Source organism: Halomonas sp. 3F2F (assembly GCF_014897805.1).
In the GTDB taxonomy this organism is placed as follows: Bacteria; Pseudomonadota; Gammaproteobacteria; order Pseudomonadales; family Halomonadaceae; genus Vreelandella.
Window position 1 is genome coordinate 1 of sequence record NZ_JABUZE010000051.1, and the last position, 49309, is coordinate 49309.

The following is a 49309-nucleotide window of genomic DNA, read 5'->3' on the forward strand; positions in this document are numbered from 1 at the left end:
ATTTCAGGGCGTGGCTGTAGGTGCCGATTTATGGGCGCTTACGTCTATCCCTCCACCAATGATTTCTATCATTTCAGCATCTTGAGCATATTTATACTCACGGGCAAGTAATACCGTACCATCAGAAAATAAAGGAAGAATTGCAACACCGTCTTTCATATCAACAGTACCAAATATCCCCCTATCACCCTCAGGCCGGATAACACTGTCTTCGGTAACTTCAATCCACGGATTTTTATAAATTGTTTTGCTTGAGGTAACAGTAAACTGTCCTTTCTTTATTCCACTCATGTCCCCTCCTTTGCCAATTAAGTTAACAGGCCACGCGCTGAGAAATCTTTCAAGAGCTGAGCATGGTTTTCAAAAACAATCCCATCAATACCACTATCCCTAGCACTTTTAACATTATCTTCACGATCATCGATGAAAACAACATCATCTCTATCGCAACCTAAAATCTCCAACATTTTTAAAAAAGCATCGGCATTAGGTTTGACAAGCTTATGCTCAAAAGATAAAAACTTCTTCTCAAATAAGTTATCAACATTCGGAAAGGACTGTATTTTCTCCCAATGTGTTTGATCGATGTTTGACATGCAAGCTTGGCGGAAACCACGCTGAGCTAATTTCTTAATTAACAATACTGTTTCGTTTTTTTCGCCGACCAATACTCTTTTTAGCAAGCTCTCTATCTCGTACTCGGGAACATCGCTACTTATTGCACTCTTTATTTCAGAAACATAAATCTCTTTTGTTATCAACCCTGCGACTGCTTTTTCAGTAAGGCTGTAACTTGAGGGAGACTCCTTAAATTCTTCTCGAATTAACGGGAGCAATTCTGATTTATCGATATTAAATTTCTCAGTGGCATCTTCCATCATGCCGCTAAAATCCAATTCAACGACAACGCCACCAAGATCCCAAACAATCCATTGAGGAACTTTCATTCATGCATCTCCTTAGTCGACACTAACTTACTTAAGAAAACTCATAGAGAATATATTGTAGACGTAAAATTCTAATATACATGAATTCAACCAAGACAGTACCGCTGGAAGTAAATGCTGTAGCTTCGCCGCCACTCGGAAACCTGGGCATCAATCCATTGTGAATAAGCGCGCTAGAAAAGCAAAACCCGCCATCGCCAACAGCTTTCACTGTTTGGCGATGACGGGTTTGATGATGCCTAGAAGGACGGCTTAACTAAGCGCTTCCAGAGACTCCTCGATAATGCTCAAGCCCTCTTCCAGCACGGCAGAAGAGACCGTCAGCGGCACCAGAATGCGGATGCTATTGCCGTAGAAACCACAGGAGAGCAGGATCAGGCCTTTCTCGCGGGCTTTGGCACACAGCGCTCCGGTCATCTGAGTATCTGGCTTGCCATCGCTGTTGAGCAGTTCAAAGGCAGCCATGGCGCCTAATTGGCGGCCGTGGGCAACGGCGGGGAAACGCTCTTCCCACACTGCAAAACGCTCGGCCAGCATTTTGCCCATCTGTTCGCTGCGCGCCAGGATATCTTCTTCTTCGATTACCTCGATGACCGCTAACGCCGCTGCGCAGGAGAGCGGGTTACCGCTGTAGGTGCCACCCAAGGAGTTGGGGCCAGAGGCGTCCATCACGCTGGCACTACCCACAACCGCCGATAGCGGCATGCCGTTCGCCAGGCTCTTGGCGGTGGTGAGGATGTCCGCTTCAATACCGCTATGTTCCAGCGCAAACAGCTTGCCGGTGCGGGCAAAGCCGGACTGCACTTCGTCGGCGATCAGCAGAATACCGTGCTCGTCGCACAGCGCGCGTAGCGCTTTCAGGTAATCCGGTGAGGCGATGTAGAAACCGCCTTCGCCCTGTACCGGCTCAATCACGATGGCCGCGGTGCGATGCGGGGCAATATCGGTTTTGAACAGCGTACGAATGGCGTCTAACGACGCTTCTTCGCTGATGCCGTGCAGCGGGTTGGGGAACGGCGCACGGAACACATCGCCCGGCATAGGGCCGAAGTCGTTCTTATAGGGCAGTACCTTGCCGGTCATGGCCAGCGTCATCATGGTACGGCCGTGGAAAGCACCGTCGAACGTGATAATGCCGGTACGGCCAGTCGCCGCGCGAGCGATCTTCACGGCGTTTTCCAGCGCTTCAGCACCGGTATTAACCAGCATTGCTTTACGCTCGGGGCCACGCACCGGCGTCAGTTCACAAAGTTTTTGGCACAGCTGTACGTAAGGGGCGTAGGAGATCACCGCCGCGCTGGTGTGCATGACTTTTTTAAGCTGCGCTTCTACTGCCGCGACAATTTTTGGATGGCGATGGCCCAGGTTTAATACGCCAATCCCTCCCGCAAAATCGATCCAACGGTTGCCGTCGGCATCCCATAACTCGGCGTTTTCAGCACGCTCGGCAAACTGGGTGGTAGGCGTGGCGGCACCGTTGGCCACATAGCGATTTTTCAGTTCGTTCAATTCTTGGTTATTCATCATCGTTTTCCTTATAGACCGCCAACGCAGACGTATTTCAGTTCAGTAAACTCATCTAACCCGTGGTGGGAGCCTTCACGCCCCAATCCGGACTCTTTCACGCCGCCAAACGGCGCCAGTTCGGTAGAAATCAGGCCTTCATTAACACCAACCATGCCGTATTCCAACTGCTCCATGGTGTGCCAGATACGGCGGTAACCCGTGGCGTAGAAGTAGGCCGCCAAGCCAAACGGGGTATCGTTGGCCATGGCGATCGCTTCTTCATCACGCTGGAAACGGAACACTGGCGCAACGGGCCCGAAGGTTTCTTCATCGGCCACCGCCATCTGGGTGGTTACGTCAGCAAGCACCGTGGGGGTAAAGAAGCGCTCGCCTGCGGCGTGGGGCTTACCGCCGCAGAGCAGTCGCGCGCCGTGATTGACCGCGTCGTCTACGTGACGCTGCACTTTTTCCACCGCCGCTTGGTTAATCAGCGGGCCGATGGTGCTGCCTTCCGTTAAACCATCGCCGACCTTCAGCGCGCTAACACGCTCGGTCAGCTTGCTGACAAACGCGTCGTAAACCCCGTCCTGTACTAGGAAGCGGTTGGTGCACACGCAAGTTTGCCCGGCATTACGGAATTTTGAGGCAATCGCCCCCTCTACGGCGGCATCCACATCAGCGTCATCAAAGACGATAAACGGCGCGTTGCCGCCCAGTTCCATAGCGGTTTTCTTCACCGTGCTCGCGCACTGAGCAAGCAGGTGCTTACCCACCGGCGTCGAGCCAGTAAACGAGACTTTACGCACCCGTGAGTCGGTGGTGAGCACTTCACCCACCGCTGCCGGTTTTGAGGCGGTAATCACGTTAATGGTGCCGGCTGGCAGGCCTGCTTCAAGCGCCAAGTAAGCCGTTGCCAACGCGGTTAACGGCGTCGCTTCGGCGGGCTTAATCACCACAGTGCAGCCTGCGGCCAAGGCCGGGGCGCACTTGCGGGTAATCATCGCCAGGGGGAAGTTCCACGGGGTAATCGCTGCTACCACGCCGACCGGCTCGCGCAGCACCATGAGGCGCTTGTCCGCGCCGTGACTAGGCAAGGTTTCCCCAGCCATACGCTTGGCTTCTTCAGCGAAAAACTCAATAAATGAGGCGCCGTAAGTCACTTCACCCTTGGCTTCTGCTAGCGGCTTGCCCTGCTCCAGGGTCATCAAGCGGGCTAAGTCATCGGCGTGTTCATTGATCAGCTCAAACCAGCGGCGCAGCAATGCCGAGCGCTGTTTCACTGGCGTTGCGCGCCAGGCTGGCCCGGCGGCATACGCTGCGGCCACCGCATCGCGGGCGTCATCAGCGCCTAAGTCGGCAACCCGGGCAATCGTCTCGCCGGTTGCGGGGTTATCGACGGCAAAGGTCTGTTGACCCTTGCGCCACTCGCCACCCACCAGGGTGGGTACTGCATCGTGTAACCACTGTTCGATAAAGCTCATGATCTTCTCCTGATCTGCAACATGGTATGCACGCTAGCAGTAATGCGCTGGTGAACGAATGCACCACTTTCGCGTTCAACCAGACCACTTTTCTGTTTTACTATCTAAACGGGGAGCATCATGACAATAAGAGGATGTGAATGGACCGCCAGGACGTGTTACAGCAGCTTGTAAAACACTATGCCCAGCAACCTGAGCGTTTAAGCAAACAAGTACGACTGGAGCAGGCATTGAGGCAGGCGGTTACTAAGGCGTGGCCAAACCAAACTCGATTGCCGTCGCACCGTCAGTTGGCATTAACGTTGGGCGTTGCGCGACACACACTGTCCCGTGCCATAGCCTCGCTCATTGAAGAAGGCCTACTAACGACGTTTCATGGCAAGGGCACTTGGAGTTGTAAGAAGGAAACTTCTGTCGCGACCACATCAACCAGCGTTCAACTTTCAAAACGCGCTCAACAAGTGTTGCGTTGGCCTGGCGCCAGCACCGTTCAAAGCGGTGCCTTTGTGCCTGGCATACCGGATATCGCCCAGTTTCCAATGCGCAAGTGGCGTCAGCTGTATGCCAGCGTCACCGTGCCGCAAAATGCCTTACTGCTCTCTTACTCTACCGGTGGCTATGGGCCGCTTAAGCGTGCAATCCGTGAGTTTCTGGCGCGCTGGCGCAATATTCATTGCGATATTGAGCAGATCATCATCACCGATGGTACCCATAACGGTATTGAGCTATGCGCCATGGCATTGGCCGATGTGGGCGATACCGTGGCGATGGAATCGCCCTGTTATTGGGGGGCACGCAATGTATTCACTGCAACAGGGCTTTCGATTGAGATGCTGCCTTGGTATTCCGATAGTGGGCATGAGTTACCGCAGACGACCGGTAATATTGCGCTCGCATATTTGACCGGCTCTCATCACTACCCGCTCAGCGTACCCACACGCGCTGCTCATAAGCAGCAGTTTTGCGATGCGTTATCGCCCACCTACATCGTTGAAGACGATTACGAATTCACCCGCGACGATCACACTAACCTGCTGTTTGATCCCAACTCGGAACGCCATTTACTGGTAGGCTCATTCTCTAAAATGATGTTTCCCGGCCTGCGGCTTGGTTATTTGGTGGTGCCACGCCATTTGGCAGGTCCAATGAACCGCCTACGCAGCGAGTTGTTTCGCGAAGGCCGTATGCTTGATCAAGCGGTATTAGCGCAGTTTATTTTTGATGGTGACTTAGACGCCTGGTGTCGCCGCATCCAGCGCGACTATCTAGGCCGTCAGCAGGTGCTGCACGACCAGATTAGCTCACTACCCAAAGTACGCAATGTGTCCCCCCCGACTAGCGCGATTAGCTTGTGCGTTGAGTTTGAGCCTGGGGTTAATGATGTAGCACTTGCCCAAGCACTGCTCAAAGAACACTTAATTGTTCGCCCGCTAAGCCCCGTGTGCGCTGACAAGGACCCACGGACAGGATTGGTAATGGGCGTGGGCATGCTATCGGGAGAGACATTAGTGCGTGAAGCCCAACGGCTGCGCCGCTGTTTAGAGTTACTACTTCGCTAGGCGAGGTAGGCTTAGACCGTGTTGAGCATCACACTGTATGCCTAGTAAAAAAAACTTATTCACAAGGATTTTGCCATGCGCCACCCTGTTGATAATTCGGTGCTTCTCTCAACGCTTCGCCTATTGATGGTGCTGTGCGCCGTGCTGGCAGTTTCAGGCTGCGCAATTTTTGCACCTAGCCCGCCGGAAGATCAGAGCAATATCTGTGAAATCTTTCGTGAGCAGCCAAGCTGGTATGACTATGCTCGGGAATCCGAAGAGAAATGGGGCACACCGATTGCCACACAGATGTCATTTATTCAGCAGGAGTCTTCATTTCGCAGCCATGTGCGCCCGGACCGCAAATATTACCTAGGCTTTATTCCCGGCCCACGCCCCTCCTCCGCCAAAGGCTATGCCCAAGCCCAAGACCCCGTTTGGGAGGAGTATGAGGATCAAGCGGGCAGTCTGTTTGCCCGCCGAACCCATATGAAGCACGCTACGGATTTTATTGGCTGGTATAACCGCCGTTCTCAGCAGCAGGCAGGTATCTCGCTGAGTAACCCTGAACACCTTTACTACGCTTACCATGAAGGCGCAGGTGGCTATCAGCGAGGCTCCTATCGCAGTAAACCCCACGTGCTGCGTGCAGGCAGCCAAGTGGCTGCCCGCGCTAACCGTTATCAAGCGCAGCTCAACGCTTGCGAAGCAGAGTTTAAGTGCCGCAAGTTTTATCAGGTCTGGCCGTTTTGTCGTAGTTAAGGGCTCCACCCATGTCTCTAATGAGTGGCTTGGCCTTAATTAGTGTCGTGTTTTTGACATCGATGCTGTCTGGCGTATTTGGCATGGCGGGCGGCTTGGTACTGCTGTGGTTTCTGCTGATCATGTTTCCTGCAGGGACTGCCATGGCCGTACACGGGGTCATTCAACTCACGTCTAACGGATCACGAGCATGGTTGTCGCGACGCTTTATCGTCTGGCGAATTGTTATGCTGATGACATTGGGCGTATTGATCGCCGCAGCTTTGCTGCTGCTGTTCAGCTATAGCCCCAATACCGCGACGGTTTCCCTATTAATTGGCTTAATGCCAATACTTGTATGGATTCCCAAACGTTGGTTTCACTTAGATGCTAATCGCGCCAGCCACGCGCTAGGTTGTGGCATTGCCGCTGGGAGCCTTACCATTGCGGCGGGGGTTTCTGGGCCACTGATTGATATCTTGTTTGTGCGCTCCCAAATGGATCGACGACAAGTGGTATCCACCAAGGCGATGATTCAGGTGGTGGCTCACAGCATCAAGATTCTCTTTTATCTGGGCGCAGCCATGGCGCTTAGCACCAGCGAATGGGGTATTGTGCTGCTAGCAGCGCCGTTTGCGATCTTTGGCACCCACACCGGCAACCGTATTTTGCAGCGCCTCACTGATGCCAACTTCCGCACCTGGACGCGCTGGATCGTGACCGGTATTGGGGGTTTCTATTTCCTGCAAGGGCTCTTTCTACTCACCCGCTAACGTTGGGCAGTGCCCAAGCTATGTGCACAACATCATTACTGCGACAATTGCCGCACAATACAAACCAGTAATATCAGAACGCCTTACCGGGCGTAGCGCAGCTAATTATCTTGCAGGGGGCATCACTAATATTTCGGAAACGATGCGGAACGCTTGTCTTGAAATAATAAGACTCCCCCGGCCCTAAGCGCCTGGCGGTGCTGCCCACAATGATTTCGATCTCGCCTTCTACAACAAAGCCAGCCTCTTCACCGTAGTGAGTAATCATGGCTTGCCCAGTGTCCGCACCCGGCAGATATCGCTCCACCATAAACGCCAGCGCACGGTTAGGCCGATTTGCCCCGACAAGCTTGAAGGAAATATCACCGGATGCGATATCAACCAAGTCATCCGCCGAATAGAAAATCTGCTCCTGACTATCAAGATCCATCGTAAAAAAATCACCGACGCTCATAGAGAATGCGTTTAGGATTTTCTTCAGGGAACTGACTGATGGGCTAACTTTTCCTTGCTCTATTAGCGAAAGACTTGAGTGGGTAACCCCACACAACTTTGCCAGTTCACGCTGCGAAATCCCTCGCTGCTTGCGCAAGGAGCGCAAGCTCGCACCCACGTCATCCGACATGCTTTTTTCACTCCCTATCAATAAGTAAATTAAATTACGTTGACGGTCTATTGACGGGCACATAATAGCGCAAAAAAAACCCCACGGCTGTGGGGCAAGCTCTCAATTAACGTGGCGTTATGAAAAAATAATCGTCTTGATCAGCCTCAATCATCATGTTCCGTTCAGGCGCTACGAACTCCCGCCAACTCCGAGTCGGCGCTTGCCGTTTTCGCTCCATCTTCATAGGCGATACGGAAGCCGGTAAAGCCATAAATAATCGCGAACATCGGGCTCAGCAGCGCCAGAAAGGCGTAGGGCGCGTAGCTAAAGGCACTGACCCCAAGCGTGGCAAACATAAAGGCACCGCAGGTATTCCAGGGCACCAGTGGTGATGTCATGGTGCCAGCATCCTCCACTGTGCGAGACAGGTTTTTCAGTTTGAGCGAGCGACGTTTGTACTCGCTGGCATACATACGGGCAGGCAGAATAATACTGAGATACTGATCGCAACCTACGACGTTAGCGGCCATCGATGTTGCCACTGTGGTAGCAATCAGGCTGCCAGTAGTCTTGGCCAGTTTGAGCAGACTTTCCACGATGGTGCGAAAGAACCCTGCTGACTCAAGAATCCCGCCAAAACTCATCGCGATAATGATCAGCGAAACCGTCCACATCATGGCGCTAACGCCGCCGTTGGTTAGCAGGTCGTCCACCGTAACGTTTCCAGTGTCTACCGCGTAGCCTTCCACAAAAATAGTAAAGCTATCGCCTAACGGGACGCCCTGAACCACAATTGCACAGACAATTCCCATCAGCGAACCGATAGAAAGTGCCGGAATGGCAGGTACTTTCTTAATCATCATCACGATGACGGCCGCTGGCACCAGTAGCAGCCAGGGGCTAATGATAAACAGCTCATTGAGGCTCTGCTGTAACTCGTTTACCTGTGCCGCGCCATCACCGGAAGGCGTCATGTTCAGGCCAATAATGGTGTAAAGCACCAGAGCAACCGCTAACGCAGGAACCGTGGTGTAAAGCATATAGCGAATGTGTTCAAACAGATCGACACCAACCACACCTGGCGCCATATTGGTGGTTTCGGAAAGCGGAGAAATCTTGTCACCAAAATACACGCCGGAGATCACAGCTCCCGCGACCATGGCCGGGTTAAGGCCTAGCCCTTCACCGACGCCCATCAAGGCGATACCAATGGTGCCGGCCGCCGTCCAGGCATTGCCACCAGCCAACGATACCAAACAGCAAATTAAGCACGCCGCGACCAAAAAGTAATCAGGTGCCAGAATGCTCAGGCCGTAATAGATCATCGTGGGCACAATCCCACCAGCAATCCAGTAGCCAATAATGGTGCCGATAATGATCAGAATGACAATCGCCTGAGTCGTCAGGCCAATAGAGCGCATGATGCCCGCTTCAAGCTTTTTCCAGCGGCTACCCGTCGCAAGGGCCACCGCCGTTGCCACAATCGCACTTAAAAACAGCGGCAAGTGCGAATCCGTTTCGAAGTAGCCAATAAATACGCCCAAAGATGCTGCCATAAACACAATGGGGATCATGGTCGCTTTTAAACTTGGCCGTGGTATTTCCTGATCTTCCTTAACAGTGGTGTCGGTCGACATAATGTCCTCACTCAGCATTTGCTTGTTGTTGGTGTTGATAGTGATGTAACCGCGTTAGAAACCGTTGTGCTGGTCATCGCTGAGACCATTGCAGAGACCATCGCAGAGATTGTTATTACCTTTCTGATACGGCGCTCAGGCACAGGGAAGCCATGGCCAGAGCCACCGCTTATACGGCGGCGTCTGGCGCTGTGGATGACTCAAATCAATACGTGGTAAAGATGTTTTAAGGGCTAAGCGACATCCATACCGTCTTCACTTCACAGTATTTCTCCTGCGCGTGAAGCGATTTATCGCGTCCATTGCCCGACTGCTTAACACCGCCGAAGGGAACGGTCTGATCGATACCGGCCCAGTTATTCACATAGACCTGACCGGATTGCAGCCGCCGAGAGACCCGCATGATGCGGTCAATATCTTGACTCCAAACGCCGGCAGCAAGGCCGTAGTCGCTGTCATTGGCCAGAGCAATGGCTTGCTCTTCGCTGTCGAACCCAAACACACTCAGCACAGGGCCAAATATTTCTTCGCGGCCAATACGCATTTCGGGAGTCACATCATCGAAGACCGTAGGCGGCAGGAAATACCCATTGGAATCGCTAGGCTCGCCGCCCAGTTTCAGGGTGGCGCCTTCGCTTTCGCCTTGGCGAATATACGCCAGTACTCGTTGGTACTGCGCTTCATCAACCATGGCACCCATGAAGCTACCCGGATCGAGCGGGTCTCCCGGCTGCATGTGCTCAGCAGCTTTCACTACGCGAGCCACAAAATCTTTGCGAATGCTGTTTTCCACCAGCAGGCGCGAACCGGCAATACAGACTTCGCCTTGGTTGTGGAAAATAGCTTCCGCAGCGCTTTGGGCGACGGCATCAAGGTGTTGGCAGTCGGCAAAAACGATGTTGGGGCTTTTGCCACCGCACTCCAGAAACACGCGTTTCAAGTTGGATTGTCCCGCGTACTGCATCAGCTGTTTACCCACACCGGTGGAGCCGGTAAACGCCAGACCATCAACCTGCATGGAAAGTGCCAGAGCCTTGCCCACCGTATGGCCGTACCCTGGCAGCACCTGAAAGACGCCATCGGGAATACCCGCTTCCTTGGCAAGGTAGGCCAAGCGCAGCGCTGACAAAGGTGATTTTTCCGACGGTTTGAGAATGACGCTGTTGCCTGCCGCCAGTGCCGGAGCAATCTTCCACGACGTCATCATTAGTGGGAAATTCCACGGCACAATGGCAGCGATAACGCCCATTGGCTCGCGCAGCACCAACCCTAGCGCACGATCTCCAGTAGGAGCCACTTCACCGTAAAGCTTGTCGATACACTCCGCTTGATAGCGCAGACAGGCGACGGTGCCTGCCAAGTCACCTAGCGAACTGGAAATCGGCTTGCCCATGTCCAACGTATCTAACAGCGCCAGTTCATCGCGGTGTGTCTCTACCAGCTCGGCTAGACGCAGTAGCACCCGCTTACGCTTACTCGGGTGGCAACGCGACCAGACACCACTTTCAAAGGTTGCACGGGCTGCTTGCGTTGCAAGCTCAGCCTCTTGCGCATCGCAGCTGGCCACCTCAGCAAGAACATGTCCGGTGGCAGGGTTGATACTGCTCAGCGTGCTACCATCAGCGGCAGCGACAAACTCACCATTAATGAAAGCGCGCGTTTCAAAGCTCAGTGATGCGGCTTTTGATTGCCAGTCGGCGAGGGTTTTCGGTGTATCTGCCGCCATTATGCACTCTCCATAGGGTGTGTTATCGCCAGCTTTTCAGCGGTTTTATCCAACGCCAAACGTGCCTTACTGACCAATTCATCGATTTCATCGCGAGTGATAATTAGCGGCGGAGACATCACCATCGTATCGCCCACTGAGCGCATCACCAGGCCATGCTCAAAGCACAAATCACGACACAAGTTGCCCGCGGAAAGAGACTTATCGAAGCGTTCACCGGTGCGCTTGTCGGCGACCAGCTCTAGTGCCCCAATCAAGCCCAACGAACGGGCTTCACCCACTAACGGATGCTCAGCCAGTTCCTGCCAACGCTTAGCCAGATAGGGCCCCAATTCATCGCGGACTTTCTCGACTACCCGTTCACTTTCCAGCAATTCGAGGTTTTTAAGCGCAACCGCTGCACACACAGGGTGGCCGGAATAAGTAAAACCGTGGAAGAACTCACCGCCGTCTTCGATCAGCGTATCGGCCACGCGATCTCCCACCAGCACCGCGCCAATGGGCAGATAGCCCGACGACAACCCTTTGGCAATCGGCATCAGGTCAGGTTGTAAGCCATAGTGAGTACTGCCAAACCACTCGCCTAAACGCCCGAACCCGCAAATCACTTCATCGGCAATCAACAGAATATCGTACTTGGCCAACACCTCTTTCACCGCTGGCCAATAGCTGTCCGGCGGAATGATTGCACCGCCTGCACCCTGCACCGGCTCAGCAATAAACGCCGCCACTTTGTCTTCACCTAACGCCAGAATTTGCTCTTCTAACGCTTGGGCACACTGCTTGCCAAAGGCTTCCTGACTCATGTCGCGCCCTTCACCAAACCAGTAAGGCTGGCAAATATGGCTAATCCCCGGCACACACGGGCCACCTTGATCATGCATCGGCGCCATGCCACCAAGGCTCATGCCCGCGACAGTAGAGCCGTGATAACCATTTTCACGCGAGATGACCCATTGCTTCTCCGGCTTGCCTTTGATCGCCCAGTAGCGCCGCACCATGCGCAGCACGGTATCGTTGGCTTCAGACCCGGAACCCGTGAAGAACACATGATTGATATGCTCGGGTGCCAGCTCACTCAGCTTAGCGGCCAGCTTTACTGCCGGAGGATGGGTGGTTTTAAAGAAGTTGTTGTAATACGGCAACTGCTGCATCTGCTCGCTGGCGGCATCCACCAACTCTTGCCGGCCGTAGCCGAGATTGACGCACCAAAGACCCGCCATACCATCAAGAATACGATTGCCTTGGCTGTCGTAAATGTATACCCCATCGGCGTGGGTGATGATGCGGCTACCCTCTTCGCCAAGTGATTTAAAGTCAGTGAATGGATGAAGGTGGTGTTGGCGATCCAACGCCTGATAGTCCTGGGTCTGCATAGGTCGGCTCCTGTTCAAGTCGTTGCAACAAGCATTCAGCTATTAACTGGCTGGGCGGCGCGTTGGGTACGATGCTGACGGCAGGCCGCCGCAAACCCCTGAAATAGTGCGTCATAGAAAGGATGTTCTTTAGGACGCCACTCCGGATGCCACTGCACAGCCAGGGCGAACGCAGCCGCGTCGCGCACCGAAATCGCTTCAACTAATCCATCAGGTGCCCAGGCTTCTGCATCCAGACCTGGTGCAAGCTGATCAATCCCCTGCTGGTGCAGTGAATTCACCTCAGCATGCTCGCTGCTATAGAGCGCCGCCAGGGCGCCATCCGGGCGGATCTTTACCGTATGAGAGGGCGCATAATGGCCCGCCATGTCGTCAGCGGGCGGCTCACGATGATCGAGCATGCCTGGTAGCGTTTGAACTGCCTGATGAAGGGTGCCTCCAAAGGCGACATTCATTTCCTGAAAGCCGCGACAAATGCCAAATAGAGGCAACGCCTGACGTAATGCCTCGTGCACCCAGCAAAGTGCCGCTTCATCTCGCCGTGCGTCAGCACGGGTATTCTCTGGGGCGCGTTCTGCACCATAGCGGTCAGGAGCGACGTTGGTATAACTGCCAGTTAGCAGCAAGCCATCCAGGCTGCCCAACAGAGCAATGGCCTGTTCAGCATGCTGCTCGGGCGTCAATGTATCGGCGGCTAACACAGGAAGAATCACCGGCGTGATGCCGTAGTGGTAAAGCGCCTGCAGGAATTTATCGGTCACTATCTGCGCGGGATGGCCTTCCACTTCTCGGCAGCAGGCGATAACACCCACCAGTGGGCGTGGGGAATGCGTTGCTTGCATAGTCAAACCACTTTGTCAGTTGTTATGTTTTATTCAACAGTCACTTCAACATAGCGTGGCTTGTTTTATTTTCCAATAGCAAAATAGTATTTTTATGAAAAAACATATTAAATCATTGATAAACAAAGAATTAAAAAACACATCTGTTACCGACAAAAAATAATGACACTATTTTTGTTATTAAATATTTGACACAAGCGGCTGCCGAAGCAAGGATACTGTTAGCAGAAACACAACTAAAACGGCATAAAAATAAGGTACAACGTATGTCCTCTGCCAATAACACAGACGCTCAAAACGTAGCCTCGGACTTTCTTGACAATCACCCAGAGATCACCAGCATTGACCTGTTAATCAGTGATCTTAACGGTGTCATTCGTGGTAAACGTATCCCTAGCGATAACCTTGGCAAAGTGTTTGAAAAAGGCATTTATTTGCCTGCTTCGGTATTTGCGTTGGACATCAATGGCAACACCGTTGAAGAGACGGGGCTGGGGCTTTCCAGCGGCGACGGCGACCGCGTATGTCGCGCCATTCCCGGCACGCTCAATCCGGTCACCTGGATGAATAACAACCAGTATGGCCAGCTATTGATGACCATGGAGGAGATGGACGGCGCGCCATTTTTTGCCGATCCTCGCCAGATTCTGCGGCGCATTCTTGAGCAGTTCTCCGAGCGTGGTTTAACCCCTGTCGTCGCCCTTGAGTTAGAGTTTTATCTGGTTGATCGTTTACGCGACGAAGAAAACTTGATTCAGCCACCGCAGTCCCCCTGCAGCGGCGAGCGAGCCACTCAAAGTCAGCTGTATTCGGTGCTTGAGCTAGACGAGTACGCTGAGTTTATCAATGACTTGCAGAGTGCCGCCCAGGCGCAAGGCTTGCCGCTGGATACGGTATTGAAAGAGTGTGCACCCGGCCAGTTTGAAGCCAATCTGATTCACACAGATGATGCGTTAAGCGCCTGCGACCACTCGGTACTACTCAAGCGATTGATCAAGGGCGTTGCATTAAAGCACGGCTTTGAAGCTACCTTTATGGCCAAGCCTTACGGCTTAGAAGCGGGTAGCGGCACCCATGTTCACGTCAGTCTGGTAGATAGCAACGGACACAATATCTTTGCCGAAAACGGCGACGATCCGCTGGAGAGCACCGCACTGCAACACGCCGTAGGAGGACTGCTGGAGCTGATGCCAGACTCCATGGCACTGCTGGCTCCCAACCTAAACTCGTTCCGCCGTTTTCAGGAAGGACTCTATGTGCCCTTGGCACCTACCTGGGGATACGATAACCGCTCTGTGGCCATACGCGTTCCCGCCGGGCCAAAAGAAGCGCGGCGCATAGAACACCGCGTAGCGGGTGCCGATGTTAATCCCTACCTGTTACTAGCCACCGTACTGGCCTCTATCCACCATGGCCTAACTCAGCAGACTACACCTGCGGAGCCAATCATCGGCAACGCCTATGACCAAATCGCACCCCAGCTAACTAACAGCTGGACCCAAGCGCTGCACCTGTTAAGCAACAACCGTGTACTTGGCGAACAGCTTGGCGAAGACTTTATTGAAGTGTTCATTGCCAACCGCCAAGCAGAGCGCGCCGAAACCATGCGCGAAGTTAGTGCCATGGAGTATGACTGGTACCTGCGCCACGTATAAGCTGATAAACCACCAATAGAACCCACCAAGAGAATAGAGAGAGGCGCTGCTCGGCGTCTCTCTTATTGCTTCTGCCTGTCTTATGCTGCCCCCTGTCCTTCTATTAGCTTTTTATGCCGTGTTATCTGTGAGCATCCGTGGCAAATAAAAAACGGGCTGACGAATGTATTCGCCAGCCCGTTTCCGAGCAATCACCAAACTAATCGGCGCTAAACCGCCAGCCGGTCACGCATGGCGTAGAACCACGCTCCCATGGCAGAAAGCGGCACACGTAACAGCCGTCCACCGGGCATTGGCAGATGGGAAATCTGTGCAAACGCTTCAAAACGCGTCTCTTCACCACTGATCGTTTCTGCCACTAACTTGCCAGCCAAATGAGAGCACGTCACCCCGTGGCCAGAATACCCCTGAGCGTAGTAAACGTTGCTATTAATGCGGCCAAACTGCGGCAGGCGGTTAAGTGTCAGCAAAAAGTTACCACTCCAGGCGTAATCGACGCGCACATCGCCAAGTTCAGGAAAAGTAGCCAGCATCTTTGGCCGAATAGCTGCCTCAATACTCGCGGACTCCTGACCGCCATAGTTCACCCCGCCGCCATACAGCAAACGGTTATCGGCGGTCAGGCGGTAGTAATCCAAGAGATAATTACAATCCTCTACCGCTTTATCGTTAGGTAGTAATCGTGCTGCTGACTCTGCAGACAGCGGCTCAGTGGTAATAATCTGGGTGCCGCACGGCATTGCCTTGCTTTCCAGCTTGGGTAGCAACCCTTGCAAATAGGCATTGCCAGCCATAACGACCCGTTGAGCAGTCACGCGACCCTTGGGCGTATGCAGCGTCACCGGCTCACCATGCTCTACGCGAGTCACGGGGGAGTGCTCAAAAATCTTGCCACCCAACGACTCCAACGCCGCCGCCTGCCCCAGCACCAAATTGAGAGGATGAAGATGCCCCCCAGAGTGATCTACCAATGCCCCCACATAACGATCGCTGCCTATTTCTCGTCTGACCTCTTCACCTTCCAACAGCTCAAGTTTCTGATGGCCGTAACGCTCCCATAAGGCTTTTTGCTCCTTTAAGCCTTCCCACTGCTTCTTGTTACAAGCGGCAAATAAGTTGCCTTCTTTTAGGTCGCAGTCGATCTGATACTTTTCAATGCGCTGACGGATAATCTGGTTACCCTCAAATGCCATTGCACCCAGCGCCCGAGCGGTTTCAGCGCCGTTTTGTTTCTCAATAACATCCATATCACGGCTATAGCTATTAACGATCTGGCCACCGTTGCGCCCGGACGCCCCAAAGCCAATCGCCACGCTTTCCAGCACCACTACCCGATGACCACGCTCCGCCAAATGTAGTGCTGCAGAGATGCCCGTAAAGCCAGCCCCCACGACACAGACATCACATTCAACATCCCCCTCCAGCATGGGCCTTTGAGATGTGGAGTTTGACGATGCCGCGTAGTAAGACGCGACATGACCAGAAGACGCTTGAGGTTGCATTTGCCACCTTCCTTTTGTTGATTATTTTAACCAATTTGATCATATAGACCGACGTACAAATGCGCAAGCAACAGCATTAAATGGGCTTATAGAGGCGAATAACACCTTTCCCCACAAGACAAATGTTATTAAAAAAGCAACACTCGGACATAAAACACACGCTCATCACGCTGAAAATAATCACCGCACGTTTTTATGCACCGCTCCCATTGAGGGCGAGGCCACGTGCTTCCTGTGCGCGTCTTATTACCGGGTACGATTGAGGCACAACTCGCTACTATTGCTAGCGTTGATAACCACAGCGGTGTAACGCTAGAGCAGCTGCCTATACTCACCATAGCCCCCACCGGAGACCGCTATGGATTATCAACACTACCGCACAGCCCTTGCCGAGACGCTTGCCCAAAGTGAGTTGCCCTTTGCACCTGCCGAATACCAAACGCGCCTAGACAAAGTGCGCCATGCAATGGCACAACGCGGACTGGATGCATTACTGCTCACCGACCCTGCCGACATTAACTACTTAACCGGCTACCACACCTTCGAGGTATCGGTTCACGCCTGCTTAGTGTGCACACCTACACAACTGGTACTGCAGGTGGCATCCATTGAAACAGGGGCGGCAGTGGTCACCGCCCGTGTCGACGAAATCATTGGTTACCGATGGGAAAACCTGGATGAAATCATCACGCCGCTCGCGGACTTACTCACTGCTTGCGAGCAAATTGGCATTGATGGCTGGAGCAGCGGTTTGCGAGTGGGCGTGATGGACGCGCTGGCCCGCTCAGTAGGTAAAGAGCGCTTCTGTGAAGCAGGTGATCTGCTCGATACGATTCGTATTGTTAAAAGTAGCGCCGAACTTGAAATGCTCAGCGAAAGTGCACGAATCACTGCGGCAGGTTTAGAGGCTGCGATGGCCGCTATTCGCCCTGGCATGACCGATAACGATATTGCGGCCATCGGCGCTAAAGCACTGCTAGAAAACGGTAGCGAGTTTATGAGCTTGCAGCCTATCGTGACCAGCGGACACCGCATCGGCGTGATTCACGTGAACCACAAGCGTCGCGTCATACAGCCCAATGAACCGATATTTTTAGAATTTGGCGCCGCTTACCAGCGCTATACCGCGCCGATGATGCGCACAGCGGTGACTGGAAAACCTAGCGCCGAATTAACCGCCACCCGCGACTTGTGCCGCTCGCTGTTCGAAACCCTGTGCAGCCATATGAAACCAGGCAACACCTTTGATGATGCCGCGAAGGCAGCGGATGCACTGCTGGCACCTACCCGTGATCAACTGTTCTTCTCGGGGGTATTTGGCTACGCTGTGGGTGCGCAGTTCCCTCCTAGTTGGGTTGAAGGCACCGGCTATATTGCCCAAGGCCTGCATCGTCCCTTCGAAGAGAACATGGTCTTCCACTTACCGCTCTGTTTACGCGTTCCTGGCCAGTGGGGCGTAGGCATCAGTGATACCGTAGTGGTCACTCAACACGGCGCCGAGCCACTCACTAACAACGATTGGCAGCTCTATCAGGCAATGGATAAGTAGCGAATAGATAACCGCATTGATAGCCCAAGATTGACAGTACGATTAACCAGCGCTATCGTCACTAAAGATGCAAATGAGAAACACTATCTTTTCATGATCTCATTTAACTGAGGTGACGATCAGTTGAGGTAACGATAAGTACTATGAATGAGCTCTATGAGTAAGTTCTATGGATAAGTACTAAGAGTAAGTACTATGGATAAGTACCATGACTAGTGAACAGCGCCAGCTTCGCCAAACGTTTATTTTTCTACGCACCTCTTTCGAAGCAGTGCAACACTCGATTGCCGGTCGGCTAGACGACCCGCTGCCCTGCTGGCTAGACACCAGCATGCTCACCCTACTGTCACGGGAACTAACCCGCTGCAGCCAGCAAGCGAAGCCGCTCTTCGCCCCTCCCGTCACCGAGCAAATATTCATTGCCTCACAGCAGTGTGACTTACTCCTCAAGCAGTGCCCCGGCGTGCTGAGCAGCGCCGTTTGCCACCGCCAGTTAAGTGCCATCATGCTGGCGCTGACCAACGCTATTGAGCAAATCAACACACCAGCCAAGCGCCGCTGGCCTTGGCAGAGAGCCTAAGCAACCCTTTACCTATACCCCGGTTTATTGCGTTGCCGGGGGTTTGTTTTTCCTTCAAAAATCTTATCCCATGACTGCGCCGTAGCGGCTAGCAATTACTGAGTTAGCATTTACTAGTAAACTGGTCTATTCTGTTCGCCACGATTTAATTGACCGCTTCCAAAAGGAGTTTGCTCATGGCGTATGAAACGCTTTTCACCCCTCTTCAGTTAGGCAGTTTGTCGATCCCAAACCGAGTCATCATGGCGCCGCTGACACGCTCGCGCACTCCAGATAGCGTGCCGGGCACCCTGCAGGAAGCCTATTACGGTCAGCGGGCAGGCGCAGGTCTGATTATTAGTGAAGCAACCAACATCTCCCCTACTGCGAAGGGTTATGTGTATACGCCAGGCATCTGGACGGATGAACAAGAAGCGGGCTGGAAAGGCGTGGTGGATGCGGTGCATGCCAAAGGTGGCCGTATCGCGCTGCAGCTGTGGCACGTTGGGCGTGTATCCCATGAAATGGTGCAACCGAATGGCCAACAGCCTGTTGCCCCTAGCGCGTTAAAAGGCGAAGGCGCTCAGTGCTTTGTTGAATTTGAAGACGGCACTGCTGGCCAGCACCCTACCAGCACGCCCCGGGCACTGGAAACCGATGAGATCCCCGGCATTGTTGATGACTACCGCCAAGCCGCTGTTCGCGCCAAACGCGCAGGCTTCGACATGGTGGAAGTCCACGCGGCTAACGCCTACCTGCTTAACCAGTTCCTGGCCACCGGTACCAACCAGCGCACCGACCAGTACGGCGGCTCGTTGGAAAACCGCGCCCGCTTCCCGCTAGAGGTGGTCGATGCGGTAATTGAAGTTTTCGGTGCACAGCGTGTGGGCATTCGCTTGACGCCCTTTATCGAACTGTTCGGCCTGACCGATGATGAACCTGAAGCCATGGCTTTCTATCTGGCGGAACAATTGTCCAAACGCGGCTTAGCCTATCTGCATTTAAACGAGCCTAACTGGATCGGTGGCGATATCACTTTTCCTGACGGCTTTCGTGAGCAAATGCGCAAGCGCTTTAACGGCAGCCTGATTTACTGCGGCAACTACGACGCAGAACGCGCGGAGTCACGCATTAATCAAAACACCGCCGATGCCGTAGCCTTTGGCCGCCCTTATATCGCTAACCCCGACTTGCCGGAACGCTTCCGAGTGAATGCCCCCCTTACCGAGCCGAACCATGAAACGTTCTACGGCGGTGATGAAAAGGGCTACACCGATTACCCGTTTATGGCTAACGGCTACGATCGTATTGGCTAGATTGCTTGTTAAGCCGAACCCTTATGAATGAAAAGCATCACTTAGGTGGTGCTTTTTTATATCTGAACACGCCAAAACGCTGCTAGGCTGTTGATTCTTTAGTTTTTATATACAGGTGGTGCATGCTCAGCTCGCGGTTCACTCTACTGGTATGCTTCCTTGTCTTTGGGTGGCGCTTGCGTTAACACTGAATGCCGCTATTTTACGACTAAATAATAGGGCCTAAGCGCCGACAGATAGGACTCAATGAGATGGACACCACTTCACTTCCGTTCTTGCTCGCTATTGCTTCATTAGTGCTGGGGGTCGTGGCTGCGGCTATTTTCGTTTATGTGGTTATTCCCAAACAACGCCGCGCCAAAGCAAAGGCCGCCACGCCGCCGCCAGCACCTAAAGCAGAACCACAGCCCCCTTCGCCTGAACCAGAAGAACCGGTGCCCGCCAAGCGCACAGCGAAAGTAAAGCAGCACTCTCTGTTTGTGATTTTTTCTCACCCCGATGCGACGACAGACGAACGCCTGACCGAATGGCTACGGGGAAAAGAAGCCAGCTATGATGCGGTCAAAAAGGTTTTCTTTATCAAAGGCAAACAACCCTCGAACCCAATCACAATCGCCAACGCCTTTCCACCTGGAGAAATGCCCGACCTACTGCAAGGCGAGACCCACGAACCCATTCGTGGGATTAGCTTGCTGGTTAAGCCGCCGCTACATAAACGTCGCAATCAGCAGATGTACGTTTATGTAGAGCTCGCCAAAGAGCTAAACGAAACCTTTAGCGGCAACTTACTCGATGCCGAGCAGCAACCCGCCTCAGAGTCGACTTACACACACATTATTGGTTGATCGGTTAGCGATCAAACAACGCCTTGACTACGCAGGTAGTCGTCGTAGCTGCCGCTAAAGTCGACAAGGCCCTCGGGCTGCATATCGATAATGCGCGTGGCCAGCGAGGAAACAAACTCGCGGTCGTGGCTGACAAATATCAGCGTGCCTGGGTAGTTCTCCAGCGCTAAGTTCAGCGCCTCAATCGATTCCATATCCAGGTGGTTGGTCGGCTCATCCATTAGCAGCACGTTCGGGTTGGTGAGCGTTAGCTTGCCAAACAGCATGCGCCCCTGCTCGCCACCGGAAATGACCTTCACCGATTTACCAATATCGTCGCTGGAAAACAGCATCCGACCCAACGCGCCGCGCACCACTTGCTCACCGCCTTTGGTCCACTGGCTCATCCACTCGAAGAGCGTGGCATCAACAGGAAAGTCGTCGGTGTGGTCTTGGCCAAACATGCCAACTTCCGCCGCATCGGTCCACTTCACTTCACCGGCATCGGGGTGTAAATCACCCGCCAGGGTTTTCAGCAGGGTGGTTTTACCAATGCCGTTGGGGCCGATAATAGCAATGCGCTCACCCGCTTCTACGGTCATCGAGAAACGCTCGAAGAGCGGCTTCTCATCGTCGTAGCCTTTGGTAATGGCATCAACATTCACGGCATTGCGGTGGATCTTTTTATTCTGCTCAAAGCGGATAAACGGGCTAACCCGGCTCGAAGGCTTGATATCTTCCAGCTTGATTTTATCGATCTGGCGCGCCCGTGAAGTGGCCTGTTTGGCTTTGGAGGCGTTGGCCGAGAAGCGGCTAACAAACTGCTGAAGCTCGGCAATTTGGGCTTTTTTCTTGGCGTTATCCGAGTGCTGGCGCTCGCGGGCAGCAGTGGCGGCAGTCATGTAGTCGTCGTAGTTGCCGGGGAACAGGGTAATTTCCCCGTAATCCAGATCCGCCATGTGCGTACACACACTGTTCAGGAAGTGGCGGTCGTGGGAGATGATAATCATGGTACTGCTGCGCGCTTTGAGAATATCTTCCAGCCAGCGGATAGTATTGATATCCAGGTGGTTAGTCGGCTCATCGAGCAGCAGCACATCCGGGTCGGAAAACAGTGCTTGGGCCAGCAGCACACGCAGTTTCCAGCCGGGAGCAACTTCGCTCATCGGGCCGGTGTGCTGTTCAATGGGAATACCTAGCCCCAACAGTAGCTCCCCGGCGCGAGACTCAGCGGTATAGCCGTCAAGCTCAGCAAAGCGTACTTCCAAGTCGGCCACCGCCATGCCGTCGGCTTCACTCATTTCTGGCAAAGAATAAATCCGTTCGCGCTCGGCGGCTACTTTCCACAGTTCAGCGTTCCCCATGATGACGGTATCGATGACCCGCTCGTTCTCATAGGCAAACTGATCCTGGCGTAGCTTACCCAGCCGCGTGCTGCTATCCAGCATGACCTGCCCGGAAGAAGGCTCAAGCTCGCCACCCAAAATTTTCATAAAGGTGGACTTACCGCAACCATTGGCGCCAATCAAACCGTAGCGATTGCCGTTATTAAATTTGACGGAGACATTTTCAAACAGGGGCTTGGCCCCAAACTGCATGGTGATATTGGCGGTTGCGATCAAGATGTGAGCCCTGGTTAACAGTGTAATTGCGCATTCAAAGGCTCGCGATTCTACGCGCCTTTGGGCAGCGTTACACCTCCCACCTAGTGAGCATTGTCTAGCGTAGCCGGAAGTTCGAGTAGAAAACGTTCACCATCAAGTGCTTGGCGCAGCCGTGCGTGCAGTATCGCGACGATGTCAGGGTGTTCGCCAACCAGCGCGGTGGTTGTCACACTCAAACCTGGGTGGCGCTGTTCAGCGGCGGCACAAATCTCGGCGATATCGCCACCTTCCCCCGCATGACGCCCAGGCGAGAGAAACAACATCGCTAAGATGACCGGGCCTGATTGGAACTCCGGCGTATCCAATAAATGCTCCAACAGCGGCTCGTTAAAGCGATATTCGTCACCTTCACGGCGTTCCATCGAGGCAGCCGCCACACAAGCCACGTCATCACCAAGCAGTACACTAAGCTGTCCCGCCAAGCGGTTGCGCACGGCGGTCACTTCAGGAATCGGGCTGCCATGATCGACCAGCGCTACATGCGGCGTCGTTCCCGCTTGATGCTTATCGCGCACGTTGTCGGCCAGCAGTTTGGCTAAGCGCAGGTCATTATTGCCCCGCTCATCCACCAGCGGCTGGGCCACACGAACGCTCACCTGGGGAAAACGCGCCTGCAGTGCTGCCATGCGCTCTGGCAAGTAGCCCGTCAGTGCTTTGCTTGGGCCAAAGAAGAACGGCAGCACAATGATCTCTGTCGCCCCATTCTCGGCACTGCGCTCAGCAGCCGGGCCCAGAGTCATCGCGGGGATGCCGTCAACCTCTTCAGGAGGGATTTTATTAGAGTGCAGCAAGGAAGCCGCCTGCACGGTTTCGCCTAACTGCTGGCTGAGCGCAGATGCCGCGCGGCGCAGGTTGTGGGTTGCCTGAGGCCGTAATGAGCCGTTATCGACGAGAAAAATAGCGCGCATGTCGGTCTCCGGAAATGGTCAAGTAAGTAATCACTAAAGGCATGATAAGATGAGCGCTTTAACCGATGTACCGTACTCATGATGCTTGATAGCGATGTTTGATACTACCGCCCTGAACCAGCAAAGAAACTTCTTCGATGGCCATACCGATATCTGGCTTTTTGGTTATGGCTCGCTGATCTGGAAGGCCGACTTTGCCTACTTGGAACGACAGCCCGCCTACATTACCGGCTGGGCGCGACGTTTTTGGCAAGGCTCTCACGATCATCGTGGCACGCCGGACGCACCGGGGCGCGTCGCTACGCTGATTCGTGCCCAAGGGGAAGTATGTCACGGCATGGCGTACCGCATTACACCCGACGTGCTGGCACCGCTAGATGTACGTGAAAAGAACGGCTACCTGCGTGAAAAAGTGCCGCTCACTTTTCTAGCGCAGCGTGGCAATGTGCAGGCGGCAAAGGCAACAACGGAAGGGCTAATTTACTTAGCTACTGAAGATAACCCAGCCTTTCTGGGCGAGGCATCGTTGGATGATATTGCACACCAAATTGCCCATTCCCATGGCCCGAGCGGCTCGAATAAAGCTTACTTACTGAACTTAGCCCAGGCGTTACGCGAATTAGGCACAGACGATGCGCACGTTTTCGCCATTGAGGAGCAGCTACACCGCTACCAATAACGTGGATAACGGCGGTGGCGCGCTAAATTATTCACCAAAATGGCCACTACCAGCATGACCACGCACCCAGCGCCAATGGGGATCAGCGGATACCACCAGCCCAGTTTGTGGACACTCGCCCCACCTGCTACCGCAATCAGCGCAGCGGCAGCCCCCGGCGGATGCACGGTGTGTGTCAGTTGCATCACCAGTATGGAAAGCGACACCGCTAGTGCCATCGAGATAGGCGTTGCCCCCAGCAATTGGTAGCACCCCACCCCCACCAGCGCCGACAAAACACTGCCAAACAGTACATGGCTTGGCTGGGCAAACGGGCTTTCAGGCGCTGCATAAACCAACACCGACGTTGCCCCAAAGGAGCCCACGATTAATAACTGCTGCGAGAGCCAAGCGGCGCTTAGCCAGCATATAACGGCCATACCAGTAAAAGCGCCCAGCCATGACCAGCAGGCATCTTTCCAGCCGACGGGGCGGCGCGCCGTTGGCTCTCCTCGCATCTTGCCAAGATAAGCTTTCATTGCTCCCCCTCTGCACAAAAAGAGTGCAGATGATGGCAAAATGCACCAAATAAGCAAATGATAATTGATCACTTATCTAATGAAACTGACTCAAGGGCGCTCGCCCTCTCTACATCATTAGCCACGACAGGATAAACAGCGCCAGCACAATACGCACGATGGCTCCTAGTAAGGAGCCTCGTAGCAGCGCTCGAAAGCCGCGCCATAACAGCCACAAGCCAATTACCAACACCAGAATGCTAAAGAACGACGCATTGATACCCAGAGAGCGGGTTAGACCATCAATAAAGTCATCAAACGCGCCGAAAAAGTTGGTGAAGAAGCCCAATAAAAACTCCACCATCACGCGAATAGCATCGCCAATCGCTTCGCCTACACCATCAAAAAATCCGTTTGCCTGCATGCGTTATTTCCATCGCTAAAAGGTTTTCGATATTGTCAGTTAAAACCACGCTATTGCAAAGCATGCCCATTAAGCAGCGTGCTCCTCTCTTTTGCGTCTTTGCGTCCCCCCCTTAAGACGTTTACCCTATTTCACTTTTTCGACTGACGCGTTACAACGTTGTCAACGCAATAGCGGGAGAGACTGGTGCTAGCCACCAGCGCCGAAGGAGCAACGACCCCGGAAACTCTCAGGCCACCGGACCGCTATTGTTACGGTATTTACTAGAACAGTAATTACTAACACTTTCCGAAGAGCGGCTGATGACTGCGTCACTCAGCCCACCGAAGGAGCAAGCGCCTCCTCAAGATGCGTGAATCTCTCAGGTTCCATGACGGAAGGGGTACGCCTAGCCAATGTTGCTAGGGGTATCGCTTGACGCTCATACAATCTGGAGAGACACATGCAACGCATTGCTATTATTGGCGGTGGGATCACCGGTATTACAAGTGCTTATGCTCTGGCAAAGCGCGGCTTTGATGTGACTGTTTTTGAAAAACACCGCTATGCGGCGATGGAAACATCTTTTGCCAACGGCGGGCAGCTGTCGGCCTCGAATGCTGAAGTGTGGAACCACTGGCCGACGGTGCTTAAAGGCCTGCGCTGGATGCTAAAAAACGACGCGCCGCTCCTGGTCAACCCTCGCCCTAGTTGGCACAAACTCAGTTGGTTTGCAGAGTTCATCGCCGCCATTCCCCGTTATGCCGACAACACCACGGAAACCACTCGGTTAGCGATTGCTGCCCGAGAACACTTATTCCAGTGGGCGAAAGACGAGCAGATTGATTTTGATCTTAAACAGCAAGGCATTCTGCATATCTACCGCGACAAAGCTGGCTTTGATCACGCCTCGCGCGTGTCGCAGTTGTTAGCGAAAGGCGGCCTTGAACGCAGATCGGTCACGCCGGATGAAATGCGCGCCATCGAGCCAACCCTGGCAGGTAGTTACTATGGCGGTTTCTATACCGAAAGCGACGCCACTGGCGATATCCATAAATATACCAACGGCCTTGCTCAAGCAGCCGCCAAGCGTGGCGTGCAGCTTAACTATGGCCACCATATTGACGATATTGGTGCTGACGAGAATGGGGCTTGGGTAAGCGCCACGGTAGATAACAACAGCATGAGCCAACGGTTTGACAGCGTGGTAGTTTGTGCGGGGACCGGCAGCCGCGCCATTGCCGCCAAATTAGGCGATCGCGTTAATATCTATCCCGTAAAAGGCTACTCCATCACCGTACAGCTAGATGACGAGACCTCTCAGCAAGCCGCGCCAACCGTCAGCCTGCTAGACGATGAAACCAAGTTGGTAACCAGCCGCTTGGGGCTCAACCGCTTCCGCGTGGCTGGCACCGCTGAATTTAACGGCGCGAATCGCGATATACGCAACGACCGCATTCAACCGCTGGTTCGCTGGGTAGAAGAGTGTTTCCCTGGCGTGAGCACCCAACGCGTAGTGCCCTGGGCAGGCCTGCGGCCGATGCTACCTAATATGCTGCCCAAAGTTGGACCTGGCCGTTTACCGACTGTTTTCTATAACACCGGCCACGGCCATCTAGGCTGGACACTGTCAGCCATTACCGCCGAAATGCTGGCGGATGCGGTGGAGGAGAAAAATATCCTCCGCGAGCCAGCCCCCCAACCGCTTAGCTAATGCCAACCATGACAAGTCCGGGCAGGCTTCCGGTAAGATATAGAACACCCCAACATAGGCGTGTTTTATGCTTAACCAGCGTGCATTAACCTACCTCAATGAAGTGATTCGGCGCGGTTCGCTCAGGCGTGCCGCCGCCCACCTGAATGTCGATGCCTCTGCCGTTAGCCGCCAACTAAAAGCACTAGAAGAAGAGCTGGATACCCAGCTATGCGAGCGACACGGAAGAGGGATGCGTGCCACTGCAGCGGGCCAGCTACTGGTGCACCATTTTCATGCCCAGCGGGCTTCAGAAGAAGCGGTGCTCTCCCAACTAATGGCACTGCAAAGTCTCGCGAAAGGGGAAGTTCGCATTGCCGTGGGAGAAGGGTTTATTGCTGACCTGATCGCCGCACCGTTAGGCACTTTCATGTCAGCGTTTGACGGTATCAAAGTTGAAATCCGCATGGCGGGTGTCAATGAAGCGATGTCGTTACTCCAAGATCGCGAGGTGGATATAGCGCTACTTTATGCACCGCCGGTAGACCCGCAACTTTTCTGCCACGTGGAAACGCGCCAGCCGCTCGATGTCATTGTCCCCCCCAATCACCCACTTAGTGATCTTAATCGCCCGGTAACGCTGCATGACTTAAAGGAGTGGCCTCTGGCGTTAATGGACAATCCTTTTGGTATGCGGCAAATGGTCAATATGGTGGCTCACCAGGAGCGCATTCATCTTGAAGCACGCCTGCATACAAACTCTGTTGCGGTGTTAAAGAATTTTGTCCGCTCAGGCATCGGCGTTACGTTTATGCCCGAACTCACCGTAGCGGATGAGATTGAGCGCGGTGAGATCTTCACACTCCCCATGCAGTACCCGGTGATGAACGGTACGCGGGCACAAATTGTTAGCCTGAAAGGACAGGAACTCCCAGTCGCCTCAATCACTTGCATCAATCATTTGCACAAAGGCATGCGCTTTTTCTCCGCCGATGCACCACGACTGTTGCAATAAAAGCCACAGTTTAGGTATTGCATAGTCAACACCTCAATACATAGTCTTCTAGTAGGCACTCCTTATAAATCTAATAACGCGCCCATAGCGCCCCGTAGTTCACGACAATAAACCAGGAGACTGACTATGTACCCAGCAAAATTGAGCCAACACTTTGCGCCTAAACAGCTTATTTCCGCATGCCTAGTAGGCTCTGCTTTGATGGCAGGGAACGTGCTTGCAGCGACTACGATTAATCTAAGTTACAACGGTGCCCCAGACCCGGAAAAGAACGCTGTCCACGTCTTTGCAGAGAATCTTAAAACGTTGGTAGACGAAAAAACTGACGGTGAGATCCAGCTTAAGCTCTATCCGAATAGCATGCTCGGCGAAGAAGAGGAGCGCATGGAACAAACCATGAATACGCCCATGCTCAATGTGGCGTCATTTGCGGGTGTTTCTCCTCTTGTGGATGAAATCTTCGTTAGCGCTATTCCGTTTCTGTTCGACGATTTTTCTGCAGCCCACACTTTCTTCGATGAGGGTGAGTATTGGCAGGAAGTCAGCAACGCTCTGCAGGAGCGTGCCGGTATCGATATGCTAGCCGTTGTGGAAGAGGGCGGCTTTTTGGCGTTCACCAATAACGAAAGACCGATCAGCCATCCTGACGACTTCGAAGGACTCCGCTTCCGCGCCATGGACCCTAGCCAAGTCGCTCTTTATGAGGCCTTCGGCGCCTCCGGCACTCCCATCCCCTGGACAGAGACCTATATGGCACTGCGCACCGGGGTGGCTAACGGGCAAATGAACCCGCCGATGTATATCATCTTAGGCAGCCTTTACGAAGTGCAGGACTACCTGACCCTCGCCAATATCCAGTACTCCGACCAGTTCCTGGTAGGCAACAGCGACATGATCGCGGGTTGGGATGATGAGCTTCGCAGCGCCTTTATGGAGGCCGTATCCGAAGCTAATCACAATGCCCGTGAGCACAATGAGGAGCAGGTAGAGGCGCGTATCGCCTATCTGGAAGAGCAAGGCATGGAAGTCATTCGCCCCTCTGAAGAAGAGCTAGCCGCTTTCCGCGAAATCGGCCAGCCTGCCTACCTTGAGTGGCTCGGTGAGCGTGATATCGAGCAGCGCTGGATCGATATGGCATTGGAAGATGCAGGCATGAGCGAACTGCTCGACTAACGGCTGTTAACAACAGGGGCTGGCACCTTACCGGCCCCCTATTTCCAGTACTTAATATCCTAGTACTTAATACTCCAGTACTTAAGACCCTAGCACTTAATATTCAAGTGCTTAACGTTCCTGTGCTTCATGGAAGGCTGCCATGTTTAATACGCTTCGATCCCGTCTTTTAGCGATCAGCCGCCCTGTTACCTTAACTCTGGCGGGCGCACTGTTATCGCTCAATGTTGCGGCTATTCTGTTTGGGGTGTTTGCACGCTACATCGCTGGTGGCGCGCCGATCTGGACAGATGAGCTATCACGTTTCTTGATCATCGCCACCGTAATGCTCGCGGCTGGTGCTGTCTGGTCTGAAGGAGGGCATATGCGCGTTGGTCTGTTAGAGAAACGACTGCCCGTCCCCTTTGCTCGCTTGCTAAACGTGTACCAATGGCTACTCACCCTACTAATTGCGGCAGGCGGGGCATGGGTTAGCTATCGCTATGCACTGTCGGTCAGTATGTTTACCACTTCTGGGCTCGGCATTAGCCGTACGGTGCCACTGCTTTCGCTACCGATTGGTTTTCTGCTGCTGGCTTGGCATGTGCTTCTCTATGGCCCTGCACCACTCAAGACCATCGAGGACGACCTATGATTGTCACTATGCTGGTTGTTTTCCTGGGCCACGTTTTGATTGGACTGCCCCTGTTTATCGCCCTGTTGACCACCGCGATAGTCGGCTTTCTATTTGTCGACCCCTCAATGATTCCACGCATGCTGCCGCAGCAATTCTTTGGTGGTATCAATGTATTCTCCTTGATGGCGATTCCGTTATTTATCTTCGCTGGCAACCTGATGAACGTCAGCGGCTTAACCGAACGCTTGATGGGGCTCGCCCGCCTGATGGTAGGGCATTTGCGGGGCGGCATGGGGCACGTCAATGTGGTGTCGAGCGTATTCTTCGCGGGTGTTAATGGCTCAGCAGTGGCGGACACCTCGGCACTTGGGTCGCTATTAGTACCTGCCATGGAGAAGGAGGGCTACTCGCGAGCCTTTGCCGCAGGGTTGACCGCCGGCAGTTCGTTAATCGGCCCGATTATTCCCCCCAGCATCTTTATGATTCTCTACGCCTCACTGACCAATACCTCGGCCGGCAACCTATTTCTGGCAGGCGTCGTTCCAGGGCTGCTACTAGGCGTTGCCTTTATGGGCATGAACGCTTGGTATGCCTGGCGCCATCGGTTACCCAAAAGTGGTCAGTTGCCCTCACTCAGCCAACTTGGCATTGCCTTTATAGCCGCTCTGCCTGCACTTATCGCCCCTTTTATTATTGTTGCTGGCATCGTGCTGGGCTTCGTAACGCCGACCGAGTCGGGCGCGTTGACAGCGCTGTATGTCGCGTTGTGCGGGGTCGTGCTGGGAGGATTGCGTTTTAAAGAGTGCTGGAAAGCTATTGTCGATACGGCACGCTTAACCTCGGCGATTTTTCTGATTATGGCCGCCTCAGCGACAATTAGCTGGTTACTCTCCTATGCACAAGTGCCCGCCCAATTTGTCTCGCTGTTATCTCCTTACATAGACAACGCAGTAGTGATTCTACTGTTACTGAGTGCCATTACCTTTATAACGGGCATGTTTATGGAGGAAGTGTCAGCGCTGATGCTACTGACGCCTATCTTTGCGCCAGTGGCAATGATGGCGGGTATCGACCCCATTCATCTGGGTGTCATCATCACGCTTAACATTACTATCGCGTTAATCACCCCGCCGCTAGGCGCCTGCGTGTTTGTCGCCGCCGCGGTCAGTCGGCTGGAGATAGTGTCGCTATTCAGAACCATTTGGCCCTTTGTGCTAACAGCGATTGCGGTGCTTCTTCTACTCATCCTGTTTCCGCCACTCACGCTTTGGCTGCCTACACAGTTTGGATAGTGCTCTTCTTGAATAATCCTTTGCTTGGATAACATGATGCCTTTGAACACACTAGTGAAGGCCTTACCGCCTCTACCCAGCCACCTAGCTCCAAACTGGGAACAGCTACGCCGAACATCTATTGAAGATAATGGTGAGCGCTTGGTGCCAATGAGCCTCGCCCCGGCACCGATTAGCGTATTCCCCGCCTATGCTCGGCTGGGCATTCCCGGCGCGGTACCAGAGTGTTTCGTTCGGGAAAGCGTTTATCGGGCGCTACTCGCCGCAGCGCGCAGCTTGCCCGAAGGGATCGGTCTAATTGTGCTGGACGGCTGGCGTCCATGGCGGGTACAGCAGTACCTATTTGATACCCTGCACGAAGCCATCCAGCATCATCAGCCCGACCTCAGCGAGGCGGAGCTACTGGAGCGCACAAGGGAGTTTGTTTCGGTTCCCAGCCGCAATCCACTAGAACCGAGCCCACATCTCACCGGTGGTGCCGTCGATGTCACGCTATGTGATGCCGATGGCCTGCCGCTGGATATGGGGACACTGTTTGATGAAGCGATCCCCGCCTCTCATAGCGACTATTTCGAGCACCTGGAAACGCTAACGCCGCAGCAAGTCAACGCCCGAGATCACCGCCGCCTGCTATACCACACCATGCAACAGCAAGGCTTCACAAACCTGCCCAGCGAGTGGTGGCACTTCGACTACGGCGATCAATTATGGGCCTACTACGGGTCACATCAGCAGGCCCATTACGGCCCGGCAGAGTTGGACACCATTGAGAATCGCTGGCGCCGACAGCTGTAGTTGACTAGGCACGATGCCACTCCAGGTAAAGGGCATCGTCGCCTAGAACTCACACTACCTTATCAAGTATGCTCAGATTGCGTTTCCCGCTACCGCATGCTTGCTACCGATAGACGAGCTTGCTCTTGCTACCCAAAGCCGATAAAGCGCTGGGGTAAAGAAAAACGACACCAGCGTTGCCAAAAGCAGCCCAAATCCGACGGTTTGCGCGAAAGGTGGCCACAATCCACCTGCCGCCATCATTAATGGAATTAATCCTGCGAAAGTGGTGATCGTCGTTGAGATAATATGACGACTGGTGGGGCCGCTAATGACCGCTAACATGGCATCGATATCGCCTTGGCGTGCCGCTTCATCGTCGTCAAACGCAGCAATGATGATAATAGTGGCATTAATCGCCACACCCACCAGCCCCATAATGCCGACAATAATGACAAAACCGAATGCATGACCACTGAGCAGCAGCGCTACAATGCCCATGCCCATCGCCTGGGCACCGGCAATAAACACAATGGCAGCGCGGCGAAAGGAATTAAACGCCAGCACGACCGTTGCCACCATGGCAATCACCAACAGTATCACCGAGGCCAGCAGGTTACCCACGGCTTCGCTACGTTCGGCGGCCTCTCCACCGGTTTCAATGCGATAGCCAGAAGGGAGGTGAATTTCTCCTGCATTTAGCGCGTTCTGCAACGCGTCCTCTAGCTGTGCCATGGAAACTGCCGGCAACGCATCGGCTACCAGGTAGCCTTGCACTAACTGCACCCGTTCCGCATTACGGCGAGTAATCACACTCCAGGCTGGCGTTAGCGATACCTCCGCCACTGCCGCTAGCGGCAACCCCTCTGCGACGCCATCACTGACTAAGCGCAGCGCAGCAAGCTGTTCAGCATCGGTGCGCCATTCACCAACATAACGCACTCGGACGGGAAGCTGCTGAGTATCTTCCAGCAGCATGCCTGCAGACTGGCCTGACAGTGCAGCACCAACCTGTTCCGCTAGGCGTTGTGGCGTGAGGCCTGCATCGTGAAGCGCCGTTTGGTCGATATCCAGCGTTAGCCTGGGCAGGTCGCGCTGCATGCCTGCGCGCACATGGGTTACCTGAGGCAACTGATGCATTAGATTCGCTAGTTCAAGTCCCAGCGATGACAGTATGTCCAAGTCATCGCCATAGACCCGTAGCTCAATCGGTGCTTTAAACGGAGGCCCCTGCTCATACTTACGCACCACGCTTTGCGCCTGCGGAAAGTGCTGATCAAGTACTTGCTGCAGCATTGGCACCCGCTGGTTAGTCACCGCTAACGACTCGGCATCGACAATTAAGTGTAAAAACGCTGGGTTGTTATCCTCATTGGTCAATACGTTGTAGTACATCATGGGGGCACTTTCGCCGATAAATGCCGACACCCGCTTGATGCCCGGCAGCTCTCGGATAAGGGTTACGGCTTCATCGGCCAACGCAGCGGTATTGGCGATGCTGCTAGCCGGTGGCAAGCGTACTTCAATGTGGAATTGGTCACGGTCTGCCGGTGGAAAAAACGCGACGTCTAACGTTGGCATTAATGCGATACCACTCACAGGCACGCATAAGGTAATGATCATGGCAGCCACCGGATGACGCAGCGAGCTACGTACGGCCCCCCGAAAACCACGCTTAATCACGTTATCTTGTGAGCCTGACGGTTTCTTCGCCACGCTGGCCAGCAGCATCGGAGAGAGCGCTGGCACTAACAGCAGCGATACCAAGTAAGAACTCACCAGCGCTACAATAACGGCCAGGGCTAGCGGTCCTACGAACTCTCCGGCGGGCCCCGGCATTAGCACAATTGGCATAAACGCCAGAATGGTCGTCAGGGTGCTAGCCAGTAACGGCACGGCTAAATGGCGCAAGGCATCTCGGGTCGCGGCAATCACTGAGTCCCCTTGCAAGAAACGCTCACGAAGGGCGTTGGTCATGACAATGGCGTTATCCACCATTAACCCCAGCGCCACAATAATGCCGGTAATGCTCATTTGGTGGATATCAATACCCAGTGGCTTGAAAAACGCCAACGTGAGCAGCGCCGTGGCGGGAATCGCTAGTCCCACCGTGATCGCCGAGCGCCAGCCCATGCTTAAAAACAGAATAGCCACTACCAGCACTAACCCTATCAGCAGGCTGCTAGCGACATCGCTTAAGCGCTGATTGGTGTAACTGGCTTGTTCAAACACCACTTCAACATCAAGGCCCACGGGCAGCTCGTCAGCAAACGCCATTAGCTGTTGCTGAGCCCGTTCAACCCAAACATCAATACGCTGGCCGGGAGCCATACGGGCACCCACAAACACAGCTCGTTCGCCGTTAAGCAGCGCCATGGCGGCGGGCGGGTCCTGCACGCCGCGGCGCAGCTCGGCAATCTCACCTAGCCTCACCGTTTGGCCCTGCCGGATAGCCACGTCGACATCGCGCAACCTGTCCAACGTATCAAATTCACCGCTCAGCCCGACCGTTAGCCGATGGCCTTGAGTAACCACTTCGCCTGCCGTGCGGCGGCCATCACTTGCTTCAATGGCGGCGGCCAACTGGCCTACAGAAAGCCCCAACGCATTTAGCTCTAAGGGGTCGACCATGACCTCGACCTGCTCTCCTGCGACACCAAACAGATGGGTGTATTCCGTGCCTGCAACACGCCTAAACTGATCTTCTAGGCGTTCAGCATAACGCTCCATCAACTGCGGATTGGGCGAAGAATCTAGTGTCCAGCGCAGGGCGGCCACCATGCTAAAGGCGTAACCGCGGTCATCCAGCAGCTCTGGTGTTTGCACACCGGTTGGCAAGGTTGGCGCGATATCGCCTAACTTATCTCGTACTCGGCTCCACACGGGGGCGACATCAACAACCGCGTCTTCTAATTCAAGACTGATAACAGCGATGCCCTGGCGCGACGTAGATTCAAGCACTTGGATTTCTGAAATAGTGCGCAACTCGTTTTCAATGGGCCGCGCTACCAGCGCTTCAACCTGCTCCGGCGTAGCACCAGGAAACGGCGCAAGCACGGTAGCCATACGCGCAATCAGATGAGGGTCTTCTGCCCGAGGAAGCGTTTGAATAGCCGATAGCCCAGCCACAACCAGCAACCCCAAGGTTAATGCCACTAAACGGCGGTTAAATAACCACTCAATGCGCTGCATAAGCCATATCCTCGCTGAGGGTGACCTGCTGCCCAGGGGTGATGCGGTGAATGCCGCTAGTAATTAACCTTATTCCTGGCTCAAGGGTTCCGCGCACAAAGGCTTGATCGCCTTCAGTGTGCAGTAATTCCACGCTCGCCCGTGCCACACGAAAATGCCCCTCTTCCAGCGGTTCTGCCACCAGTACGTTCCACAATCCTCGCTCGGCAGCACGTAAGGCATCTAGCGGCACCCAATAGCCACTGGCAGGCTCTACCACTGCGTAGCCAAGTTCAACGAGATCACCAGGCACCGCGCTGTTTGAGGCGTCAAGCGAGACAACCAGCGTCTGCATGCGGCTGTCGCTGTCAATATGGGGTAGCCGAGCACGCACCTTACCGCCGATAGCGTGGTGATTAACGTTGAGTGTTACCGTCTCGCCTGGTGTAAACGTCGACGCTAACCGAGCAGGCAATCCTAGATGCGCTTCAAGTTGCTCAACATCGATCAGCTCAAACGCGGCGGTACCGCTAGTCACTAAACTACCAACGCTGACATGACGCTCAATGACGCGTCCGGCGAAGGGCGCTTTTAATGTGCTGTCCTCAAGATCAGCAGTAAGACTGTCTCGTTCCGCCGCCAGTGCCGCAAGGCGGGCTTGAAGCGTTAACCGATCCGTGCGCGCTTGGTCCAACGTCGTACGGCTGGCGAAGTTACTTTGATTAAGCTGCGCTTCACGCTCTTCTTGGCGCTGGGCAAAAGCAAGGCCGGCGCGGGCTTCCTCACTGCGTGCGGCCACTTCTGCCAAACGGCTTTCAAGACGACGGGTATCCAGTATCGCCAGCACATCGCCCTGCTCAACTGCACTCCCCCTATCAGCCAACACTTCGCTAACACGGCCAGCGGGTTCAAAGGCAAGCGACACTGACTGACGTGCAACCACTCGCCCCGTTAAGCGCACGTCCCGCTCCAGCTGTTCGGAGTGGGCAAGAGACTGCGTCACCACTTGCAACAAAGCGTTATCCGTTTCTTGCTGGTTAGCCAACTGGGCACGACTGTGCTGGCTAGTAAGCGCAACCACCGCAACTACCGTGATACTCATCATAATTAAGGCCGCCAACGTGCCACGACTCCGGTGGCGCCAGGAAGTATTGAAGGAAGTGTCCATAATGGCCTCGAAATGGTTTATTCTTGAACGATACGGTTCACTATAATATGTGTACGCCAGCGTTCAATATTTATTTATTCGATAGGCACGGATTTTACGCAATGACGGACTCGCAACCTTTACCGCCTGACAAAAAACGCAGCGCCGGTCGCCCCAAAGACATGGCTAAGCACAACGCGATGCTAGACGCGGCGGCCTGCCTATTTTTTCGCTTTGGGCTCGAAGGGGTGACCATGGAAGCCGTTGCCCGTGAAGCGGGTGTTTCCAAAGTGACTGTGTACGGCCATTTTGCAACCAAAGAAGCGCTATTTGGCAACGTCATTCAGCGTGAAACCGCCCTCATTCGTCATGGGCTAGAACAGCTTCCCGACACTCATGAAGTCGTGCGTCAGTCACTGATTGAAGTCGGCACAAGCCTCGTGCGCTTTTTGTTGGAGCCCCACGTGTTAGCCGTTGAGCGCGTTATGAGTACACAGGGAAGTCAGCACCCCGAACTGCTACTGGCCTTTTTCGAATCAGGCCCCTGGGCCACTAAAAAGTGGCTGCAGGAAAAGCTTGAGGGGCTAGCCCGCGCCGGGCACTTAACACTTAACGCACCCACACTAGCCGCCGACCAACTCTGTAGCATGTGGCAAGGCATGTTAGTTATGGAGGTGCGTATGGGGGTTCGTCAGCTCCCCAGCGATGAAGAGATTCATCGTCAGATCAGCAGCGCAGTGGATGTATTTTTGGCGGCGTATGGCAAGCAGGCGTAACAGACATGGCAAGCACATGCCTCCTGCGACGATCATGTGATGGCGTAGTGGCTCGCCCTGAACGGGCCATCCCAGGGAATCTCACTACCGCTAAATGCAGTGCGTTAAGCTCACCCCTCCCGTAATGCCTCTACCACTCGTTCAGCCAATACCTCACTGGCATCACTACTGCCCGCACGCTTGACAAGAAATACCTGATAATCGCCCAATGGCGGTAGAGCATCGTTGTTTAACCGTTTGAGCGGTGGGCGAATCAAGCTTTTCGGAAAAGCCGTCACAGCCAGATCAGCCAGCATAGCCGCTTCCTGACCAGCACAATGGTCACAGGAGTAAGCGATCCGGTAATTAACCCCAGCATGATCAAGGGCGTTTAGCGCGATCCTCCGCCACGCACACCCCTGTTGAGCCAAGGTCACCGGCAGCGGTGTGCGTTCTACGGCAACGCCATCCTCACGACCAGCCCACACTAACGGTTCGCTATGCACCACATCACCGCGCGCCGCCTGACCAGGCTCTCCGCCCATCACCAGCGCCAAGTCGAGTTCTCCCTCATCCAGCCTAGCGAGCAGGTCTTTGCTGCGCCCAACGACGACATCGACCTGCACGGCCGGATGCGAGCGAGCAAACTGAGCAAGCACATTGGGTAAAATACGCCCAACGACGTCGTCAGTTATACCCAGCCCCACGCGCCCTTCTATGGTGGGAGCTAAAAACTGAGTCACGGCTTCAGCATTGAGCTTAAGCAGCCGTCGACCATAGCCCAGGAGTACTTCCCCCTCGGTAGTCAGGCGCACATAGCGCGCCTCGCGCACAAATAGCGTTTGCCCAAGTGTTTCTTCTAGCCGTTTGATCTGCATGCTCAGTGCAGATGGGGTGCGAAATAGCTGCTGGGCGGCGCGGGTGAAGCTGCCGCTCTCCGCAATCGTCACAAAGGTGCGTAGCACCTCGCTATCCAGTAACGGCAAGGCAGCTCGGCTGGGAGCTATGGTCGATAGTTGATTCATCACGCCCACCTTTCAGAAAAACTTAACGATCAGTGTAGATCTTTTCGTTTGATTGATCCAAGGCGAAGTACCAAGCTGTTCACAAGAGGTCGCGACCCTCTCACTTATTGACCACAAACCATGCCTGTCCAGTCGGTGCCCAGACACCGCTGCCTGCACAGTCGTTGTGAAAAAAGAGGTGCGCGATGAAGTGTGAATGTTCAGCCCAACATGCCCAAAATGCATGGGTAAAAGCCAGCCAATTAGCGCCGCCCCCAAAGCCACCACAAGTAGATTTTTACATGCCTGCCATGCCGTCAATGAGGCTAATTCGCGCGCTAGATATGGGCTGGTGGCGTTTCCGGCGGCGCTGTCTTTTCCGCCGCCATATACTGCCGCTATTGGCCTACGATGATCAGGTGCTGCTGGATATTGGCCATTGCCGCGAAGATATTCTCTGGGCCAACAAGCTCCCATTGAAGATCGACGCCATCCACGCGTTAGAAGCCCGGCAGAAAAAGCAGTAAGCCCAAAAGGCTCAGGATCAAAAAAAGCTCCGAACCTTTCACCGGTTCGAAGCTTTTAATGGAAGCTCTCAATAGCGTTTTAAGCACCCAAAATGGTGACTAGGACTCAACCGCTATTTTCACACCCCTATCGGCCCACCATCGCGCTTCTGAATAACTACGGTAGATGCCCGAGGGCGTACCTGACCGCTGGCCTCAGCGGTGGCATCTTGGGTCAGTGCACTACCATCCGCGGGCCAGTTGCCGGGGTGCTGAATATTAATAAACAGCGCCGTTTTGTCCGGCGTCGCAAAAATGCCGGTCACTTCACAACCGTTCGGCCCTACGGCGAAGCGTTTCAGTTGCTGCTGGTTGCTGTTGTTAATCACCGGGCCGGTACCCTGAATCTCGTCCAGGCTGTTAGGCACCACGGCTAATAGCTGGTCGTTGGTGTACTCGGTAATGCCTTCGTAACCATTATCGGTCTGTATCCAGAGAATGCCCTGACCATCATCACGCTGGTCAAACCACAGACCATCGGGGCTGGCAAACTGGTTCATTTCAGTCAGGCCAGAATGATTGCCTTCATCATTAGTGGCGGCACCAAACACAAACACTTCCCAGCGAAAGGCATTCGGCAAGCGGCTTTCACGCCAGCGGATAATGTGACCTGCTTCGTTATTAGCGCGTGGATTAACGGCGTTGGCCGGGGCTGTCTCATAGCCTACCCCTAGCTGAGCAATGTCATCGCCTTGATTGGTGAAAGTAGCCGCTGCAGCTTCTTCGCTACGCTTCGAATTATTGGTCAGCGTTAGATACACCTCGCCAGAGGAAGGATCCACGGTTGCCCACTCTGGGCGGTCCATTGGTGTCGCTCCCATTAGATCCGCTGCATCACAGGTGTTAATAATCACTCCAGCTAAATCATCCTCTGCCAAGCCCAAAGCCGTTGCCAACGAACGGCCATCGCGTGTTTGCGCGTTAGGTGTTAGCGGCAACCACTCACCGCTGCCATCAGCGTTGAAGCGAGCCACATAGAGGGTGCCGTTATCCAGATATTTACTACCAATGGCGAGGCGGTCATACGCTTCACCCGGACGATTGGCATCGGCGGGATCCCAGGCAGCGTCAGAAACATACTTATAGACGTACTCGTTGCGGGAATCGTGGCCAGAGTAGTACACCACGGGTTGCCCTGCTTCCAGCTTACCTAGCCAGCACCCTTCATGACGGAAACGACCAAGTGCCGTGCGTTTTACCGCGTAAGCATCACTATAGGGATCGACTTCAACTTGGTAGCCAAAGGTGCGCGCTTCGTTGCGGTAATCATCTTCAGCACGCTCGCCCCGTGGCGTGATATTGAAACGCGCAAACTCATCGTTTTCTTCAGAGGCATCACCCGCCGAGGTATCCCAACCATAGCGGCTTTTATCGGTAGGAATACCAATCCGCGCGTCGTCCTGGAAGAGTTGGCCGTGATTAATGAACACATTGGGCCAGTTCTCTTCGCAAGCGATATAAGTACCCCAGGGCGTTAACCCATTACCACAGTTGTTATTGGTGCCACGGGTTTGCGTACCCGCTGGGGAGAAACGCGTTTTCACATAGTCACTGCCTGCCACTGGGCCTGCAATTTCCATCACCGTCGCGCTGGTAAGACGGCGGTTATAGCGGGAGCCGGGCACATGCGACCAGTGTCCGTTAGCGTCTTTCTCAACTTCCACAATAGTGACACCGTGAGCGTTGATTTCAGTACGCGACTCTTCGGCGGGGCGCTTGCCTTCTGACGTATTGGTCGGGCCACCTTGAGGTGCCCACAGCGCTGCTTGATCGATATATTCGTTGTTGAGCACCAGCACAAAGCGCCGTGAGGCGTTGTCAGCATCCAGGGCAAAACTAGCCATTCCATCGTGGTTCATACCCACGCTAGCGGCTTGACGCTCGGCGGTCATTGACTGGTCGGACTGCCAGCTGTCACCAGCGCTCAACGGCGTGCCCCACGGCACCAGCACTTGGGCAACATAGCCTTCAGGCACTACGACAGCATCCGTTAGCGATCCTTGAACCGCCTCAAACGCCAGCGTCAACGGCGTTTTTTGCGCCCCGTTTGAAGCCAGTGCTTGGGCGGCACCGCCAAAGCCAAGCATTGAAGCAGCGGCCAAACCTAAGCCGCCCCGCATTACCGCTCGTCGCGAAACATGCTGCGCTAACACATCCGCAAACGGCTGGTTGCTGCTCTGATTTAACAGGCGATGGTCTTCAATTTCCTTGCTCATAACTACGATCCTCTCGTCACGGTTAACACGCGCTAGTTTTATGTTAAGAGGACACTAATCAATTTAAATGACAGGGTAATGACGAGAACTCTACTGTTAGGTGAACGTTCATTCGCAAGCTATTCCCCACCTTTAAAAACTGTTGGTTAAGCATCTGCACGGTGGTTAGGTAAGGTTGGGAGTGATGGTTGTGAGAGGTAGTCAAATCTGCTAAATTAATGCTAATAGTTATCATTACCACAGGAAACAACCTCTCATGCAGCCCAGAAAAAAAGACGTTCCGCCAGAAGGCTCGCCTAGCGCATCTCGCGAAGTGACAAGTCAGGCGCTGCTTGATCAAGACGGTCAGTTGGTTATTCACCATGAACAGCGACGCTATGTGCTGCGACGCACGAAAAGCGGCAAGCTGATCTTAACGGCGTAAGCCTTTTAAAATAATCACTTACCTACTACTTACCCTTTTAACCAGCCAGGTAGCCCATCGCACCCAGCCAGCAACATTATCCATCACTTTCTGCTGGAACTGTCTGGCCCATGAAACCAACTCACACGTTAGGCTTTTGCCTTACCTTACTCCCTCTTCTGCCTGCCAACGCCAATGACTCGGGCTTAGACCCCCTCACAGTCACAGGTACCCGAGCACCGACGGATCTGTCCCGCGCACCGCTGATTATCGACATCATCGACCGCCAAGACGCAACGCTTGCCACCGCGAGCCGCGTTGAAGACGTGCTGAGCCGCCAGCCTGGCCTGCATGTGGCTGGCCAAGGACGCCGTAACGGCCAAACGCTGAGTATGCGTGGCTTCGGCAGAAATGGTGTACTGGTGCGCCTGGACGGTGTTCGCCAGGATATTTCCACTGGCCATGTGGGCAACTTCTTCCTCGACCCAGCGCTGATCCAAGAAGTGCAGATTGCCCGTGGCTCGCTTTCCAGTCTGTACGGTAGCAATGCCATGGGCGGCGTTGTTAGCTTTACCAGTGTCGAGGCCAGCGACCTATTAGCCCCAGGTGAAGATAGCGGTGCACGTCTTTCTCTAGGCGGGGCAACAGCGAACGACGAGCTACGCGGCAGCCTGACGGCGTTTGGTCGCCGCGCCACGGCTAACGGGCAAGTGGATGGGCTATTTTCTGTGGGCCGTAGCGAGTCCGGCGATATTCGTCGCGCGGGCGGTGATGATGCAGTAGAAGATGCCAGCCTCAATAGCCTGCTTTTAAAAGGCGGCTGGGAACCAAGCGACGACCAACGGGTGTTTATTAGCTGGCAGCACTATGATGAGCGCGCCACCCAACCCGCTAATCCGCAACAGCTATCAACCAACGCTAGCAACCCATTACGCGACCGTGATGTTGAGAGTAATAACGTACAACTTGGCCACCGCTGGCAACCGAGTGGGGCCACTGAAATCACCTCTCAGCTTACCTTTAGCCAACAGGATATCGACGAACCACAGGCTAACCGTACCCTTGAGCGGATCGGCCTGCAGAGCGATGGCTATCACAGCATCGACCATGGCTGGCTTTCACAAACGCTGGTGTTTGGCGCAGAGCTGGAACAGGCTCGCCAACGGCCTGACGGTGAAGCGAATGGTTTCCCTCACGCTGATATCGATACCCAGTCAGCCTATCTTGATACCACGCTTACTGCGGGCCGCTATTTAGCAGAGGGCGGCGCGGGGCAGTTTGACGTCGGCATTGGCGCGCGCTATGACCGCTATGACGCCAGCGGTCAAAACGATGCCGACAGCGTGCACGACCAAGTGTCGCCGCGCTTCCGCCTTGCCTGGCGACCCGACGACACCTTGATGCTGTTCTCCGGCTACGCCGAAGCCTTCCGCGCACCCAGTCTTTCCGAGCTTTACGCTAATGAGCGCCACTTTGCCGGTTTCTGCGCCGGGCCCACCTTCTGCACGCCGGATAACTACTGGATTCCCAACCCTAACCTGTCGCCTGAAACCAGCCGCACCTGGGAAAGCGGTGTGGTATGGCACCAAGGCGACTGGCAGGCGCGCGCCAGCTACTTCGACACTCGTGCAGACGACTTCATTGACACTCAGGTCGATATCATGGCGGGCACGACTCAGGCCGTAAACGTGCAGCGTGCTCAGCTATGGGGCTATGACGCCCGACTTACTTGGCAACCTAGCGCATTCCCGCTGCTGACCAGCTTTGTAGGTCTTTCAGAGGTATCCGGCAAAGATCGCGACAGCGGTGAGGCCCTGGGTAGCCAAACACCTCTGGAAATGACGCTGGGCAGTGACGTTGCGCTTTATAACGGCACTGTACGGGTCGGCTGGCAAAGTCGCTTTGCTCAGGCGTTCGACAAACAGGGCGACGATGAACGCCTGCCAGGCTATGGGCTGCACGATATCCACCTTGCTTGGCAAATCACCCCCGCTATTGATACCGCGCTGCGCCTCGCCAACCTCGGCGACAAAGTATGGTATCGGCCCGATGGCAGTCTGGGCGACGGACGTAGCCTGTTCGCCACCCTCAACTGGCAGTGGTAACTCCTTGCAATGTTAAGCCTAGAGGTGACGTATGATTGAGTCCCAGCAGATCGCAATTCTTGAAGCCTTTGACGCAGCACGAGCAGCACAGCCTCGCCTGCCAGCGATTGATATTGCCGAGCGCTTATCAATCAGTGAAGGCGAACTTCAGGCCGCGCGCTTAGGCCGTGACGTATGGACGCTGCCCCTCGCGCCGAAAGACCTTGCGGCGCGCCTCCCCCTGTTAGGCCGAGTCAAAGCGCTCACCCGCTCCCGTTTAGCCGTGCTTGAGCAAACCGGTGATTACCCTGACCTAGACGGTGGGCCGCAAACCGGCTTGCTGCTTGACCCAGGTGGCCTAGATTTACGGTTGCTGTATTCCCATTGGCACTGGGCTTGCCTAATCCGCGACCCTATTCATGCCCCCCTGCCAACGGAGAGTGAACAAGGCCAGTGGCGCTGGAGCCTGCAAATTTTCAATCAGCATGGCTGCGCCATTCACAAAAGCTTTGCGCTGGAAAATCCGCTGCCCCGCCCATGGGGCGCATTAGCTGCTCTAGGCACCCTAGATACCCCCGCGTTTACCCAAAGTGTGCCCCGCTTAAAGCGTGCTCTTCCTGAAGCGCCGACACTCGCCAGCGAATGGGCGGCGATGCGCGATGTGCACCAATTTTTCGCCCTGCTCCAGCGCCACCATCTAGAGCGCATTGAAGCCAACCAGCTAATGGAAGGCCGTTATACTCGCGCGCTGCCCGTCGATGCCCTGGAAAATCTGTTAACCAAAGCCAGTCAGCGCACACTGCCACTGATGCTGTTCGTAGCCAGTCCTGGCTGTGTGCAAATTCGCACGGGCACGCTACCTGAACCTCAGCGCGCCCGCGGCTGGCTGAACCTGTTTGGCGAGCAGTTCACGCTGCACCTTAATGACACTGCCATTGAGCAAGTGTGGCAGGTCAGCAAGCCTAACCGCGACGGTGGCGTCACCAGTGTAGAAGCCTTTGATGCAGAGGGTTCTTTGGTGCTGCAAATTTACGCTGAGCGCCAGGAAGGTCGCGTGGAGCGGCCCGAGTGGCGGCAGTTGCTGAATGAACTCGGCAACCAAGAGGCCGTGGCATGAATGTCACACGCTTCGCACGCCACTCGCTTGCCGCGCTACTGATTGGCTGGCTAACCACTGGCGGGGCGCTAGCCAACGAACGCTGGGTCATTCTGGGCGGCGATATCGCTGAAATCATCGCCGCGCTTGACGCGGATATCGAGGTCGTTGCCCGCGATGATACGGTGCTCCACCCGCCCGAAATGGCCGCACTGCCCTCGGTAGGCTATCTGCGCCAGCTGTCGGCAGAAAGCGTACTCTCAGTGGCGCCGGACCGTGTGTTAGCCGCGGGACATTCCGGCCCGAAAGAAGTGTTGGAACAGCTAGAGGCCGTGGGTGTAACGGTTGATGTGATTGATGCCCCTGCTGACCTTTCCTCGATTGCCGAGAAAGTCCGCACGGTGGCTCAGCACACGCAACGCCAACAAAGGGGTGACGAGTTGGCAGCCTCACTCACCGCAACGCTTGAGCGCTTGGCGGCTCTTCCCCCGCTGCCGGATACGCGTGCGATGTTTATTCTTCACCATAGTGGCCTAACACCGCGGGTTGCCGGCAGCGACACCGCCGCCCATATAGCCTTGAATGCCGTTGGCCTCGACAATGCTTTTGGCGATATGGCGGGCTATCAAAGCGTTGCGGCAGAGGCGCTGGCAAAAGAAGCACCCGCACTGGTGATTATGTCCCAACGGGGGTTAGACGCGCTGGGCGGTGAAAATGCGCTATGGCAGTTACCGGGTATGCGCTTAACGCCCGCAGGACGCGAACAGCGGCTTATTGTGATTGATGATCAGGCCCTGCTCGGTTTTGGCCCTCGCACGCCTGAGCAGCTATTTACCTTGCGCCAGAACATTGAAGCACTGCTGGGCACAGAGCAGGTCAGCCGATGATCACCAGCGCTTCCCATGATCGTTATCGTCCCTTGTTACCGCTTAGTCGAACAGCACGGGTGTTAAGTGGCCTTACCCTGGCGTTATTGATCGCCCTTGGCTGGGGTGCTGCTTCAGGCGCGTTAGGTGTGTCGCCCTGGGCACTCGTTAATGGCAGCGCAGATGAGCTCAGTGTCCAAGTGTGGTGGCAGCTACGCCTACCGCGCCTGCTCCTGGGGGTTGCCGTGGGGGCGATGCTGGCGGGCAGTGGTGCCGCCATGCAGGGGCTATTTAGAAACCCATTGGCCGACCCAACGCTATTAGGCCTTGCCAGTGGTGCAGGGCTATTTGTAGCACTTTGGATTGTGCTATTTCAGGACAGCGCTGCCGGTAGCCTCTATGGCCAGTTTGCAGCGGGCTTTCTCGGTGCGCTTAGTGTTTGCTTAGTGGTGTTTGGCATTGCCAAGCGCCAAGGGGGTGGCAGTGCCGCCGTCATGTCACTGCTACTAGCAGGCTTAGCAATCAACACGTTAGCAGGCGCTGGAGGCGGCGTACTGGCGTTTATTGCCAGCGACGAGCAACTTCGTCAGCTCAGCTTATGGGGAATGGGCACGCTTACCAACGCTCTGTGGCGCACCACCGCCGTAGCCCTTGCCCTGATTGCTGTTGCCCTATGGCTGTTAATACGCAGCGCTCGTGAGCTTGACCTACTTCAGCTAGGCGAATCTACCGCCCATGCGGCAGGCCTGGATGCAACGTGCTTAAAACGCCGCGTGGTCGTTGCTACCTCGCTGGGTGTAGGGCTGTGCGTCGCGCTTACCGGCGTGATTGGCTTTCTTGGTTTACTCGTCCCCCACTGCCTGCGACTTTGGCTCGGGCCTGGCCATCGCCTGCTGCTACCCGCCTCTATGTTAGGCGGTGCACTACTGCTAGTGGTGGCCGACACCCTGGCGCGCACCCTCGGCGCGCCCGCCGAAATCCCCGTCGGGCTGTTAACCAGCCTACTGGGCGGCCCCTATTTTCTTTACCTGCTAATGCGTCGGAACCGGGCATGCTAACTCTACATCAGGCGGGTTTTACCACCACGCCCTCAATCGCGCCGCTGGACGGCACCCTTCGCCCTGGTGAGCTACTCGCCATTGTTGGCCCCAACGGCGCGGGCAAAAGCACACTACTCAGCATGCTGTCGGGATTTCGTCCCTGTGAACAGGGCGAGCTACATCTGGATGGAAAACGCCTGAGTGAGTGGCCAATCAACGAGCTTGCCAATCGCCGGGCGCTGGTCGCCCAGCAAGAGTTGCCCGGCTTTGATTGGCAAACCTTTGAGCTGGTGAGCTTAGGCAGCAACCCCAGCAATGCACTGATTGCGGAACTGCTGCATGACCTAGATCTGACGCAGTTAGCTAAACGCAGCGTACTTTCACTCTCTGGCGGTGAACGCCAACGGGTAATGATTGCACGAGGTGCCTGCCAGCTACTCTCACGGCGCTCTCCTACCGCTAAAGATGGCGGGCTTTTACTGCTGGATGAACCCACTAGCGCACTCGATATCGGCCAGCAACAGCGCTTAATGCGTCAACTACGCACCTGGGCAGAACGGCACAATATGGCGATTGTCTGCGTGCTCCACGACCTCAATCTCGCCAGCACCTACGCCGATCGGGTATGGCTGTTACATCAGGGCCAGCGTATTGCTCACGGCTCGCCCGCCCTAGTGCTTGACCCCGCCACCATCGCCAAGGTGTATGACGTAGAGCTGCAGCCTATCAATAGCAGTAACGCTGCAGCCCCTCTTCTCGCCCTAACGCCTTAAGATAACGTTCAGCAGCCAACGAGCTCTATCCCGCAGAGTGGCAAAGCCTTCATATAAGTCCATACTTATCCCATACGTAACGGGCAATATATGCATTACCGTGTGCCAATTGGGGAGCAAGAATGAGACTGATCAGCCTCATGTGGGTAATGCTGGCAGGGATGAGTTTTAGCATCGGCGTATTAGGCATTTTTCTGCCCCTATTGCCGACCACCGTGTTTATGCTAATCGCTATTTACTGTGCCTCAAGGGGGTCTCCACGTTTTGAGGCCTGGATTCGCTCCCGCCACTATGTCGGGCCGCTGCTGGTTACCTGGGAACAAGAGCGCGCCATACCCAAGCGCGCTAAGATTTTTGCCGTTTGCACGATAGCGTTGAGTGCCGTAATCACCGTCTGGTCACTCGGGCCTGGCTGGTTAAGCGGGGCAGTGGTGGCCCTACTAATGCTGATTGCCCTTTGGCTGGCTACCCGGCCAGAGCCTTCGTCTCATAGCTAAGTGTGACTGAATAGTTCATCGTTTAGTGAAGTGATCGCCACTTCCAGCTGTAGCGCTGCTTGGGCTCGATATGGGCTGGTATACCGTGTGCTTGCATCACAGTACCTCCATGGCTTTCAACCCTACCTGTCTATAACATTCATAAAGCGAGCCGCCAGGAGTTTGCACTTCTTTAACACTAAGCTTCCAATAAGGACGGGCTCTATGCGCGATGAGGAAAAATACACAAATTCAGAGGAGCAACTGCTCTATCTTCAAAAACGGTTAGATGAGGAAGATACCGCCGCCCTAAGCGAGCTGTTTACTGAACTCGATATTTTATCGATTGCGCGCACGCTCGAGTCTTTTCCAACCAAAACTCGCGACCGATTGTGGGAGTACATTCCTGAAGCACTGCTCGGCGAAGTACTCGCCGAAGTCGATGAAGATATTCGTGCCGACTACATTGAAGACCTTTCTGCCAGCGATGTAGAGCAAATCGTAAAAGGCCTAGATGCCCAGGAAGTGGCTGAAGTTCTCGACGTCGCCGACGAAGAGATCAAAACGACCGTCTATGCCAGCTTAGATCAAGAGATCCGCGCCCAAGTTGAGAACCTGCATTCTTATGAAGATGACGTGGTCGGCCGTTACATGGACCCAGAAACGGTTAATGTAAAACAGGGCGTATCGCTGGAAGCCGTACAGCGCTATATCCGTATTCATCAGCTGTTGGATGATGAATCGCAACAGATCATGATTACCGACAAGGATAAGCGCCTGTTGGGCACGCTGACGCTCATTGATCTAGTCAAACAACCACAGGAGAGCGTCGTTGATGAGTACATGGTTGCCCCCTTCACACTCAATGACCAGATGAAGGTAAGCGAGGCTGCCGCACTGCTCCGCTCTAAAGAGCTGCCTTTTGTTCCGGTTTGCGATAGCGACGGGCTGTTAGTGGGCCAGTTGAACGCCGCTGATGTATTAGAAATCACCCAAGATGATGCTGACATGACGTTAAAGCACATGTCGGGCGTCAGCGACGAAGAAGAAGTCTTCACTCCGATACTGCGCAGTGCAAAGAGCCGCGGCATTTGGCTGGGCATTAACCTGCTCACTGCATTTTTAGCGGCCTTCGTAATTGGGCAGTTTGAAGAGGTCCTGGATCAAATTGTAGCGCTAGCCATCCTGATGCCGGTGGTCGCGAGTATGGGCGGGATTGCGGGCAGCCAAACCCTCACGGTAGTGATACGCGGCCTAGCGCTCGGCCAGCTCGCCGGTAATAACAAACAGTGGCTCTATAACAAAGAACTGTGGGTGGGGATGAGTAACGGCTTGGTGTGGGCACTCGTCGTTGGTGGTATTTCCTACCTGTGGTTCGGCGATCCGCTGATTACACTGGTGATTACGCTGGCCATCTTTGTGAATATGAGCCTAGCGAACTTATCAGGCGTGCTGATTCCCTTAGTGTTGAAAAGGTTACAAATAGACCCCGCATTATCAGGTGCCGTCATCTTAACCACCGTTACCGATGTGGTCGGCTTTATGTCGTTCTTGGGGTTAGCTACTTTAATCATCCTATAACCATGTGCCCCTGGCGGGCACTGCAACACTTGAAAGGAGAAATCGCTAAGCACCGCTTGACTTGGAGAAGGTGCCCATATATTTCTGCTATGTGCGGCACGGCTCCGGATAGCGCAGGGAATCAGGCAATAGGGCGATTCTGATGAGCGAGCCATCTTTTGAACAAGATGCCAATGCTCAGGGCACAACTGTCGAACGGAAAGCTGCTGGCCGAGGGAAAGAACGAAGGAAATAAATAGACCGACTTCACCGGACAACAACAGTACAGCAGCGGTATGACAGCTGAACCGGCCCTCGCAGCACAGGATGAAGTCGAGTGAATGACCGTTAACACCTGCACGCTAATGGGGAACCGGACATATGAACAATCCGTATGAGACGCTATTCCACCGCCAGAAAACAGCTTTTCTCAGCGACCGCACGAAATCACGCGACTGGCGGCTAGATCAGCTCGCGAGAATGGAGCGCATGCTGCTTGAACATCGCGAACGCTGGTGTGCAGCACTTCATCAAGATTTCGGCAAGCCGCCGTTCGAACAGCAGTTCGAGATCACTGTGCCGATGGGAAATATCGCCTATTATCGCGACAATCTGGACCGGCTGATGGCACCGGAAGAGGTCGAAATCCCTGAGGGGCTGGCAAAGCTCGGCCAGCGCGGTGTGATCCGACGTGAACCCTTCGGCGTGACACTGGTGATCGGGCCATTCAATGCGCCGATCCTCCTGTTGCTCGATCCGGCCATCGCGGCGCTGGCAGCGGGCAATCCCGTGATCCTGAAACCGGCCAATACCACGCAGGGAAAATGCATGAAAACCCGCGCCATGATGCGGCTTTCAG

General features: G+C 54.5%; 44 protein-coding genes and 2 riboswitches. Of the genes, 26 read left to right on the forward strand and 18 right to left on the reverse strand.

Annotated elements, in window-relative coordinates; translation table 11 throughout:
* Positions 1–3 precede the first annotated feature (3 nt).
* The 4 genes from INT21_RS05920 to INT21_RS05935 all read right to left on the reverse strand — a co-directional run bounded on the left by INT21_RS05920 (position 4) and on the right by INT21_RS05935 (position 3934).
* On the reverse strand, positions 4–291 hold the full coding sequence (locus INT21_RS05920; RefSeq protein WP_193067522.1) for a hypothetical protein: 288 nt from the start codon (positions 289–291) through the stop codon (positions 4–6).
* A gap of 17 nt (positions 292–308) precedes the next feature.
* Complete coding sequence (locus tag INT21_RS05925; protein ID WP_193060035.1) at positions 309–947, reverse strand: HAD-IA family hydrolase; 639 nt, start codon at positions 945–947, stop codon at positions 309–311.
* A gap of 252 nt (positions 948–1199) precedes the next feature.
* Positions 1200–2471, reverse strand: a complete 1272-nt coding sequence (gene gabT, locus INT21_RS05930; protein ID WP_193060034.1) for a 4-aminobutyrate--2-oxoglutarate transaminase — start codon at positions 2469–2471, stop codon at positions 1200–1202.
* Positions 2472–2482: 11 nt separating this feature from the next.
* Complete coding sequence (locus INT21_RS05935; RefSeq protein WP_125751952.1) at positions 2483–3934, reverse strand: NAD-dependent succinate-semialdehyde dehydrogenase; 1452 nt, start codon at positions 3932–3934, stop codon at positions 2483–2485.
* Positions 3935–4074: 140 nt separating this feature from the next.
* Between INT21_RS05935 and INT21_RS05940 the strand changes: the two genes are divergently transcribed.
* From INT21_RS05940 to INT21_RS05950, 3 genes are all read left to right on the forward strand, one after another.
* Positions 4075–5493, forward strand: coding sequence for an aminotransferase-like domain-containing protein (locus tag INT21_RS05940; protein WP_193068152.1), 1419 nt, complete (start codon positions 4075–4077; stop codon positions 5491–5493).
* A 75-nt stretch (positions 5494–5568) separates the two neighbouring features.
* Positions 5569–6234 carry a transglycosylase SLT domain-containing protein gene (locus tag INT21_RS05945; RefSeq protein ID WP_193059492.1) on the forward strand — a complete coding sequence of 222 codons (666 nt, stop codon included), beginning with the start codon at positions 5569–5571 and terminating at the stop codon, positions 6232–6234.
* Between the two features lie 11 nt (positions 6235–6245).
* Positions 6246–6986, forward strand: coding sequence for a TSUP family transporter (locus INT21_RS05950; protein ID WP_193059493.1), 741 nt, complete (start codon positions 6246–6248; stop codon positions 6984–6986).
* A 73-nt stretch (positions 6987–7059) separates the two neighbouring features.
* On the opposite strand, the gene INT21_RS05955 is transcribed toward INT21_RS05950, so the two are convergent.
* The 5 genes from INT21_RS05955 to INT21_RS05975 all read right to left on the reverse strand — a co-directional run bounded on the left by INT21_RS05955 (position 7060) and on the right by INT21_RS05975 (position 13174).
* Complete coding sequence (locus INT21_RS05955; protein WP_051626371.1) at positions 7060–7611, reverse strand: cupin domain-containing protein; 552 nt, start codon at positions 7609–7611, stop codon at positions 7060–7062.
* Between the two features lie 164 nt (positions 7612–7775).
* Complete coding sequence (gene nhaC, locus INT21_RS05960; RefSeq protein ID WP_193068153.1) at positions 7776–9230, reverse strand: Na+/H+ antiporter NhaC; 1455 nt, start codon at positions 9228–9230, stop codon at positions 7776–7778.
* Between the two features lie 226 nt (positions 9231–9456).
* A complete protein-coding gene (locus INT21_RS05965; RefSeq protein ID WP_089040600.1) occupies positions 9457–10956 on the reverse strand; it encodes an aldehyde dehydrogenase in 1500 nt (499 codons plus the stop codon).
* Positions 10956–12332, reverse strand: a complete 1377-nt coding sequence (locus INT21_RS05970) for an aspartate aminotransferase family protein (RefSeq protein ID WP_193059496.1) — start codon at positions 12330–12332, stop codon at positions 10956–10958. The genes INT21_RS05965 and INT21_RS05970 overlap by 1 nt, the downstream gene beginning before the upstream one ends.
* A gap of 35 nt (positions 12333–12367) precedes the next feature.
* The gene (locus INT21_RS05975) at positions 12368–13174 is read right to left on the reverse strand and encodes a gamma-glutamyl-gamma-aminobutyrate hydrolase family protein (protein ID WP_038478694.1); all 807 of its coding nucleotides are present in this window, start codon (positions 13172–13174) and stop codon (positions 12368–12370) included.
* A 266-nt stretch (positions 13175–13440) separates the two neighbouring features.
* On the opposite strand from INT21_RS05975, the gene INT21_RS05980 reads away from it, so the two are divergent.
* Positions 13441–14829: a glutamine synthetase family protein gene (locus tag INT21_RS05980; protein ID WP_193059497.1), complete on the forward strand. Its 1389-nt coding sequence runs from the start codon at positions 13441–13443 to the stop codon at positions 14827–14829.
* A gap of 209 nt (positions 14830–15038) precedes the next feature.
* Here the strand turns inward: INT21_RS05980 and INT21_RS05985 are convergent, their stop codons facing one another.
* Positions 15039–16331 (reverse strand): NAD(P)/FAD-dependent oxidoreductase, encoded by a 1293-nt coding sequence (locus tag INT21_RS05985; RefSeq protein ID WP_193059498.1) that lies wholly within the window; start codon positions 16329–16331, stop codon positions 15039–15041.
* A 358-nt stretch (positions 16332–16689) separates the two neighbouring features.
* Between INT21_RS05985 and INT21_RS05990 the strand changes: the two genes are divergently transcribed.
* The 4 genes from INT21_RS05990 to INT21_RS06005 all read left to right on the forward strand — a co-directional run bounded on the left by INT21_RS05990 (position 16690) and on the right by INT21_RS06005 (position 20600).
* Positions 16690–17880, forward strand: a complete 1191-nt coding sequence (locus INT21_RS05990; RefSeq protein ID WP_193059499.1) for a M24 family metallopeptidase — start codon at positions 16690–16692, stop codon at positions 17878–17880.
* A gap of 208 nt (positions 17881–18088) precedes the next feature.
* Positions 18089–18460, forward strand: a complete 372-nt coding sequence (locus tag INT21_RS05995; protein WP_193059500.1) for a hypothetical protein — start codon at positions 18089–18091, stop codon at positions 18458–18460.
* Between the two features lie 176 nt (positions 18461–18636).
* On the forward strand, positions 18637–19755 hold the full coding sequence (locus INT21_RS06000; RefSeq protein ID WP_193059501.1) for an alkene reductase: 1119 nt from the start codon (positions 18637–18639) through the stop codon (positions 19753–19755).
* Positions 19756–20006: 251 nt separating this feature from the next.
* Positions 20007–20600 (forward strand): cell division protein ZipA C-terminal FtsZ-binding domain-containing protein, encoded by a 594-nt coding sequence (locus tag INT21_RS06005; RefSeq protein WP_089040592.1) that lies wholly within the window; start codon positions 20007–20009, stop codon positions 20598–20600.
* 11 nt (positions 20601–20611) lie between these two features.
* Here INT21_RS06005 and INT21_RS06010 read toward each other — a convergent pair whose 3' ends face one another.
* A complete protein-coding gene (locus INT21_RS06010; RefSeq protein WP_193059502.1) occupies positions 20612–22201 on the reverse strand; it encodes an ABC-F family ATPase in 1590 nt (529 codons plus the stop codon).
* 83 nt (positions 22202–22284) lie between these two features.
* Complete coding sequence (locus tag INT21_RS06015; protein ID WP_193059503.1) at positions 22285–23151, reverse strand: sirohydrochlorin chelatase; 867 nt, start codon at positions 23149–23151, stop codon at positions 22285–22287.
* Between the two features lie 94 nt (positions 23152–23245).
* Here INT21_RS06015 and INT21_RS06020 point away from each other — a divergent pair, with 94 nt between their 5' ends.
* Positions 23246–23830, forward strand: coding sequence for a gamma-glutamylcyclotransferase (locus INT21_RS06020; RefSeq protein ID WP_038478724.1), 585 nt, complete (start codon positions 23246–23248; stop codon positions 23828–23830).
* Here the strand turns inward: INT21_RS06020 and INT21_RS06025 are convergent.
* Positions 23821–24348, reverse strand: a complete 528-nt coding sequence (locus tag INT21_RS06025) for an HPP family protein (RefSeq protein ID WP_193059504.1) — start codon at positions 24346–24348, stop codon at positions 23821–23823. The genes INT21_RS06020 and INT21_RS06025 overlap by 10 nt on opposite strands.
* 109 nt (positions 24349–24457) lie before the next feature.
* Entirely contained in the window at positions 24458–24751 is a 294-nt protein-coding gene (locus tag INT21_RS06030; RefSeq protein ID WP_193059505.1) for a hypothetical protein, read from the reverse strand.
* 164 nt (positions 24752–24915) lie between these two features.
* A riboswitch (glycine riboswitch) is annotated at positions 24916–25006 on the forward strand.
* Between the two features lie 23 nt (positions 25007–25029).
* A riboswitch (glycine riboswitch) is annotated at positions 25030–25138 on the forward strand.
* 55 nt (positions 25139–25193) lie between these two features.
* Between INT21_RS06030 and INT21_RS06035 the strand changes: the two genes are divergently transcribed.
* From INT21_RS06035 to INT21_RS06060, 6 genes are all read left to right on the forward strand, one after another.
* Positions 25194–26444 (forward strand): D-amino acid dehydrogenase, encoded by a 1251-nt coding sequence (locus tag INT21_RS06035; RefSeq protein WP_193059506.1) that lies wholly within the window; start codon positions 25194–25196, stop codon positions 26442–26444.
* A gap of 67 nt (positions 26445–26511) precedes the next feature.
* Positions 26512–27438 (forward strand): LysR family transcriptional regulator, encoded by a 927-nt coding sequence (locus INT21_RS06040; RefSeq protein WP_193059507.1) that lies wholly within the window; start codon positions 26512–26514, stop codon positions 27436–27438.
* 126 nt (positions 27439–27564) lie between these two features.
* Positions 27565–28611: a TRAP transporter substrate-binding protein DctP gene (gene dctP / locus INT21_RS06045; RefSeq protein WP_193059508.1), complete on the forward strand. Its 1047-nt coding sequence runs from the start codon at positions 27565–27567 to the stop codon at positions 28609–28611.
* 142 nt (positions 28612–28753) lie between these two features.
* Positions 28754–29245, forward strand: a complete 492-nt coding sequence (locus INT21_RS06050) for a TRAP transporter small permease (protein WP_193059509.1) — start codon at positions 28754–28756, stop codon at positions 29243–29245.
* Positions 29242–30519, forward strand: coding sequence for a TRAP transporter large permease (locus INT21_RS06055; RefSeq protein WP_193059510.1), 1278 nt, complete (start codon positions 29242–29244; stop codon positions 30517–30519). The genes INT21_RS06050 and INT21_RS06055 overlap by 4 nt, the downstream gene beginning before the upstream one ends.
* A 33-nt stretch (positions 30520–30552) precedes the next feature.
* On the forward strand, positions 30553–31314 hold the full coding sequence (locus INT21_RS06060; protein WP_442311354.1) for a M15 family metallopeptidase: 762 nt from the start codon (positions 30553–30555) through the stop codon (positions 31312–31314).
* A gap of 72 nt (positions 31315–31386) precedes the next feature.
* Here the strand turns inward: INT21_RS06060 and INT21_RS06065 are convergent, their stop codons facing one another.
* Together INT21_RS06065 and INT21_RS06070 are read right to left on the reverse strand one after the other, a co-directional pair.
* Entirely contained in the window at positions 31387–34485 is a 3099-nt protein-coding gene (locus INT21_RS06065; RefSeq protein ID WP_193059511.1) for an efflux RND transporter permease subunit, read from the reverse strand.
* The gene (locus tag INT21_RS06070) at positions 34472–35632 is read right to left on the reverse strand and encodes an efflux RND transporter periplasmic adaptor subunit (protein WP_193068154.1); all 1161 of its coding nucleotides are present in this window, start codon (positions 35630–35632) and stop codon (positions 34472–34474) included. Before INT21_RS06070 ends, INT21_RS06065 begins: the two co-directional genes overlap by 14 nt.
* A 101-nt stretch (positions 35633–35733) precedes the next feature.
* Between INT21_RS06070 and INT21_RS06075 the strand changes: the two genes are divergently transcribed.
* Positions 35734–36387, forward strand: coding sequence for a TetR/AcrR family transcriptional regulator (locus tag INT21_RS06075; RefSeq protein WP_193068155.1), 654 nt, complete (start codon positions 35734–35736; stop codon positions 36385–36387).
* Between the two features lie 110 nt (positions 36388–36497).
* On the opposite strand, the gene INT21_RS06080 is transcribed toward INT21_RS06075, so the two are convergent.
* Positions 36498–37391 (reverse strand): LysR substrate-binding domain-containing protein, encoded by an 894-nt coding sequence (locus tag INT21_RS06080; protein WP_089040581.1) that lies wholly within the window; start codon positions 37389–37391, stop codon positions 36498–36500.
* Positions 37392–37576: 185 nt separating this feature from the next.
* Here INT21_RS06080 and INT21_RS06085 point away from each other — a divergent pair, with 185 nt between their 5' ends.
* Positions 37577–37897: a hypothetical protein gene (locus INT21_RS06085; protein ID WP_193059556.1), complete on the forward strand. Its 321-nt coding sequence runs from the start codon at positions 37577–37579 to the stop codon at positions 37895–37897.
* Positions 37898–38016: 119 nt separating this feature from the next.
* On the opposite strand, the gene INT21_RS06090 is transcribed toward INT21_RS06085, so the two are convergent.
* On the reverse strand, positions 38017–40152 hold the full coding sequence (locus INT21_RS06090) for a PhoX family protein (RefSeq protein WP_193059555.1): 2136 nt from the start codon (positions 40150–40152) through the stop codon (positions 38017–38019).
* Positions 40153–40408: 256 nt separating this feature from the next.
* Between INT21_RS06090 and hemP the strand changes: the two genes are divergently transcribed.
* The 9 genes from hemP to INT21_RS06135 form a co-directional block, all read left to right on the forward strand.
* On the forward strand, positions 40409–40576 hold the full coding sequence (hemP, locus tag INT21_RS06095) for a hemin uptake protein HemP (RefSeq protein ID WP_084183610.1): 168 nt from the start codon (positions 40409–40411) through the stop codon (positions 40574–40576).
* A gap of 110 nt (positions 40577–40686) precedes the next feature.
* On the forward strand, positions 40687–42660 hold the full coding sequence (locus INT21_RS06100; protein ID WP_193059554.1) for a TonB-dependent receptor domain-containing protein: 1974 nt from the start codon (positions 40687–40689) through the stop codon (positions 42658–42660).
* Positions 42661–42691: 31 nt separating this feature from the next.
* Positions 42692–43756 (forward strand): ChuX/HutX family heme-like substrate-binding protein, encoded by a 1065-nt coding sequence (locus tag INT21_RS06105; RefSeq protein ID WP_193059553.1) that lies wholly within the window; start codon positions 42692–42694, stop codon positions 43754–43756.
* Positions 43753–44622 (forward strand): heme/hemin ABC transporter substrate-binding protein, encoded by an 870-nt coding sequence (locus tag INT21_RS06110; RefSeq protein ID WP_193059552.1) that lies wholly within the window; start codon positions 43753–43755, stop codon positions 44620–44622. The genes INT21_RS06105 and INT21_RS06110 overlap by 4 nt, the downstream gene beginning before the upstream one ends.
* Entirely contained in the window at positions 44619–45659 is a 1041-nt protein-coding gene (locus INT21_RS06115) for a FecCD family ABC transporter permease (RefSeq protein ID WP_193059551.1), read from the forward strand. The genes INT21_RS06110 and INT21_RS06115 overlap by 4 nt, the downstream gene beginning before the upstream one ends.
* Complete coding sequence (locus tag INT21_RS06120) at positions 45653–46414, forward strand: ATP-binding cassette domain-containing protein (protein ID WP_193067832.1); 762 nt, start codon at positions 45653–45655, stop codon at positions 46412–46414. Before INT21_RS06115 ends, INT21_RS06120 begins: the two co-directional genes overlap by 7 nt.
* Before the next feature lie 122 nt (positions 46415–46536).
* Positions 46537–46911 (forward strand): YbaN family protein, encoded by a 375-nt coding sequence (locus tag INT21_RS06125; RefSeq protein WP_226912429.1) that lies wholly within the window; start codon positions 46537–46539, stop codon positions 46909–46911.
* 204 nt (positions 46912–47115) lie between these two features.
* Positions 47116–48471 (forward strand): magnesium transporter, encoded by a 1356-nt coding sequence (gene mgtE / locus INT21_RS06130; protein ID WP_193059549.1) that lies wholly within the window; start codon positions 47116–47118, stop codon positions 48469–48471.
* A 360-nt stretch (positions 48472–48831) separates the two neighbouring features.
* Positions 48832–49309, forward strand: a 478-nt coding sequence (locus INT21_RS06135; RefSeq protein WP_193085003.1) for an aldehyde dehydrogenase family protein, incomplete at its 3' end; no start/stop codon positions are given.

What these genes read in the sequence shown, in the direction of transcription:
- INT21_RS06125 (WP_226912429.1), top strand. Translation starts at nt 46,537, where the DNA reads ATGAGACTGATCAGCCTCATGTGGGTAATGCTGGCAGGGATGAGTTTT.
- INT21_RS06000 (WP_193059501.1), top strand. Translation starts at nt 18,637, where the DNA reads ATGGCGTATGAAACGCTTTTCACCCCTCTTCAGTTAGGCAGTTTGTCG.
- INT21_RS05970 (WP_193059496.1), bottom strand. Translation starts at nt 12,332, where the DNA reads ATGCAGACCCAGGACTATCAGGCGTTGGATCGCCAACACCACCTTCAT.
- INT21_RS05955 (WP_051626371.1), bottom strand. Translation starts at nt 7,611, where the DNA reads ATGTCGGATGACGTGGGTGCGAGCTTGCGCTCCTTGCGCAAGCAGCGA.
- INT21_RS05920 (WP_193067522.1), bottom strand. Translation starts at nt 291, where the DNA reads ATGAGTGGAATAAAGAAAGGACAGTTTACTGTTACCTCAAGCAAAACA.
- nhaC (WP_193068153.1), bottom strand. Translation starts at nt 9,230, where the DNA reads ATGTCGACCGACACCACTGTTAAGGAAGATCAGGAAATACCACGGCCA.
- INT21_RS06065 (WP_193059511.1), bottom strand. Translation starts at nt 34,485, where the DNA reads ATGCAGCGCATTGAGTGGTTATTTAACCGCCGTTTAGTGGCATTAACC.
- INT21_RS06040 (WP_193059507.1), top strand. Translation starts at nt 26,512, where the DNA reads ATGCTTAACCAGCGTGCATTAACCTACCTCAATGAAGTGATTCGGCGC.
- INT21_RS05925 (WP_193060035.1), bottom strand. Translation starts at nt 947, where the DNA reads ATGAAAGTTCCTCAATGGATTGTTTGGGATCTTGGTGGCGTTGTCGTT.
- INT21_RS06060 (WP_442311354.1), top strand. Translation starts at nt 30,553, where the DNA reads ATGATGCCTTTGAACACACTAGTGAAGGCCTTACCGCCTCTACCCAGC.
- INT21_RS06080 (WP_089040581.1), bottom strand. Translation starts at nt 37,391, where the DNA reads ATGAATCAACTATCGACCATAGCTCCCAGCCGAGCTGCCTTGCCGTTA.
- INT21_RS05990 (WP_193059499.1), top strand. Translation starts at nt 16,690, where the DNA reads ATGGATTATCAACACTACCGCACAGCCCTTGCCGAGACGCTTGCCCAA.
- INT21_RS06055 (WP_193059510.1), top strand. Translation starts at nt 29,242, where the DNA reads ATGATTGTCACTATGCTGGTTGTTTTCCTGGGCCACGTTTTGATTGGA.
- INT21_RS05995 (WP_193059500.1), top strand. Translation starts at nt 18,089, where the DNA reads ATGACTAGTGAACAGCGCCAGCTTCGCCAAACGTTTATTTTTCTACGC.
- INT21_RS06120 (WP_193067832.1), top strand. Translation starts at nt 45,653, where the DNA reads ATGCTAACTCTACATCAGGCGGGTTTTACCACCACGCCCTCAATCGCG.
- dctP (WP_193059508.1), top strand. Translation starts at nt 27,565, where the DNA reads ATGTACCCAGCAAAATTGAGCCAACACTTTGCGCCTAAACAGCTTATT.
- INT21_RS06050 (WP_193059509.1), top strand. Translation starts at nt 28,754, where the DNA reads ATGTTTAATACGCTTCGATCCCGTCTTTTAGCGATCAGCCGCCCTGTT.
- INT21_RS06105 (WP_193059553.1), top strand. Translation starts at nt 42,692, where the DNA reads ATGATTGAGTCCCAGCAGATCGCAATTCTTGAAGCCTTTGACGCAGCA.
- INT21_RS05950 (WP_193059493.1), top strand. Translation starts at nt 6,246, where the DNA reads ATGTCTCTAATGAGTGGCTTGGCCTTAATTAGTGTCGTGTTTTTGACA.
- mgtE (WP_193059549.1), top strand. Translation starts at nt 47,116, where the DNA reads ATGCGCGATGAGGAAAAATACACAAATTCAGAGGAGCAACTGCTCTAT.
- INT21_RS06015 (WP_193059503.1), bottom strand. Translation starts at nt 23,151, where the DNA reads ATGCGCGCTATTTTTCTCGTCGATAACGGCTCATTACGGCCTCAGGCA.
- INT21_RS05945 (WP_193059492.1), top strand. Translation starts at nt 5,569, where the DNA reads ATGCGCCACCCTGTTGATAATTCGGTGCTTCTCTCAACGCTTCGCCTA.
- INT21_RS06020 (WP_038478724.1), top strand. Translation starts at nt 23,246, where the DNA reads ATGTTTGATACTACCGCCCTGAACCAGCAAAGAAACTTCTTCGATGGC.
- INT21_RS05940 (WP_193068152.1), top strand. Translation starts at nt 4,075, where the DNA reads ATGGACCGCCAGGACGTGTTACAGCAGCTTGTAAAACACTATGCCCAG.
- INT21_RS06005 (WP_089040592.1), top strand. Translation starts at nt 20,007, where the DNA reads ATGGACACCACTTCACTTCCGTTCTTGCTCGCTATTGCTTCATTAGTG.
- INT21_RS06030 (WP_193059505.1), bottom strand. Translation starts at nt 24,751, where the DNA reads ATGCAGGCAAACGGATTTTTTGATGGTGTAGGCGAAGCGATTGGCGAT.
- INT21_RS06115 (WP_193059551.1), top strand. Translation starts at nt 44,619, where the DNA reads ATGATCACCAGCGCTTCCCATGATCGTTATCGTCCCTTGTTACCGCTT.
- INT21_RS05935 (WP_125751952.1), bottom strand. Translation starts at nt 3,934, where the DNA reads ATGAGCTTTATCGAACAGTGGTTACACGATGCAGTACCCACCCTGGTG.
- INT21_RS06090 (WP_193059555.1), bottom strand. Translation starts at nt 40,152, where the DNA reads ATGAGCAAGGAAATTGAAGACCATCGCCTGTTAAATCAGAGCAGCAAC.
- INT21_RS06070 (WP_193068154.1), bottom strand. Translation starts at nt 35,632, where the DNA reads ATGGACACTTCCTTCAATACTTCCTGGCGCCACCGGAGTCGTGGCACG.
- INT21_RS06075 (WP_193068155.1), top strand. Translation starts at nt 35,734, where the DNA reads ATGACGGACTCGCAACCTTTACCGCCTGACAAAAAACGCAGCGCCGGT.
- INT21_RS06025 (WP_193059504.1), bottom strand. Translation starts at nt 24,348, where the DNA reads ATGAAAGCTTATCTTGGCAAGATGCGAGGAGAGCCAACGGCGCGCCGC.
- gabT (WP_193060034.1), bottom strand. Translation starts at nt 2,471, where the DNA reads ATGAATAACCAAGAATTGAACGAACTGAAAAATCGCTATGTGGCCAAC.
- INT21_RS06085 (WP_193059556.1), top strand. Translation starts at nt 37,577, where the DNA reads ATGAAGTGTGAATGTTCAGCCCAACATGCCCAAAATGCATGGGTAAAA.
- hemP (WP_084183610.1), top strand. Translation starts at nt 40,409, where the DNA reads ATGCAGCCCAGAAAAAAAGACGTTCCGCCAGAAGGCTCGCCTAGCGCA.
- INT21_RS05965 (WP_089040600.1), bottom strand. Translation starts at nt 10,956, where the DNA reads ATGGCGGCAGATACACCGAAAACCCTCGCCGACTGGCAATCAAAAGCC.
- INT21_RS05980 (WP_193059497.1), top strand. Translation starts at nt 13,441, where the DNA reads ATGTCCTCTGCCAATAACACAGACGCTCAAAACGTAGCCTCGGACTTT.
- INT21_RS06100 (WP_193059554.1), top strand. Translation starts at nt 40,687, where the DNA reads ATGAAACCAACTCACACGTTAGGCTTTTGCCTTACCTTACTCCCTCTT.
- INT21_RS06110 (WP_193059552.1), top strand. Translation starts at nt 43,753, where the DNA reads ATGAATGTCACACGCTTCGCACGCCACTCGCTTGCCGCGCTACTGATT.
- INT21_RS06035 (WP_193059506.1), top strand. Translation starts at nt 25,194, where the DNA reads ATGCAACGCATTGCTATTATTGGCGGTGGGATCACCGGTATTACAAGT.
- INT21_RS05985 (WP_193059498.1), bottom strand. Translation starts at nt 16,331, where the DNA reads ATGCAACCTCAAGCGTCTTCTGGTCATGTCGCGTCTTACTACGCGGCA.
- INT21_RS05975 (WP_038478694.1), bottom strand. Translation starts at nt 13,174, where the DNA reads ATGCAAGCAACGCATTCCCCACGCCCACTGGTGGGTGTTATCGCCTGC.